General features: G+C 64.3%; 52 protein-coding genes, 1 tRNA gene and 1 pseudogene (2 of these 54 only partly in view). 27 read left to right on the forward strand and 27 right to left on the reverse strand.

The window, feature by feature from the left end; all coding sequences use genetic code 11:
* Positions 1–795: the 5' portion of a DNA polymerase IV gene (locus tag FXB38_RS31535; RefSeq protein ID WP_148754882.1), read on the reverse strand. It extends 510 nt beyond the left edge of the window; the window shows 795 of its 1,305 coding nt (coding positions 1–795); its start codon is at positions 793–795; the stop codon falls past the left edge of the window.
* Positions 792–1,103, reverse strand: coding sequence for a DUF3572 domain-containing protein (locus tag FXB38_RS31540; protein ID WP_148754883.1), 312 nt, complete (start codon positions 1,101–1,103; stop codon positions 792–794). Before FXB38_RS31540 ends, FXB38_RS31535 begins: the two co-directional genes overlap by 4 nt.
* A gap of 250 nt (positions 1,104–1,353) precedes the next feature.
* On the opposite strand from FXB38_RS31540, the gene FXB38_RS31545 reads away from it, so the two are divergent.
* Positions 1,354–1,719, forward strand: coding sequence for a response regulator (locus FXB38_RS31545; RefSeq protein WP_008130064.1), 366 nt, complete (start codon positions 1,354–1,356; stop codon positions 1,717–1,719).
* 14 nt (positions 1,720–1,733) lie between these two features.
* Positions 1,734–3,107, forward strand: coding sequence for a PleD family two-component system response regulator (locus tag FXB38_RS31550; RefSeq protein ID WP_148754884.1), 1,374 nt, complete (start codon positions 1,734–1,736; stop codon positions 3,105–3,107).
* A 164-nt stretch (positions 3,108–3,271) separates the two neighbouring features.
* Here the strand turns inward: FXB38_RS31550 and FXB38_RS31555 are convergent, their stop codons facing one another.
* The gene (locus FXB38_RS31555; protein ID WP_148754885.1) at positions 3,272–3,874 is read right to left on the reverse strand and encodes a TetR/AcrR family transcriptional regulator; all 603 of its coding nucleotides are present in this window, start codon (positions 3,872–3,874) and stop codon (positions 3,272–3,274) included.
* A 152-nt stretch (positions 3,875–4,026) separates the two neighbouring features.
* Between FXB38_RS31555 and FXB38_RS31560 the strand changes: the two genes are divergently transcribed.
* Together FXB38_RS31560 and FXB38_RS31565 are read left to right on the forward strand one after the other, a co-directional pair.
* Positions 4,027–5,265 (forward strand): MFS transporter, encoded by a 1,239-nt coding sequence (locus FXB38_RS31560; protein ID WP_148754886.1) that lies wholly within the window; start codon positions 4,027–4,029, stop codon positions 5,263–5,265.
* Positions 5,266–5,917: 652 nt separating this feature from the next.
* Positions 5,918–6,214 (forward strand): annotated as a pseudogene (locus FXB38_RS31565) (MFS transporter); the annotation flags it as partial.
* Between the two features lie 174 nt (positions 6,215–6,388).
* On the opposite strand, the gene FXB38_RS31570 reads toward FXB38_RS31565, so the two are convergent.
* Positions 6,389–7,552, reverse strand: coding sequence for a mandelate racemase/muconate lactonizing enzyme family protein (locus tag FXB38_RS31570; protein WP_148754887.1), 1,164 nt, complete (start codon positions 7,550–7,552; stop codon positions 6,389–6,391).
* Positions 7,553–7,586: 34 nt separating this feature from the next.
* Positions 7,587–8,903, reverse strand: a complete 1,317-nt coding sequence (gene dctA / locus FXB38_RS31575) for a C4-dicarboxylate transporter DctA (protein WP_148754888.1) — start codon at positions 8,901–8,903, stop codon at positions 7,587–7,589.
* Positions 8,904–9,096: 193 nt separating this feature from the next.
* Here dctA and FXB38_RS31580 point away from each other — a divergent pair, with 193 nt between their 5' ends.
* On the forward strand, positions 9,097–9,987 hold the full coding sequence (locus FXB38_RS31580; RefSeq protein WP_148754889.1) for a LysR family transcriptional regulator: 891 nt from the start codon (positions 9,097–9,099) through the stop codon (positions 9,985–9,987).
* Between the two features lie 33 nt (positions 9,988–10,020).
* On the opposite strand, the gene FXB38_RS31585 is transcribed toward FXB38_RS31580, so the two are convergent.
* Positions 10,021–11,007, reverse strand: coding sequence for a cysteine synthase A (locus tag FXB38_RS31585; protein ID WP_148754890.1), 987 nt, complete (start codon positions 11,005–11,007; stop codon positions 10,021–10,023).
* A 421-nt stretch (positions 11,008–11,428) separates the two neighbouring features.
* Between FXB38_RS31585 and FXB38_RS31590 the strand changes: the two genes are divergently transcribed.
* Together FXB38_RS31590 and FXB38_RS31600 are read left to right on the forward strand one after the other, a co-directional pair.
* Positions 11,429–12,274: a transglutaminase-like domain-containing protein gene (locus FXB38_RS31590; RefSeq protein WP_148754891.1), complete on the forward strand. Its 846-nt coding sequence runs from the start codon at positions 11,429–11,431 to the stop codon at positions 12,272–12,274.
* Between the two features lie 252 nt (positions 12,275–12,526).
* The gene (locus FXB38_RS31600; protein WP_246230273.1) at positions 12,527–12,871 is read left to right on the forward strand and encodes a type VI secretion system-associated protein TagO; all 345 of its coding nucleotides are present in this window, start codon (positions 12,527–12,529) and stop codon (positions 12,869–12,871) included.
* 22 nt (positions 12,872–12,893) lie between these two features.
* On the opposite strand, the gene FXB38_RS31605 is transcribed toward FXB38_RS31600, so the two are convergent.
* From FXB38_RS31605 to FXB38_RS31620, 4 genes are all read right to left on the reverse strand, one after another.
* Positions 12,894–13,160 (reverse strand): hypothetical protein, encoded by a 267-nt coding sequence (locus FXB38_RS31605; RefSeq protein ID WP_148754893.1) that lies wholly within the window; start codon positions 13,158–13,160, stop codon positions 12,894–12,896.
* Between the two features lie 81 nt (positions 13,161–13,241).
* The gene (locus FXB38_RS31610) at positions 13,242–15,074 is read right to left on the reverse strand and encodes a tetratricopeptide repeat protein (RefSeq protein ID WP_148754894.1); all 1,833 of its coding nucleotides are present in this window, start codon (positions 15,072–15,074) and stop codon (positions 13,242–13,244) included.
* Positions 15,075–15,423: 349 nt separating this feature from the next.
* The gene (gene rpmG, locus FXB38_RS31615) at positions 15,424–15,591 is read right to left on the reverse strand and encodes a 50S ribosomal protein L33 (RefSeq protein WP_007603295.1); all 168 of its coding nucleotides are present in this window, start codon (positions 15,589–15,591) and stop codon (positions 15,424–15,426) included.
* A gap of 124 nt (positions 15,592–15,715) precedes the next feature.
* Positions 15,716–17,041: an LLM class flavin-dependent oxidoreductase gene (locus FXB38_RS31620; RefSeq protein WP_148754895.1), complete on the reverse strand. Its 1,326-nt coding sequence runs from the start codon at positions 17,039–17,041 to the stop codon at positions 15,716–15,718.
* 296 nt (positions 17,042–17,337) lie between these two features.
* On the opposite strand from FXB38_RS31620, the gene FXB38_RS31625 reads away from it, so the two are divergent.
* Positions 17,338–18,696 (forward strand): metallophosphoesterase family protein, encoded by a 1,359-nt coding sequence (locus FXB38_RS31625; RefSeq protein ID WP_148754896.1) that lies wholly within the window; start codon positions 17,338–17,340, stop codon positions 18,694–18,696.
* 27 nt (positions 18,697–18,723) lie between these two features.
* Here FXB38_RS31625 and FXB38_RS31630 read toward each other — a convergent pair whose 3' ends face one another.
* The 4 genes from FXB38_RS31630 to topA are packed head-to-tail and all read right to left on the reverse strand — an operon-like array spanning position 18,724 to position 25,077.
* Complete coding sequence (locus tag FXB38_RS31630) at positions 18,724–19,470, reverse strand: NUDIX hydrolase (RefSeq protein WP_148754897.1); 747 nt, start codon at positions 19,468–19,470, stop codon at positions 18,724–18,726.
* A 32-nt stretch (positions 19,471–19,502) separates the two neighbouring features.
* Positions 19,503–19,943, reverse strand: a complete 441-nt coding sequence (locus tag FXB38_RS31635) for a DUF983 domain-containing protein (RefSeq protein WP_148754898.1) — start codon at positions 19,941–19,943, stop codon at positions 19,503–19,505.
* Complete coding sequence (gene rnr / locus FXB38_RS31640) at positions 19,937–22,288, reverse strand: ribonuclease R (RefSeq protein ID WP_148754899.1); 2,352 nt, start codon at positions 22,286–22,288, stop codon at positions 19,937–19,939. Before rnr ends, FXB38_RS31635 begins: the two co-directional genes overlap by 7 nt.
* Positions 22,289–22,296: 8 nt before the next feature.
* Complete coding sequence (gene topA / locus FXB38_RS31645; RefSeq protein WP_148754900.1) at positions 22,297–25,077, reverse strand: type I DNA topoisomerase; 2,781 nt, start codon at positions 25,075–25,077, stop codon at positions 22,297–22,299.
* A 217-nt stretch (positions 25,078–25,294) separates the two neighbouring features.
* Here topA and FXB38_RS31650 point away from each other — a divergent pair, with 217 nt between their 5' ends.
* Positions 25,295–25,543 (forward strand): hypothetical protein, encoded by a 249-nt coding sequence (locus FXB38_RS31650; RefSeq protein ID WP_148754901.1) that lies wholly within the window; start codon positions 25,295–25,297, stop codon positions 25,541–25,543.
* A gap of 172 nt (positions 25,544–25,715) precedes the next feature.
* Here FXB38_RS31650 and FXB38_RS31655 read toward each other — a convergent pair whose 3' ends face one another.
* The gene (locus FXB38_RS31655; RefSeq protein ID WP_148754902.1) at positions 25,716–26,186 is read right to left on the reverse strand and encodes a winged helix-turn-helix transcriptional regulator; all 471 of its coding nucleotides are present in this window, start codon (positions 26,184–26,186) and stop codon (positions 25,716–25,718) included.
* 121 nt (positions 26,187–26,307) lie between these two features.
* On the opposite strand from FXB38_RS31655, the gene FXB38_RS31660 reads away from it, so the two are divergent.
* On the forward strand, positions 26,308–27,081 hold the full coding sequence (locus FXB38_RS31660) for an SDR family oxidoreductase (protein ID WP_187435279.1): 774 nt from the start codon (positions 26,308–26,310) through the stop codon (positions 27,079–27,081).
* Positions 27,082–27,255: 174 nt separating this feature from the next.
* Positions 27,256–27,438, forward strand: a complete 183-nt coding sequence (locus FXB38_RS31665; protein WP_148754904.1) for a hypothetical protein — start codon at positions 27,256–27,258, stop codon at positions 27,436–27,438.
* Positions 27,439–27,506: 68 nt separating this feature from the next.
* Here FXB38_RS31665 and FXB38_RS31670 read toward each other — a convergent pair whose 3' ends face one another.
* Positions 27,507–28,115: an FMN-dependent NADH-azoreductase gene (locus FXB38_RS31670; RefSeq protein WP_148754905.1), complete on the reverse strand. Its 609-nt coding sequence runs from the start codon at positions 28,113–28,115 to the stop codon at positions 27,507–27,509.
* An 83-nt stretch (positions 28,116–28,198) separates the two neighbouring features.
* On the opposite strand from FXB38_RS31670, the gene FXB38_RS31675 reads away from it, so the two are divergent.
* Positions 28,199–28,636 carry a winged helix-turn-helix transcriptional regulator gene (locus FXB38_RS31675; RefSeq protein WP_148754906.1) on the forward strand — a complete coding sequence of 146 codons (438 nt, stop codon included), beginning with the start codon at positions 28,199–28,201 and terminating at the stop codon, positions 28,634–28,636.
* On the opposite strand, the gene dprA is transcribed toward FXB38_RS31675, so the two are convergent.
* Both dprA and FXB38_RS31685 read right to left on the reverse strand, forming a co-directional pair.
* Positions 28,606–29,748 carry a DNA-processing protein DprA gene (dprA, locus tag FXB38_RS31680; protein ID WP_148754907.1) on the reverse strand — a complete coding sequence of 381 codons (1,143 nt, stop codon included), beginning with the start codon at positions 29,746–29,748 and terminating at the stop codon, positions 28,606–28,608. The two genes, FXB38_RS31675 and dprA, sit on opposite strands and share 31 nt — an antisense overlap.
* 103 nt (positions 29,749–29,851) lie before the next feature.
* Positions 29,852–30,277, reverse strand: a complete 426-nt coding sequence (locus FXB38_RS31685; protein WP_148754908.1) for a DoxX family protein — start codon at positions 30,275–30,277, stop codon at positions 29,852–29,854.
* A 343-nt stretch (positions 30,278–30,620) separates the two neighbouring features.
* On the opposite strand from FXB38_RS31685, the gene FXB38_RS31690 reads away from it, so the two are divergent.
* Positions 30,621–31,865 (forward strand): amidase, encoded by a 1,245-nt coding sequence (locus FXB38_RS31690; RefSeq protein ID WP_148754909.1) that lies wholly within the window; start codon positions 30,621–30,623, stop codon positions 31,863–31,865.
* Here FXB38_RS31690 and FXB38_RS31695 read toward each other — a convergent pair.
* From FXB38_RS31695 to FXB38_RS31710, 4 genes are all read right to left on the reverse strand, one after another.
* Positions 31,857–33,029, reverse strand: a complete 1,173-nt coding sequence (locus tag FXB38_RS31695; RefSeq protein ID WP_187435280.1) for a patatin-like phospholipase family protein — start codon at positions 33,027–33,029, stop codon at positions 31,857–31,859. The two genes, FXB38_RS31690 and FXB38_RS31695, sit on opposite strands and share 9 nt — an antisense overlap.
* Positions 33,030–33,178: 149 nt before the next feature.
* Complete coding sequence (gene plsY / locus FXB38_RS31700) at positions 33,179–33,775, reverse strand: glycerol-3-phosphate 1-O-acyltransferase PlsY (protein WP_148754935.1); 597 nt, start codon at positions 33,773–33,775, stop codon at positions 33,179–33,181.
* 98 nt (positions 33,776–33,873) lie between these two features.
* Positions 33,874–35,175 carry a dihydroorotase gene (locus FXB38_RS31705; RefSeq protein WP_148754936.1) on the reverse strand — a complete coding sequence of 434 codons (1,302 nt, stop codon included), beginning with the start codon at positions 35,173–35,175 and terminating at the stop codon, positions 33,874–33,876.
* A 5-nt stretch (positions 35,176–35,180) separates the two neighbouring features.
* Entirely contained in the window at positions 35,181–36,128 is a 948-nt protein-coding gene (locus FXB38_RS31710) for an aspartate carbamoyltransferase catalytic subunit (protein WP_148754911.1), read from the reverse strand.
* Between the two features lie 206 nt (positions 36,129–36,334).
* Here FXB38_RS31710 and FXB38_RS31715 point away from each other — a divergent pair, with 206 nt between their 5' ends.
* Genes FXB38_RS31715 through FXB38_RS31725 form a run of 3 tightly spaced genes read left to right on the forward strand, consistent with a single transcriptional unit; the run spans position 36,335 to position 39,552 of the window.
* On the forward strand, positions 36,335–37,099 hold the full coding sequence (locus FXB38_RS31715) for a M15 family metallopeptidase (RefSeq protein ID WP_187435285.1): 765 nt from the start codon (positions 36,335–36,337) through the stop codon (positions 37,097–37,099).
* A gap of 21 nt (positions 37,100–37,120) precedes the next feature.
* Complete coding sequence (locus tag FXB38_RS31720) at positions 37,121–38,764, forward strand: acyl-CoA dehydrogenase family protein (protein ID WP_148754913.1); 1,644 nt, start codon at positions 37,121–37,123, stop codon at positions 38,762–38,764.
* 23 nt (positions 38,765–38,787) lie between these two features.
* The gene (locus tag FXB38_RS31725) at positions 38,788–39,552 is read left to right on the forward strand and encodes a CPBP family intramembrane glutamic endopeptidase (RefSeq protein ID WP_148754937.1); all 765 of its coding nucleotides are present in this window, start codon (positions 38,788–38,790) and stop codon (positions 39,550–39,552) included.
* Between the two features lie 4 nt (positions 39,553–39,556).
* Here the strand turns inward: FXB38_RS31725 and FXB38_RS31730 are convergent, their stop codons facing one another.
* From FXB38_RS31730 to FXB38_RS31740, 3 genes are all read right to left on the reverse strand, one after another.
* Positions 39,557–40,480 carry an AEC family transporter gene (locus FXB38_RS31730; protein WP_148754914.1) on the reverse strand — a complete coding sequence of 308 codons (924 nt, stop codon included), beginning with the start codon at positions 40,478–40,480 and terminating at the stop codon, positions 39,557–39,559.
* Between the two features lie 3 nt (positions 40,481–40,483).
* The gene (gene ruvX, locus FXB38_RS31735) at positions 40,484–40,975 is read right to left on the reverse strand and encodes a Holliday junction resolvase RuvX (RefSeq protein ID WP_148754915.1); all 492 of its coding nucleotides are present in this window, start codon (positions 40,973–40,975) and stop codon (positions 40,484–40,486) included.
* A 76-nt stretch (positions 40,976–41,051) separates the two neighbouring features.
* The gene (locus FXB38_RS31740; protein WP_148754916.1) at positions 41,052–41,942 is read right to left on the reverse strand and encodes a LysR family transcriptional regulator; all 891 of its coding nucleotides are present in this window, start codon (positions 41,940–41,942) and stop codon (positions 41,052–41,054) included.
* 96 nt (positions 41,943–42,038) lie between these two features.
* Here FXB38_RS31740 and FXB38_RS31745 point away from each other — a divergent pair, with 96 nt between their 5' ends.
* The 8 genes from FXB38_RS31745 (at position 42,039) to FXB38_RS31795 (ending at position 49,786) form a co-directional block, all read left to right on the forward strand.
* The gene (locus FXB38_RS31745; protein ID WP_148754917.1) at positions 42,039–43,016 is read left to right on the forward strand and encodes an NAD(P)H-dependent flavin oxidoreductase; all 978 of its coding nucleotides are present in this window, start codon (positions 42,039–42,041) and stop codon (positions 43,014–43,016) included.
* A 17-nt stretch (positions 43,017–43,033) separates the two neighbouring features.
* Positions 43,034–44,110, forward strand: coding sequence for an NAD(P)H-dependent flavin oxidoreductase (locus FXB38_RS31750; RefSeq protein WP_148754918.1), 1,077 nt, complete (start codon positions 43,034–43,036; stop codon positions 44,108–44,110).
* Positions 44,111–44,186: 76 nt separating this feature from the next.
* Positions 44,187–44,474, forward strand: a complete 288-nt coding sequence (gene gatC, locus FXB38_RS31755) for an Asp-tRNA(Asn)/Glu-tRNA(Gln) amidotransferase subunit GatC (protein ID WP_008548395.1) — start codon at positions 44,187–44,189, stop codon at positions 44,472–44,474.
* Positions 44,475–44,492: 18 nt separating this feature from the next.
* Positions 44,493–44,708 (forward strand): hypothetical protein, encoded by a 216-nt coding sequence (locus FXB38_RS31760; RefSeq protein ID WP_014494728.1) that lies wholly within the window; start codon positions 44,493–44,495, stop codon positions 44,706–44,708.
* Complete coding sequence (gene gatA, locus FXB38_RS31765; RefSeq protein ID WP_148754919.1) at positions 44,705–46,180, forward strand: Asp-tRNA(Asn)/Glu-tRNA(Gln) amidotransferase subunit GatA; 1,476 nt, start codon at positions 44,705–44,707, stop codon at positions 46,178–46,180. The genes FXB38_RS31760 and gatA overlap by 4 nt, the downstream gene beginning before the upstream one ends.
* Positions 46,171–46,473 carry a hypothetical protein gene (locus FXB38_RS31770; protein WP_148754920.1) on the forward strand — a complete coding sequence of 101 codons (303 nt, stop codon included), beginning with the start codon at positions 46,171–46,173 and terminating at the stop codon, positions 46,471–46,473. The genes gatA and FXB38_RS31770 overlap by 10 nt, the downstream gene beginning before the upstream one ends.
* Positions 46,470–47,948: an Asp-tRNA(Asn)/Glu-tRNA(Gln) amidotransferase subunit GatB gene (gene gatB / locus FXB38_RS31775; protein WP_148754921.1), complete on the forward strand. Its 1,479-nt coding sequence runs from the start codon at positions 46,470–46,472 to the stop codon at positions 47,946–47,948. The genes FXB38_RS31770 and gatB overlap by 4 nt, the downstream gene beginning before the upstream one ends.
* A gap of 1,571 nt (positions 47,949–49,519) precedes the next feature.
* Positions 49,520–49,786: a hypothetical protein gene (locus FXB38_RS31795; protein ID WP_148754922.1), complete on the forward strand. Its 267-nt coding sequence runs from the start codon at positions 49,520–49,522 to the stop codon at positions 49,784–49,786.
* Between the two features lie 293 nt (positions 49,787–50,079).
* Here FXB38_RS31795 and FXB38_RS31800 read toward each other — a convergent pair.
* A tRNA-Ser gene (locus FXB38_RS31800) sits at positions 50,080–50,172 on the reverse strand.
* A gap of 897 nt (positions 50,173–51,069) precedes the next feature.
* Here FXB38_RS31800 and FXB38_RS31810 point away from each other — a divergent pair.
* Together FXB38_RS31810 and FXB38_RS31815 are read left to right on the forward strand one after the other, a co-directional pair.
* Positions 51,070–52,578 (forward strand): porin, encoded by a 1,509-nt coding sequence (locus tag FXB38_RS31810; RefSeq protein ID WP_148754923.1) that lies wholly within the window; start codon positions 51,070–51,072, stop codon positions 52,576–52,578.
* 149 nt (positions 52,579–52,727) lie between these two features.
* On the forward strand, positions 52,728–52,937 hold the full coding sequence (locus FXB38_RS31815; protein WP_187435281.1) for a hypothetical protein: 210 nt from the start codon (positions 52,728–52,730) through the stop codon (positions 52,935–52,937).
* Between the two features lie 38 nt (positions 52,938–52,975).
* Here FXB38_RS31815 and FXB38_RS31820 read toward each other — a convergent pair whose 3' ends face one another.
* Positions 52,976–55,375, reverse strand: coding sequence for a lytic transglycosylase domain-containing protein (locus tag FXB38_RS31820; RefSeq protein WP_187435286.1), 2,400 nt, complete (start codon positions 55,373–55,375; stop codon positions 52,976–52,978).
* 296 nt (positions 55,376–55,671) lie between these two features.
* Between FXB38_RS31820 and dapA the strand changes: the two genes are divergently transcribed.
* Positions 55,672–55,827, forward strand: the beginning of a protein-coding gene (gene dapA / locus FXB38_RS31825) for a 4-hydroxy-tetrahydrodipicolinate synthase (RefSeq protein WP_187435282.1). Its footprint extends 735 nt past the window's final position; 156 of the gene's 891 nt are visible here — the first part of the coding sequence; the start codon lies at positions 55,672–55,674; the stop codon falls past the right edge of the window.

Consider the following 55,827-nt stretch of genomic DNA (forward strand, 5'->3'; position numbering starts at 1 on the left):
GCCGTCGCTCGGAAACTGCCGCATCAGCTCGATCTCGTCGGCCTTCTGCAGGTCGGCGATGAGGCGGAAGCCGCGCTGGACCAGGCGCTCCTGCGTCGCCGGTCCCACGCCGAAGATGAAGCCGACCGGCCTCGAAGCCAGCATCGTGCGCGCTCCCTCCTGATCGAGCGCAGCAAAGCCGCGCGGCTTGTCGAGATCGGAGGCGATCTTGGCCAAAAACTTGTTGCAGGACAGGCCGACCGAGACGGAGATGCCGACATCGCGCTCGACGTCTCGGGCAAAGCGTGCCAGCACCTTCGCCGGGATCATGCCGTGCACGCGCTCGGTGCCGGAGAGATCGAGAAAGGCCTCGTCGATCGACAGCGGCTCGACCAGCGGCGTCAGCGCCTGCATGGCCTGTCGCACCTCGCGCCCGACCCGGACGTATTTCGCCATGTCGGGCGGGATCACGATTGCATGCGGACAGGCTTCCAGGGCCTTGAACATCGGCATCGCCGAGCGCACGCCATAGGTGCGCGCGATGTAGCAGGCGGCCGACACCACGCCGCGTCTGCCCCCGCCGATGATGACGGGCTTGTCGGCGATGTCAGGATTGTCGCGCTTCTCGACCGTTGCATAGAAGGCGTCGCAGTCGATATGGGCGATGGTCAGGCTCGCGAGCGCGCGGTGGCGGACGAGGCGAGGGGATCCGCAGGCGGAACAGCGCCGCAGGCCGAAATTCTGCAAACCGATGTCCAGATCGGCCAGACAATCCCGGCAGAAGCAGCGGGGCCCGGCCGGATCGGCGGCGCTCACGGCACGTCGCGCTCCCAGGTCCGGTCGCCGAGCGCATCGCCCAGCACCTGCCGCGCTGCGGCAACGTTGGTCGGATGCAGCTCCAAGGCCTTGGCAAAGGCCTTCACGGTGTCGTCATCGCGCAGCACGAAATCGAGCACGCTGAGCAGGAAATTGGGGTCCGAGGCGGCGTTCCGGAGTGTCTCCGGGCCGACCCCTGTCTCAGCCAGGAACAGGCCCAGCCTTTCGGGATCGCCCGCCACAAAGGACAGCGCCTGAATCGCAACGATTTCAGCGACTTCGCGAGGGTTGTGAACAGGCTTTTTCACGGGCCCGGTTTGCCTTTCCATTAACTTTCAGTGTCTACTTTGGATCATGCCCGAGTCTTGGGAGTGAGTCTCGTGCCTGAGTCTTGCGACCCCAGACAAGCAACTGGAAACCACATCGCAGAAAGTGGCCCCTCGGGTTTAACGAAACTCAAGCGAATCTGAGGCTAGTTTGAATCCAGTTTTCGAAGCGCCGGAAAGCGGCGCCTGAGGCGTCACATGCATCGGTCTTTGGGACCAACTGGAGGGCGGGATGGCTAAGACCGTCCTGATCGTGGAAGACAACGAGCTCAACATGAAGCTCTTCCGCGACCTGTTGGAGGCGCACGGCTACCAGACCTCGGGAACCAGCAACGGCTACGAGGCGCTCGACCTCGTCCGCAAGATGCGGCCCGACCTGGTGCTGATGGATATTCAATTGCCGCAGGTCTCGGGGCTCGAGGTGACGCGCTGGATCAAGGACGATCCGGAGCTGCGCTCCATTCCCGTCGTCGCGGTCACGGCGTTCGCGATGAAGGGCGACGAAGAGCGCATCCGCGAGGGCGGGTGCGAAGCCTATTTGTCCAAGCCGATCTCGGTCGGCAAATTCATCGAGACGGTCCGGCGTTTTATCGGATAGGAAGTGAGTTCAAAGTGTCCGCGCGTATCCTGGTTGTCGACGACGTTCCCGCCAACGTCAAACTCCTCGAAGCCCGCCTGTCCGCCGAATATTTCGACGTGATGACCGCCTCGAACGGCACCGAGGCGCTGGCGCTGGCCCGCCGCGCCGAATGCGACATCATCCTGCTCGACGTGATGATGCCCGACATGGACGGCTTTGAAGTCTGCCGCCGCCTCAAGACCGATCCGGCCACGCACCATATTCCCGTCGTGATGGTCACCGCGCTCGACAGCCCGGCCGACCGCAACCGCGGACTGGAAGCCGGCGCCGACGATTTTCTGACAAAGCCCGTTTCCGACGTCGTGCTGATCGCGCGCGTGCGCTCGCTGACGCGGCTGAAGATGATGACGGACGAGCTGCGCATGCGCGCCATCACCTCGCTCGAGATCGGCATGCAGGCGCCCGAGCGCAGCGCCATCGCCGATGCAGGCAAGGGCGGCCGCATCCTGCTGGTCGACGACCGGCAGTCGTCCTATGAGCGGCTGGCGACGATCCTCGCCGCCGAGCACACCGTCGACGTCGAGTCCAATCCGACCGAGGCGCTGTTCCACGCCGCCGAGGGCAATTACGACCTGCTGATCGTCTCGCTCGACCTGCACAATTTCGATGGCCTGCGGCTCTGCAGCCAGGCCCGCTCGCTGGAGCGCACCCGCCACGTGCCGATCCTGGCGATTGCGGAAGCGGAAAATGCCACGCGGCTGCTTCGTGGTCTCGAGATCGGCGTCAACGACTATCTGCTGCGTCCCATCGACAAGACTGAGCTCTTGGCGCGCGCCCGCACCCAGATCCGCCGCCGCCGCTACACCGATCATCTGCGCGACAACGTGCAGAACTCGATCGAGATGGCGATCACCGATGCGCTCACCGGCCTGCACAATCGTCGCTACATGGAGAGCCATCTGGCGACGCTGGCCGAGCAGGCATCCACGCGCGGCAAGCCGCTGGCGCTGATGATCCTCGACATCGACTATTTCAAGTCGATCAACGACAATTACGGCCACGACGCCGGCGACGACGTGCTGCGCGAGTTCGCGGTGCGCGTGCGCAAGTCGATTCGCGGCATCGATCTCGCCTGCCGCTACGGCGGCGAGGAGTTCGTCATCGTGATGCCGGAAACCGATCTCCACGTCGCCGGCATGGTCGCCGAACGCCTGCGCCGCTCGATCGCGGGCGAACCGTTTGCCGTCCACAAGGGCACCAAGCGCATCGAGGTCACGATCTCGATCGGGCTCACCACGCTGGAGCAGAAGGGCGAGGCGGTGGCCGACGTCCTCAAGCGCGCGGATACCGCCCTCTACCGCGCCAAGCACGACGGACGGAATCGCGTGGTGTCGCAGGCGGCGTGAGGCGTAGTCTGGAGTAGCCGCTAGTCCCACAAGCTCCGCTGTCATTCCCCGCGAAGGCGGGGAATCCAGTACGCCGCAGCTTCTCGGATCAACCCTCACTGTCTCTGGAATACTGGATCATCCGCCTTCGCGGGTGATGACACCGAAAGGTACGGCGACGGCGATTATTGCGGCGCGGGCTTGCGTCCCTTTGCTATCGGCGCACCACCCACATCAACCCCCGCGTTCCGCAGCAGCACCTTCGCCGCTTCCTTCGCCGCACGCGCCATGGCGGGATCGTCGCGGACGAGGTCTTGCGCAATCGAGCCGTCGACCAGCAGCACGAGCTGCGTTGCGAGCGCGTCGGCATCCGCAACGCCAAGCTCGTTCAACCGCTCGCGAAACCAGACGCGGCGGCTTTCCTTGAAGGCGATGGCGATCTTCTTCACGGCGCGGTCGGAGGGGCCGAGCTCGGCGACTGCATTCACGAACGGGCAGCCGCGAAAATCCTTGGCCGAAAAGCGCCGCTCCAGCGAATCGAAGGTGCCGAGAATCTGCTCGGCCGGCGGCTTGTCGGAGGGGCGCTGAGCTACGAAGCGGCGTTCCAGATAGGCGGCGATCAGCGCGTCCTTGGACGGGAAGTGGTTGTAGAGCGTCCGCTTGGAGATGCCGATCTCGGCCGCGATGGTGTCGACGCCGATGGCGCGAATGCCTTGCAGATAGAACAGCTTATCGGCGGTCTCGAGGATCCGCTCTTTCATCGTCTGTGGGGCGGGCGGGGGAGCCATGCGGCCGGATAAGTCCTGTTGAGCTTCTCTTGAGCTTCTCTTGGCTTGACAGTGCAACCCTTCTATAGACTAATTACACAGGTCTGTGTACCCAAAATCAGCGCGAATTGCAGACGCCGGCACGCGCGCCGTGCCCATGAGGGAGAACAACAATGCCCCTGTTGCAGGTCCTGCGTCCGACATTGCCGATCCTGATCGGCGCCTCGATCATGCTGACGCTGAGCATGGGGCTGCGGCAATCGCTCGGCATCTTCATGCAGCCGCTGACACACGACATTCACCTCTCGGTGTCGGACTTCACGCTGGCACTCGCCGTGCAGAACCTCGCCTGGGGCTTCCTCCAGCCGCTCGCCGGTGCGATGACCACGCGCTACGGTTTTCGCCCGATCATGATCGTGGGCGCCTTGATGTACATCGTGGGCCTCATCCTGATGGCGACCGCGAACGGTCTTGTCGCCATCATGATCGGCGCCGGCGTGCTGATCGGCACCTCGCTCGCCTGCACTGCGGCTGCGATCGCGATGTCCGTGGCGGCACGCGCGGTGCCCGCAACGGTGCGCTCGACCGTGCTCGGCATCGTCTCCGGTGCGGGCTCGCTCGGCGCGCTGCTGTCGGCGCCGATCGGGCAGATGCTCAACGAGGGATTTGGCTGGCGCATCGGGCTTGCCGGCTTCGTGGTGATGTCGGTGCTGATGATTCCCGCGGCCTGGTACGCCGGCCGCGTCGACGCGATTCCGCTGCCGAAGCCGGCCGCCGATGACATCGGCGATGCCACGGCCATGACTGCGGCGAAGACCGCGTTCGGCAACGCCTCCTTCGTGGTGATGACCTGCGCCTATCTCGTCTGCGGCATGCAGCTGGTGTTCCTCACCACGCATCTGCCGTCGTATCTGGCGATCTGCGGCCTCGATCCGATGCTGAGCGCGCAGACGCTCGGCATGATCGGCGGCTTCAACGTGCTGGGCTCGCTGTTCTTCGGCTGGGCCGGCCAGCGCTGGAACAAGCTGGCATTGCTCGGCGGCATCTACATCTTCCGCTCGCTCGCGCTTGCCTGGTATTTCATGCTGCCGGCCACACCGGCATCGACGCTGCTGTTCGGCGCCATCATGGGCTTCCTCTGGATGGGCGTCGGCCCGCTGGTCGCGGGCGCCGTCGCCGAGATGTTCGGCCTGCGCTGGCAGGCCATGATCCAGGGCCTTGCCTTCATGAGCCACCAGATCGGCAGCTTCCTCGGCGCGTACGGAGGAGGGGTGATCTACGACCAGCTCGGCTCCTACACCGTGGCCTGGCGCATCGGCGTGGCGCTGGGCCTTGCCGGCGGCATCATCCAGGTCGCCTTCGCGCTGATCCGGCCGTCGCAGCCGCCGGCGCCGGTGTTGCGGACGGCTTAGGCGAGGCATGGGCGCATAGCCCGGCGGAAGCTGACGGCTTAGCCGTCATCGGGGCACATAATTTCGCGGGCGCCCGATCAAGCGAGCCAGTCCGTCATTTAGGCTGGGTGCTTATCGTATCACGACAAGCTTCGTGAAGCCATCCGACCTCAGCGTTGACTCCCGCGCGTCTAGCAGACTCGGCTCTCGTACCCCGGACGCAGCGCAGCGTCACTTCGACGGTGCGCTGCAGAGCCGGGGCCCATGTCTCCGCATTGGTTCCTGTGGCTTTCTGGATCCCGGCTCTGCGCAGCAGCGTTGCACGCTGCGGCGCGTCCGGGACACGGGGGTGGCGGACGCTGTCAGCCCGCACTCCGTCATTGCGAGCCACCGGGCCCGCGCGAAGCGCGGCCCGATGACAAGCTCCGCGAAGCAATCCAGAGTCTTGCCGCGGAGGGATTCTGGATTGCTTCGCTGCGCTCGCAATGACGAATGCGGAGGCAGGTGCGCGACCGAACCAAGGTCTCGTGCCCCGGACGCAGCGCAGCGTCACTTCGACGGTGCGCTGCAGAGCCGGGGCCCATGCAGCAGCGATCCGCTTGCTTTCTGGGTCCCGGCTCTACGCTGCAGCGTTGTCACGCTGCAGCGCGTCCAGGACACGAGTTTGCAATTGACGCTGCTGTTCGGCGCGATCACGGGGATGGGCGTCGGCCCGCTCGTCGCGGGCGCCGTCGCCGAGATGTTCGGGCTGCGCTGGCAGGCGATGATCCAGGGCCTCGCCTTCATGAGCCACCAGATCGGCAGCTTCCTCGGCGCCTACGGAGGAGGGCTGATCTACGACCAGCTCGGCTCCTACACCATGGCCTGGCGCATCGGCGTGGCGCTGGGCCTTGCCGGCGGCATCATCCAGGTCGCCTTCGCGCTGATCCGTCCGTCGCAGCCACCAGCGCCGGTGTTGCGGACGGCGTAGGCGAGGCGAGGGCTCATTATAGGTATGACGATAGGTATGACGCGGATGTCGCGACGCCTGGTTGCGACTGGCCGCTTCTGCCGCCAACGTTGATGTGTGTGCCAGCGACCCCGCAACGAACTTCTCGTCCTATGCGGGATCGCTTGTGACGGCGCTTTCGCCTGAACTGCCGGCCTATTCGGCCAGTTCGCGCATGACCTTGATCAGATCCGACTTGCCTTCGAAGCCGATGCCCGGAATGTCCGGCATGATGATATGGCCGTCTTCAACCCGGACCGAATCCGGAAATCCCCCGTACGGCTGGAAGAGGTCGGGGTAGCTCTCGTTGCCGCCGAGCCCCAGGCCGGCGGCGATGTTCAGCGACATCTGGTGACCGCCGTGCGGGATGCATCGCGACGGTGACCAGCCATGTTGGGCCAGGACGTCCAATGTCCGGAGATATTCGACGAGACCATAGGACAAAGCACAGTCGAACTGCAGCCAGTCGCGATCCGGACGCATGCCGCCGTAGCGGAGCAGGTTGCGGGCGTCCTGGTGCGAGAACAGGTTCTCGCCCGTGGCCATCGGGCCGGGATAGAATTCCGCGACGGCGGCCTGGAGGGCGTAGTCGAGCGGATCGCCGATCTCCTCATACCAGAACAGCGGGTACTCGCGCAGCATCTTGGCATAGGCGATGCCGGTCTCGAGATCGAAGCGACCATTGGCATCGACGGCCAGCCTGGCCTGCGACCCGATCTCCTTGAGCACGGCCTCGATGCGGCCGCGGTCCTCGTCGATCGACGCGCCGCCGATCTTCATCTTCACGACGTTGTAGCCGCGGTTCAGGTAGCCGCGCATTTCCGCCTGCAGCGCGGAGTTGTCCTTGCCGGGATAGTAGTAGCCGCCGGCAGCGTAGACGAAGACCCGCGGGTTGGCCTCCTTGCCCTTCATGTCCGCGAGCAGGCGAAACAGGGGCTTGCCGGCAATCTTCGCGGTCGCATCCCAGATCGCCATGTCGAGCGTTCCGACCGCGACCGAGCGCTCGCCGTGACCGCCGGGCTTCTCGTTCGACATCATCTTCGTCCAGATGCGATGCGGATCGAGATTGGTGCCATCGTCGTTCAGCAAGCTCGCGGGTTCGGCTTCGAGGATGCGGTCGCGAAAGCGCTCCCGGATCAGCCCGCCCTGACCATAGCGGCCGTTCGAATTGAAGCCATAGCCGACCACCCGCCGCCCGTCGCGGACGACGTCAGTCACGACGGCGACGAGGCTGGAAGTCATCTTCGAAAAATCGATGTAGGCATTCCGGATCGGTGACGAGATTGGCTTGGTCGTCTCGACGACGTCTACGATACGCATGGCGTTATCTTTCTGTGGTTGTTGATGTCTTCGGTTAGGGATCGGTCGCCAGAACTTCGGTCTCGGCAGTGGCGGGCTTGTCATGGCGCAGCCGCATGGCTTCCATCGCCTGCTTCTGATCGAAGGCGCCGTCCCACTTGGCGATCGCGATCGTCGCGATCCCGTTGCCGATGAGATTGGTCACGGCGCGGGCTTCGTTCATGAAGCGGTCGACGCCGAGCAGAAGAACGAGGCCGGCGACGGGAACGGTGTGGATCGACGACAGGGTTGCGGCGAGCGTCACGAAGCCAGCGCCGGCGACGCCTGCCGATCCCTTCGACGTCAAAAGAAGCACGCCCAGCAGGACGATCTGGTCGCCGAGAGAAAGATCCGTGTTCGTCGCCTGAGCGACGAAGACAGCGGCCATCGAAAGGTAAATGGAGGTTCCGTCGGCGTTGAACGTGTAGCCGGTGGGCAGCACCATGCCGACGACGGTCTTGTCGCAACCGAGCCGCTCAAGCTTGACCAGCATCTGCGGCATCACCGCCTCCGTCGAGCAGGTGCCCAAGACGATGAGGATCTCGTCCTTGAAGTAGCGCAAGAACTGCGGCAGCGGAAAACCGGCCCACGCCGCGATGCCGCCGAGCACCAATACGACGAAGAGGATCGTGGTAATGTAGACGCCGAGCATCAGATAGCCGAGTGACCAGAGCGTCGCGATCCCGTATTTCCCGATCGTGAAGGCGACTCCCGCTCCAGCGCCCAGCGGCGCGAGGCGCATGACCATGGCCACGACCCGGAACAGGGCGTGCAGCAGGATGTCGATGACGTTCACCAACGGCTTGCCGTAGTCGCCGAGTTGGACCATGGCGATGCCGATCAGCACCGAAACCAGGATGACCTGCAGCATCATCCCCTTGGCGAAGGCATCGACGATCGTGTTCGGGATGATGTCGAGCAGGAATTGCACGAAGCCGTGGTTGCCGTCGGCGGCCTTCACGTAGGCCGAGATCGATCCCGCATCGATGTGGCTGGCGTCGATGTTCATGCCGGCGCCGGGCTTGATCACGTTGACGACGACCAGGCCGATGACAAGGGCCAAGGTCGAGACCACCTCGAAGTAGATCAGCGACTTCACGCCAATCCGGCCGACCTCCTTGATGTCGCTCATCCTGGCTATGCCGACAACGACCGTACCGAAAATGATCGGCGACAGCAGCATCTTGATCAGCTTGATGAAGCCGTCGGCGAGCGGCTGAAGGCTGGTTCCGACCTGGGGCCAGAGATAACCGAGCAGGCCGCCCAGCACGATAGCAAGCAGGACCTGCACGTAGAGTTCGCTCAAATATCCGAAAGAAGGCGAATTTTTCAATGTTTTCTCCCTGACGGCTACGTCTATGCCGGGCCTTGGGGGCCTCTGTCGCTGTTTGGGAAGGGTCACTCCGGTCTCCGGAACGGCTTCCGTGCTGCTGTGGTGTTGTGTAGCTTGCGACGATCCGTAGGCTTCGGCCGGAGAGAACGCCAATGCTGTTGCCGAGATTAGTCATGCCGGTTAGGCATCACCGATGGAGCTGATCTGGTTCGAGGATTATCTGGCTCTCTCGGAGACCTTGAGCTTCTCCAAGGCGGCCGAAGCCCGTCACGTGACCCAGCCGGCCTTCAGCCGGCGGATCCGGGCATTGGAGGAATGGGTGGGGGCGCCGCTATTCGTTCGAACGACACACAGCGTGACGCTCACGCCTGCCGGCGAGCATTTCCATGGCCAGGCCGAAATTCTGACCCGGGCGCTGCATCAGTTGCGCCGCGAAACACTCGAAGTGGCCGGACGGGGCACGGGGCCGCTGTCGATCGCGGCGACGCACGTGCTGTCGTTCACGTTCTTTCCGAAGTGGGTCCGGAGCAGCGAGAAGATTCTCGCCTTGGGCAATCTCAATCTCGTCTCGGACAGCATGTTGGCGTGCGAGCGGATGATGCTCCGGGGCGACGTGTCGTTCCTGTTGTGCCACTACCACCGCAGCATGGGCAGCCGGCTCGACACCAGGCAGTTCAAGAGCATCGTCGTGGGGACCGACACGCTCGTTCCCCTCAGCGTCGCTGACGCCGGCCGGAAGCCGCGGTGGTCGCTGCAGAACGACGAGACCGTCCCCTACCTGGCCTACAGCCCGCAGTCGGGGCTGGGCCGCATCGTGGCAAGCCAGTTGGCGAAGAGGGACCTGAAGAAGATCTTCACGTCGCATCTCGCCGCGACGCTGCTCTCGATGGTCAGGTCCGGAGACGGTGTCGCCTGGCTTCCTCGAACGCTGGCGGAAGACGACATCGAGGCGGGTTCGCTCGTCGAGGCTGGGGACGCCAAGTCCGCGGTCCCGATCGAGATACGGCTGTTCCGCCCGGCAGCACGACAGGGGCAAGAAGTTGAAGCTCTGTGGTCGGCATTCGAAGCCGCAGAGGTCGGCTGAAGAAACACTCGGCAGCCACGCGCTGCCGGGTTGCTATTGCATCCAACGTGGGGTGGGGAGATTTTTCTGACGCAGGAAGTCCGGGTTGAACAGCTTGGATTGATAGCGCTGTCCGCCATCCGCGAGGATGGTCACGATGGTCTTGCCCGGGCCGAGGTCGCGCGCGAGCCGCATGGCGCCAACGATGTTGATGGCACTCGACCCGCCGAGCACAAGTCCTTCATGCTCGATCAGGTCGAATAGAACGGGGAGCGCTTCCTCGTCCGTGATCCGATACGCCGTGTCGATTGGCGTGCCTTCCAGGTTCCTTGTCACACGCACTTGCCCGATGCCTTCAGTGATCGAGTCTCCTTCGATCGTCAGCTCGCCCTTGGTGAACCAGTTGTAGAGCGCGGCCCCCATGGGGTCGCTGAGCGCAATCCTGACGGCTGGATTGCGCTCCTTGAGCGCTCGCGCAACCCCACCCAAAGTCCCCCCACTGCCGACGGCACACGTAAAGCCGTCGATTTTTCCGCCGGTTTGTTGCCAAATCTCAGGTCCCGTCGTGCGGTAGTGGCCCTCGCGATTGGCAACGTTGTCGAACTGATTAGCCCAGAACGCACCGAGCTCTTCGGCGAGCTGGCCGGAGTAGTGAGCGTAGTGACCGGGATTCGAATAGGGAACGGCGGGGACCAGTCGCAGGTCCGCACCGCACAACCGCAACATATCCTTCTTTTCCTGACTTTGCGTGTCGGGCATCACGATCACGCTTCGATAACCGCGTGCATTGGCCACGAGCGCAATACCGATGCCGACATTTCCGGCCGTGCCTTCGACAATGACACCGCCGGGTCCGAGCTTGCCGCTCTGCTCGGCATCATTGATCATGGCGAGGGCCGCCCGATCCTTGATCGAGCCACCGGGATTGAGAAATTCAGCCTTGCCGTAGATCTCGCAGCCCGTGGCCTCCGACGCCATTCGCAACCTGATCAATGGCGTGTTGCCGATGGAGTCCAAAAATCCCGTTCGCACACCGTTCATCGCCTGCCCACCTTCACGCTTCCGCAACTTTAGGCTGTTCAGCGGGCAATTCCGTTCTCTAGTTCAGGCGATCCAGGCAACGGTTTTGGCGTGCAGGCCGCTCAATCGGCGATTTTATTCCCGTGCGGTGTTTCGTTTTCGCTTGTGGCCAGGGCAGCATGCGCCGAACTGTCCTCATCCGTCGGATACGCAGTTGAACTTTGGGCCCTTGGGGCTATTGTCCTGGGATCGCCGAGTTGGACCTGGCATCGGCGCCTGAGAGCCCATTTCGCTCCCGCCAATCGGCGGAGCGAGTTCATGCACGAAGCTGCTGCCCGTCCCGCGATAGACTGAGGCGGTTCTCACCCAGGAGAGGGCGCCAGGCAGTCACGTGGTGCCGACGTGCCTTTCTCAGAAAACCAGCTGGAGTTGGGCCCTTCGCATGAAAATCCGTGTCGGCTTCGAGATGATCTACGAGTTTCCGCAACCAACGCCTTTGATCGCGGTGATGGGCATTCACTTCACGCGGGCCTCCGACATCATCGTGCCCGATTACCTCACAAGCCAACCCTCAGTGCCGATCACGCCTTATCGCGACGGCTTCGGCAACTGGTGCAGCCGGATCGTCGCGCCCGCCGGTCGCGTGCGCCTCTCCGCCGACGGGACAGTGCGCGATAGCGGTCTGCCCGATGTGATCGTGCCTTCAGCCGCGCAACACGCGGTCGAGGACCTGCCGCCGGACACCATCGTTTACCTCCTCGGGAGCCGGTACTGCGAGACCGATCGGCTGTCCGACGTCGCATGGAAGCTGTTCGAGAAGACAACGCCGGGCTGGGCCCGGGTCCAGGCGATTTGCGACTTCGTTCACGGTCATATCGCGTTCGGCTATGAGCATGCCCGCGCAACCAAGACGGCGTGGGAGGCCTTCAACGAGCGCAAGGGTGTTTGCCGCGATTACGCGCATCTGGCCATCTCGTTCTGCCGCTGCATGAATATTCCCGCGCGCTATTGCACCGGCTATCTCGGCGATATCGGCATGCCGCCGCCGTATTCGCCTGGCGATTTTGCCGGCTGGTTCGAGGCCTATCTCGGCGGCCGCTGGTACACCTTCGATGCGCGCAACAACATTCCGCGAATTGGCCGCGTCCTGATCGCGCAAGGACGCGATGCCGCCGATGTTCCGATCACCCAGACGTTCGGACCCAACACGCTTCTCAGCTTCAAAGTGTGGACCGATGAGGTCGCGGAGACGTCCGGCGCCGCCTCCAGCCCAAGCGACCGCGATTGACCTCGCTATCGGGGGAGGGGCCTGCTACACTCTTCGCATCACCGCACGCTGCCGGGCTGTTATCGGTGACTGAGAGCATTGCGCTCCCGCCTTGATCTTGAAGGGCGGTCTGCATGGCAAACACAGCAATCATCAGGGACGCCTACGGGATTCCGGCAACCTTCGTCGGCTCAAAAACCGGCCGGGACGACGCTCCCTTCGTTTTTGTCAGGGTTGGAAACGAGGAGCGCCGGATGCGATGGTCCGAATGGGATGCGCTTCCAGCGTGGACCGGCGCGCCGCCACCCTGGGCTGGCAAGCAGAAACAATGAATGGATGCTCGACATGAAAATCGTCCGGATAAGAACGCCAATGACGACACTTGTCCTGATCTCCGCGCTTGGCCTGTTCGCGCGCGCTGCTCTCGCCGCGGAGCCAAGCTGCCGAGCCATCGAAAGCACTTCTGAGCGATTGGCCTGCTATGACGCGGCGTTTCCTCCCAAGGCGAAGAAGCCCGCCATGGCCAATATCGATGCGCCGTCCGGCTATAAGGATCCGTTCGTCGAAGAAGAAGCGCGAACCGCGGCCAAGCTGAAGAACATTTGCCGCGGCTGCTGAGAGCTCACCTGACGTTTATCTGTCAATCATTGGCGGCGCTTGCATCTGCAGCCTGTGCATTGGCGAGATCGATCGAACCGATCGAGACCATCTCCATGGAGCCGCGGACGTTCTCCGAGGGCACCGTGATCATCGTCGCGACGCGGCGATAAACCGGGAAGCTGAGACCCTCGATCGCCTCCTCGTCGGTGACGACATCATATGTGCCAGCGGGCAGCAGCCGCTCGATGCCGCGGATCCGAAACGGATGTCTGAACGTGACGGTTTCTCGCCGCGAGCGGATGGTCATGTGGGCCTGCCTTTTCGACAAGAGGGGCTCAACCGACGCTGGCGGGGCGACCATGCGCCCGTTGCCCGGCAATAGCCAGCGCTATCGTCGAGACGTGGCGCGCTGCGCCCGCCGTGCGGCGAGCTGCCTCTCGAGTTCGCGGCGAACGTCGTCCACCACGCTGGCCCAGTCGCCTCGCGTGGGCTGCCTGAACAGCTTCATCGACCGATACCACGGGCTGTCGTCGCGATTCAGCAGCCAGCGCCAGTCCGGGTTGAACGGCAGCATCGTCCAGACGGGCGCGCCCAGCGCGCCGGCGAGGTGAGCGACGCTGGTGTCGACCGAGATCACCAGATCGAGACAGGACATCAGCGCCGCCGTTTCGCTGAAGTCCGTCAGATGTTCCGTGAGATCGACGATGTCACGGCGTTCGGCAAGGAAGGCCCGGTCCTGATCGCGGACGCCCTTTTGCAAGGAGACGAACTGGGCCTCGCAATCGAGCAGCGGCGCAAGTGCGCGCAGCGCCATCGATCGATTGTGATCGTTCTTGTGATCGGGATTACCCGCCCAGACCAGACCGACGCGGAAGCGGGTGTGGGGACCAAGCCGGTCCTGCCACGTCTTCACGCGCGCTGCCGGAGGCGCGGGAATGTAGCCTTCCGCAAGCGGGATCGTATCCAGCCGCGTCTTGAACGCCAACGGCAGCGCTCCAAGCGGGCAGTGCAGGTCGAACGCCGGCGGAGACGACCGGCTAACACACTCTGCGACCCCGGCGATGCCGCCGAGACACTGCTGGATCGGAGGCTCGAGCTCCAGGATGACCCTGGCTCCGAGCGCGGCCACCATCGGCACATAGCGGGCGAACTGAATCGCATCGCCCAGTCCCTCATCGGAGTGCAGCAAGATGGTCTTGCCTTCGAGCGGCTGGTCGCCACGCCAAAGCGCTTGCGAAAAGCCGCGATCGACCAGACCGACGGATGGCAGCCGCCAGCGCGCCTCGCGCGCAAGCCAGCCGCGCTCGAAATCGCCGGTCAGGAGCTGAAGCGTCGCCAGATAGAACAGCGTCTGCGCATCGTCGGGGGCAGCCGCCTGCGATCTCTGCAGGGTCGCGAACGCTTCATCCAGCAATTGCAGATGCAACAGGACCACGGCCTTGTTGTTGAGCACGGCATGGAAATCCGGGCGAAGGGCCAGCGCCCGATCGAAGCAGGCAAAGGCCTGTTCCAGTCGGCCAAATCGCCAATGCAGCAGGCCGAGATTGTTGTGCGTCTCCGCGAGGCCCGGATCCAGCGCAATGGATGTTTCGTAGTCCGCTTGCGCTTCGTCGAACCGGTTTACGGCCGAAAGGCAAACGGCGCGCATTTGGTACAGGGCTGCGGAATTCCGATTCAGCTTCTCGGCGGTATTGAAGCATTCCAGCGCTTCCGCATGCCGGCCGAGTTCTAGCAGCAACATGCCGCAGTTTTGCGCTGGCTCCCAATATTGCGGATTCAGCGTCAGGGCCTGCTGGTAATGCAGCACAGCTTCGTCGCTCTGCGCGAGTTGCCAGAGCAAGTTGCCGACGTGATTCCAGAGGCCCGCATCATCGGGCTTGAGGCGCAAGGCTTGGCTGCAATGTTGCCGTGCGTCCTCGAGCCGACCCTGCCGCTCCAGGATCGTGGCGAGACTTAAGGAATACTCTGCCTTCGGCGCCTGCCGGACCGCGCGCCCGATCCATTCCACCGCGGCGTCGGGCTGCTGCGCGTGAAAGCAAATCACGCCCAGCAAGTGGAGAGCATCCGGGTGTTGCTCGTCCAGCGTCAGCGCCTGCTGGCAGCAAAGCTCGGCCTCGGCATTTCGTCCCGATTGAAGATGCGCGAAGCCGGCCTGGCAAAGCGCCGCCGGCGTCGCTTGTCCAGATGGCCTGGCCGTGGCCCGGCGCTCGCTGCGATTCATGAACGGCTGGAAATTGTCGCGCTCCGGGCTGATGGCTTAGAGCGATGGAGGTCCTAGGAGCCACGCAATTGAAGAGCGAGGTTACTCCTTCTAATCACGCCAGGATTTCGCGAGGCTGACGGCTCCTCGCCTATCATCGCGCTCCCGTACCCCGGACGCAGCGCAGCGCTTCTTCAGCGGTGCGCTGCTGAGCCGGGGCCCATGTCTCCACATTCTGCCGTGTTGCTTGCTGGGTCCCGGCTCTGCGCAGCAGCGTTTCACGCTGCAGCGCGTCCGGGACATGAGGGAGCGGCCCAAACGAAAACGGGGCCCGCAAGGGCCCCGCAAACTCTTCAACGCTGCGCCGATCTTACTTGATCTTGGCTTCGCGGAATTCGACGTGCTTGCGCGCCACGGGATCGTACTTCTTCTTGACCAGCTTGTCGGTCATGGTGCGCGAATTCTTCTTGGCGACGTAGTAGAAGCCGGTGTCCGCCGAGGACACGAGCTTGACCTTGATGGTGACCGCTTTGGCCATGTTCTGAACCTCAGAATATTGGGGAATCTGGAGCCGGCCAAACGGCCCGCGTTGGCCGGCAACCTAGCCAGAAACCGCCTGATGTCAAGGTTTCACATCCCGAGAACCACTCGAATCGGGCCCATCAGGCCTCGAAGAACCGGTTTTTCGGCCGGGGAAGGCCCAGATTCTCCCTCAAAGTGGGCCCTTCATATTCTTTCCGGAAAATCCCGCGCCGCTGCAGCTCCGGGACCACCTTGTCGACGAAATCGTCGAGGCCGGCGGGCAGGAACGGGAACATGATGTTGAAGCCGTCGGAGCCGCGCCCGACCAGCCACTCCTCCATCTGGTCGGCGATGGTTTTCGCCGTGCCGACGAAGGCCAGCCCGCCGTAGCCGCCGACGCGCTGGGCGAGCTGGCGCACCGTGAGCTTGTCGCGCCTGGCGAGGTCGACCATGCGCTGCCGGCCGCTCTTGCTGGCGTTGGTTTCCGGGATGTCAGGCAGTTGCCCATCCGGATCGAAGCCGGAGGCATCGGTGCCGAGGATGACCGAGAGCGAGGCGATGGCGCTGTCATAGTGCACGCGGGTGTCGAGCAGAGCGCGCTTCTCCTTGGCTTCCTCGATGCTGTCGCCGACCACGACGAAAGCGCCGGGGAGAATCTTCAGATGCTCGGGATCGCGGCCGATTGTCTCCATGCGGCCCTTGATGTCGGCATAAAGCTTTTGCCCATCGGCAAGGCTGCCGCCGCCGGTGAAGACGGCTTCCGCCGTCTCGGCCGCGAGCTGCCTGCCGTCTTCCGAGGCGCCGGCCTGCACGATCAGCGGCCAACCCTGCACGGGGCGGGCGATATTGAGGGGCCCGCGCACCTTCAGATATTTGCCGTTGTGGTCGAGCACATGCATCTTCGAGGGATCGAAGAACAAGCCGCTGTCGACGTCACGCACGAAGGCGTCATCAGCGAAAGAGTCCCACAAGCCCGTGACGACGTCGTAGAATTCGCGGGCGCGCTTGTAGCGCTCGGCATGCTCCATGTGGTCGTCGAGGCCGAAATTCAGCGCCGCGTCCGGGTTCGAGGTGGTGACGATGTTCCACCCCGCACGCCCGCCGCTGAGATGGTCGAGCGAGGCGAAGCGGCGTGCCACGTGATAGGGCTCGTCGAACGTGGTCGACCCGGTCGCGATCAGGCCGATGCGCTCGGTGACGGCCGACAGTGCCGACAGCAGCGTGAACGGCTCGAACGAGGTCACGGTGTGGCTGCGCTTGAGCGCATTGACCGGCATGTTCAGCACGGCGAGGTGATCGGCCATGAAGAAGGCGTCGAACTTGCCGGCCTCGAGCTTCCTGATCAGCGTCTTGATGTGGCCAAAATTGAAATTGGCGTCGGGCCAGGCCCCGGGATACCGCCACGCGCCGGTGTGGATGCTGATCGGGCGCATGAACGCGCCAAGCTTGAGTTGCCGTTGTGCCATCGCGCCCTAAATCCCGTTCTGGTGTCGTTGGGGAAGGACATAGGCACGCCGGGGAACTCCGCCATCGGGGAAGGCGGGAAGAATTTTTTGTTTTTCGCGATCTGCTCAGCACAATCCCGTCATTCCGGGGCGCCGCGTAGCGGCGAGCCCGGAATCCATCGGGCCAGAGACGGCAAACGAGATCGGGCGAGCGCTCAAGCTTCCCGCGCGCCGGTCCATAGAAGGCCTAGCCACGACCTGTTGCTACCCGTTCCGGAAATTGCCATCCTCGCGGCCGAACACCGCAATGGAAGGCCATGACTTCTGCGAATAACTCCATTCCCGCGATTCTATCGCGCGGCAAGGGCCATCAATTTCTCTTGTATGGCGATGCCTGTTCGGGCGTGCCGGGTGCGCCGCACGAGAAGACCTTCGCCTCGGTCAACGCGGTCGTTCAACGCCTCAGACCGCAGCCTGAATTCATTTTGTTTCCGGGCGATGAGATCATTGGACTAACGCCGGATCCGGACGCGCTGCGCGCGCAGTGGCGGTATTGGCTGGACACGGAGATGGCCTGGCTCGACCGTGCGGCCATTCCGATGTGGCACACAACCGGCAATCACACGACCTACGATGTGATGAGCGAGGGAGTGTTTCGCGCCGCTCTGGACCTGCCGGACAATGGGCCTGCAGGGCAAGCTGGTCTCTCCTACTTCGTGCGGCGCGGCGACCTCGTGATGGTGTTCGTCAACACGCTCTGGAGCGGCCTTGGCGGTGAGGGCCATGTCGAGCTCGCTTGGCTGGAAGCAACGCTCAGAGAACATGGCGATGCCCGACATAAGCTCGTCCTTGGCCATCACCCGGTGTTTCCTGTCAACGGCTTTACGGGGACATATCAGCGCGAGATCGGCCACGAATACGCTCGCCCGTTTTGGGACATCCTGGTGAACGAAAACGTGCTTGCCTACCTGTGCAGCCACATCCTCGCCTTCGATGTGCAGGCGCATCGCGGTGTCCTGCAGATTTGCACTGCGGGCGCGGGAACGGCTCACAGGATGCCGGAAGGCGTCGAGTATCTGCATTGCGTTCAGGCCGCACTTGACGAGGAGGGCATGCGTTATCAGGTGCTCGATATCGACGGCGCCGTCAGGGAGAGGATGGAATGGCCGTTGCCCGCTCCTGATGCCGCCGGATGGAGAGAGCTGCCCCTCGGAGATGTCGATGCGCCGTTTAGCGGACTTGTGACGAGCGGACGTCGGATCGAGCTGAGACTGGTGGGGCAAAGCGCCGCGACCGATGTCGCGTCAGCCCAGACGATTTTTACGGCCTTCGCGCCTGGTTCGATCGCGCCGTTCTGGCTCGGGCTCCGGGGACCGAAGCAAACCCTGACAGCCATCGTTGGTCGTGAGCCGGGGCGCAGTCCGTCCTATTGGTTCGGACCCGATCTTCCAGCAGACGACGGTTTCGATATTCACGTGACGATCTACCCGGATATGGGTCCCGGTGGTCTCCTGTACCGCGATCACAACTCTCGTCTTTGGTCGTCCTTCACTTCTGCGTCGGCGCAAGGCCTGGAGCAGCTTTCGTGGCCCCGGCATTGGGCGATCGGCCACGGACAAGGCGGCTGCGAAGACCGTGCCTTCAGAGGTGCGGCGCTGAGCTTGCTAATCGCGTGAGTGAGCTTAGTGAGATCGGTGGCTGGATCAGCTCAAAATATCCTTGTGCATCTTGCCGCCGTAGAAATGGAAGAACGGCACCGGCGCGTCGTGGCGCAGCGGGCCAGTGGCAAGGCGGGTATCGAGCTCGTTGAACACATTCCGTGTCATGGGATGCAGATCGGCGAGCGGTTTTGAGCCGAGCTCGACCCAGACCAATTCGACCAGCTCCGCATCCGCATGGATCACGCCCTCGACGCGGTGGGTGATCGCCGACGCATCCGCCGTGAAGAAGCGCGTGTCGAACCGCTTGACGCGGCCGGGCGGGGTGATCGCGCGCGCGATCAGGAACAGGCTGGACGGATCTGGCAGCAGGCCCGCATCCGCAAACGGCTTCCAGGCGCCTTCGAGCTTGGCCTTGCCTTCGCTCTTGCGCCCCAAGCAGAGACCGGTCTCCTCGCAGGCCTCGCGGATCGCGGCGATGGCTAGCGATTTTGCGCGCGAGGCCGGGGTCTTCGGGCTGCCCTTGGCGAGATTGGTCTCTAGCTGCGTGGTGATGGGGGCCGCGACCGGCACGCGATAATCGTCCTTGTCGACGCGGCCGCCGGGGAAGACGAATTTGCCGGGCATGAACACCACCTTGTCGTGGCGCTTGCCGACCAGGACCTTTGGAACGCTGCCGCTGCGATCGACCAGGATCAGCGTCGCGGCATCCCGGGGACGGAAATAGGGATGGTGATCGGCTTCCTTCTGATCGTGGACCTCAGCCTTTTCGTCCTGCGCAATATCCGTCATGTCCTCACCCAAACCGCTTTTATTTATTTTGCTTACACCGGCGGAATACCATCCGGCGGGTTGTCGTCAAACCCGTGCATGCGCAGAGCCCATTGCAAGCCGACCACAGCTCCCTTCACGGGCTGCAACAGGGCGAGCGAGGCGAAGAAGGTGAAGGGCAAATAGGCCGCGAAGGTCAGCCAGACCGGCGTCGTGTAATTGGTCTCGATCCACAAGATGCTCGGCACGGTGATGTGGCCGACGATGACGATCACGAGATAGGCGGGCAAATCGTCGGCGCGATGCGGCGTGAAGTCGAGGCCGCATTTCGCGCAATTGTCCGCCGTCTTCAGGAAGGCGCGGAACAGTTTTCCCTCGCCGCACCGCGGGCAGCGCCCGCGAAAGCCGCGCTTCATCGCCGCCCAGAGATCGCGCTTCTCGACGAGGCCGGTCTCGCGCGTCCAGATCTTTGGGGCTGTGCTCATGGTCACCATGCCTTGCCCTTCTGTCCCCCGCCTTTGCCCTTGCTCTTTCCTTTGTCCTTCTTGCCGGGCTTTCGCTTCGGCGGCTTGTGTTTTTTGTCCGGGCTGCGTCCGGGATGTGCCTTGAACGCGGGACGGCGTTGCGGCCCGGCTTGCCTGCGGTCGCGCGGCGCGGTCTCGCTGGATGACGACAGCAGCTCGAAACGCAGCGCGCCTGCGATGGGAGCTGCCTCGATCAGACGGACGTCAACGACGTCGCCGAGCTGGTACATGGTGCGGCTGCGGGTGCCGACCAGCGCGTGGCGGCCCTCGTCATAGTTGAAATATTCCGTGCCAAGGGATCGGATCGGGATCAACCCGTCGGCGCCGGTTTCAGCGAGTTTGACAAAGAGCCCGGCGCGCGTGACGCCGGAGACGCGGCCCTGAAAACTCGCGCCGATGCGGTCGGCGAGATGGTGCGCGATCAGACGGTCGACGGTCTCGCGCTCGGCCTTCATCGCGCGCCGCTCGGTCAGCGAAATGTGGGCGGCGACTTCGCCGAGCGATTCCGCCGTCTCGCTGTCGGGCAGGGCGCCTTCGCCAAGCCCAAGTGCGCGGACCAGCGCGCGGTGCACGACGAGGTCGGCATAGCGGCGGATCGGCGAGGTGAAATGCGCATAACGGCGCAAATTCAGGCCGAAATGACCGTAATTCTCGGATGAATATTCCGCCTGCGCCTGCGCGCGCAGCACGACTTCGCTGACCAGCGGGAAGTGGTCGTGGCCTTCGAGCTGCGCCAGCACTCGGTTGAACAGAGCGGGGCGCAACGCGCCGCCTTTGGCGAAGGGGACGTCGAGTGTCTGCAAAAACTCCGAGAGCGCGTGGACCTTCTCCAGCGTCGGCTCGTCATGCACGCGGTAGATCAGCGGGAGCGATTTCTTCTCGAGCATTTCCGCCGCCGCGACGTTGGCGAGGATCATGAACTCCTCGATCAGCTTGTGCGCATCGAGCCTGTCAGGGACGACGACACGATCGACGGTGCCGTCGCTCTTGAGCAGAATCTTGCGCTCGGGCAGATCGAGATTGAGCGGATCGCGCTCGTCGCGGGCGCGCTTGACGCAGGCGTAAGCCGCGTAGAGCGGCCTCAGGATCGGATCGAGCAGGGGGCCGGTGGTGTCGTCCGGCCGGCCGTCAATCGCAGCCTGCGCCTGTGCGTAGCTCAGCTTCGCGGCCGAGCGCATCAGGATGCGATGGAATGAGTGCGAACGCTTACGGCCGTCAGGCGCAATGATCATGCGCACCGCGAGGGCGCCGCGCGGCTCGCCCGGCACCAGCGAGCACAGATTGTTGGAGATGCGTTCGGGCAGCATCGGGACGACGCGGTCGGGGAAATAGACCGAGTTGCCGCGGTCGACCGCGGCGCGGTCGAGCGCGGTGCCCGGCCGCACGTAGAAGCTGACATCCGCGATGGCGACATCGACGATGAAGCCGCCCTTGTTGTTCGTATCGGGATCTGCTTGCGCGTGCACCGCGTCGTCGTGATCCTTGGCGTCCGGCGGATCGATGGTGACGAGCGGCACGTCGCGCCAGTCTTCGCGGCCCTTCAGGTTCGCCGGCTCTGCGGCTTCGGCCTCGCGCTCGGCGGCGGAGGAGAATTGCAGCGGGATGTCGTGGGCATAGATCGCGATCAGGCTGATCGCCTTCTCGGACTTGACCGAGCCGAGCTTCTCCTTGACCCGGCCGGAGGCGAGCCCAAAGGCGCGGGAGCGGACGATATCGACGCTGACGAGGTCGCCGTCCTGCGCGCCGTGCGCGTCAGCGGCTGCGATGTTCAGCTCGCGGTCGGCGGACTTCTTGTCGACCGGGATCAGCCGTCCGCCGCCTTCAGGCAGGCTGCGGAACACGCCGAGGATGCGGCTCTTGGTCTTGTCGAAGACCTTGATGATGTGGCCGCGATAGGCCGGGCCTTCGGTCTCGTTGGTTGGCTCGACCCGCAGCAGCGCGCGGTCGCCGACGCCGGCGGCCGTGCCTGGCTTTGGTCGGCGCGGCATTGCGATGAGAATTTTGGGCGGCTCGCCGCTTTCGACCTCGTCCCATTCGGTGGGGGAGGCGATCAGCTCGCCGTCAGGATCGCGGCCGGTGATGTCTGCGACCAGCGTCGACGGCAGGCTGTCCGGCTCGGAAACCTTGTGACGTTTTTTCTTGATAGTGCCGTCGTCGGCAAGCTCGCGCAGCAGGCGCTTGAGCTCGATGCGATCGGCGTTCTTCAGGCCGAACTCGCGCGCAATTTCGCGGGTCCCGACGTTTCCATGATTTGCCTTGATGAAGGCGACGATGGCGCTCCTGTCGGGAAAGCCATGGTCATTCTTGCGTTTCACTTAACCTCTTAAGTCGTGCCGGCACTTTTCTTGGCCGGAGCTTTGGCGGCGGACACCTTGGTCGGCGACGTCTTGACTGCTGAAGTCTTGGCGGTCGACGGCACGGCGGCGCGCGCCTTGCTGGTGGATTCGGATTTGGTTTTGGCCGCCTTCTTCGCGGCCGGTTTCTTCTTCGGCGCGACCTCGGCGCCATCCGCAGTCTTCGCTGCAGTCTTCTCTGCAGTTTTCTCTGCAGTTTTCTTGGCCTTGGCCGGCTTCGCCGCCTTCCTGGGCTTCTTGCCGCCGCCCTTGGCCGCGCGCTCGTCGATCAGCGCGATCGCCTGCGGCAGCGTCACGGTGTCCTTTTCGAACTCCGCGGGGATCGTCGCGTTGACGCCGCCCGCGGTGACATAGGCGCCGTAACGGCCGCTCTTCACGGTGACGGTGCCGAGCGTCGGATGGTCGCCGATAGTCTTGCCGGGATCGGCACCGAAGCGTCGGCTTGGACCCTTGGCGACCTTCTCGGCGATCAGCGTGACCGCGCGATTGAGGCCGATGTCGAACACTTCATCGCCGGCTTCTAAGCTGGCGTAGGTCTTCTCGTGCTTCACGAACGGCCCGAAGCGACCGAGGCCGGCGGTGATCGGCTCACCGGTCTCAGGATGCTTGCCGATCTCGCGCGGCAGCGACAACAGCTTCAGCGCAAGCTCGAGATCGACATCGCCGGGCGAGGTGCCCTTCGGGATGCCCGCGCGCTTCGGCTTCTCGCCTTCCTCATAATCCTTCTGCTCGCCGAGCTGGATGTAGGGACCAAAGCGGCCGGCCTTGACCCAGACGTCGCGACCGGTGTCGGGATCCTGGCCGAGCGAACGGTCCGCGGTGGTCTCGCTGTCGGCGGCGAGCTGACGGGTGTAGCGGCACTCCGGATAGTTCGAGCAGCCGACGAAGGCGCCGAACTTGCCGGCCTTCAGGTTCAGCCGGCCGTTGCCGCAGCTCGGGCACTGCCGGATGTCGCCGCCATCGGTGCGGGGCGGATAGATGTGCTGTCCGAGCAGGTCGTCGAGCACGTCCAGCACCTGGGCGACGCGCAGATCCTTGATCTCGTCGACGGCACCGATGAAGCCGGTCCAGAAATCCTTTAGCACCTGCTGCCATGAGATCTCGTTGTTGGAGATGCGGTCGAGCTGCTCCTCCAGATTGGCCGTGAAGTCGTATTCGACGTAGCGGCTGAAGAAGCTTTCGAGGAACGCGACCACGACGCGGCCCTTGTCTTCGCCGTGCAGGCGCTTCTTCTCCAGCTTGACGTAGCCGCGGTCCTTCAGAACCTGGAGGATCGAGGCATAGGTCGAGGGCCGGCCGATGCCGAGCTCTTCCATGCGCTTGACCAGCGACGCCTCCGAGAAGCGCGGCGGCGGCTCGGTGAAATGCTGGGTAACGGACAGCGACTGCCGCTTGAGCGCGTCCTTCGGGCTCATTGCGGGGAGGCGGCGTGAGTCTTCGTCCTCCTCGTCGTCGCGGCCTTCCTGATAGAGCGCCAGAAAACCGTCGAACTTGACGACCTGGCCGGTGGCGCGCAGCTCCAGCGTGCGGGCGCCGGCCTTCGCCGTGATGTCGACGGTGGTGCGCTCGAGCTCGGCCGATTCCATCTGGCTCGCGATGGTGCGCTTCCAGATCAGCTCGTAGAGCCGCGCCTGATCGGCATCGAGCTTGCGGCTCATGCTGGCTGGACGGCGCGACATGTCGGTCGGGCGGATCGCTTCGTGCGCTTCCTGCGCGTTCTTGGCCTTGGCCTGGTACTGGCGTGGGGCGTCCGGCACGTAGGCGTTGCCGTAATCCTCGCCGATCACCTTGCGCGCCTGGGTGATCGCGGACGGATCGATCTGCACGCCGTCGGTACGCATATAAGTAATGAGTCCGGTGGTCTCGCCGCCGATGTCGATGCCTTCATAAAGACGCTGCGCGATGCGCATGGTGTGCGCGGGCGCAAAGCCGTATTTGCGGCTGGCTTCCTGCTGCAGCGTCGAGGTGGTGAAGGGCGCCTGCGGATTGCGCCGGGCCGGCTTCGCGTCGACCGCGGTCACGGCGTAGCTGGCTGTTTCCAGCGCCTTCTTGAAGTCTTCGGCTTCCGCGCCGGTGCCGATGTCGAGACGCTGGATCTTCTTGCCGTCGGCGCCGACCAGGCGGGCCTCGAAGGTGTCGCCGCGCGGCGTCAGCAGGGTCGCGATCAGCGACCAGTATTCGCGGGCAACGAATTTCTCGATCTCGAGCTCGCGGTCGCAGACCAGACGCAGCGCCACCGACTGGACACGGCCGGCCGAGCGGGCGCCCGGCAGCTTGCGCCACAGCACGGGGGAGAGCGTGAAGCCGACCAGATAGTCCAGTGCGCGGCGCGCCATATAGGCGTCGACCAGCGCGCCGTCGATCTGGCGCGGATGCTTCATCGCGTCCGTGACCGCCTGCTTGGTGATCGCATTGAACACCACGCGCTCGATCTTGTGGTCCTTCAGCGCGCGTTTTTCTTTCAGCACCTCCAGCACGTGCCAGGAGATGGCCTCGCCCTCGCGATCAGGGTCGGTCGCCAGAATCAGGCGGTCGGCGCCCTTCAGGGACCTGGCGATGTCGTTGAGCCGGCCGGCCGCCTTGGGGTCAATCTCCCAGATCATCTTGAAATTGGCGTCGGGATCGACGGAACCGTTCTTTGCGGGAAGGTCGCGGACATGGCCGAACGAGGCCAGAACCTCATAGGACGAGCCCAAATACTTGTTGATCGTCTTGGCTTTCGCCGGCGACTCCACAATGACGATATTCATGTAGTTCCAGTAACTTACGGGGAAATATAGGGCCGAAATCGACGAGATTCGGGTCGGCCGTTTCGACCCGAACATGGGTGGTGAGGCCCTCGCTGTCAAATCGAAGGGTGTTGAAAGCCCGCGAAATGGGAAAAGTTTCATATCGAGAAAGTTGCAAATTACCACCTTGGAGTTGCGGCCGATGTAGGCGTAATATCCCCGGCGGGCATGGATTCGGATGGGGCTGGTGGCAAAGCCAGGAAAGAAACGGGCGCGCGCCGCATCAGGCGTGCGGGGAGGCTCGCGCAACGAGGAACCGGGGGAGGGCGGGGTCGATGAAGCCGTGGGCTTCATCGCCGAGCAGGCGGGCGCGCTGCGCAAGCTCGCCGAGCGCCACAAGCTCGATGTGCTGCATTATCTCTTGGGCATGACCAAGCTCGAGGCCGACGAGCACTTGCGGCTGCGGAGCAAGCGCAAGCTGTCGTGAGGGGCGGCGGTGCTCCACAAAGGCTGTCATGCCCCGCGCAGGCGGGGCATCCAGTACGCCGTAGCCTCTCCGTATCCATCGCTGTCTCTGGAATACTGGATCGCCCGCCTTCTCCGCGGGCGATGACATCGAGAGTGGGCGAACGGCGTGCCGGGAGCTCGCCAGCGCGCCGCTAACTGGCCGACCGCCGTCGCCGCACCGGCCGCAGTTTCAGCGTGGTGTCGGCCTGGCTGAGCAGGCGGCCGTCCTCCGCGCGTAGCTCGAGCTTCCGCACCGGGCGGCCGCGGTCGCGATCGACCAGCACCGTCGCGATCTCCTCAGGCGTATCGTCGAACTCCTCGCTCCATTGCCGGAGCGCGACCAGGATCGGGAAGAGGCCGCGTCCCTTCGGCGTCAGCTCGTATTCGTGGTAGGCGCTGCCGTCGGAGGCGGGGGCGGTCGCCAGAATGCCGTGCTCGACCATTGATCGCAGCCGCACTGACAAGATGTTCTTGGCCATGCCGAGCTTGTTCTGAAACTCGCCGAAGCGGCTCAGGCCGAGCATCGCTTCGCGGATGATCAGGAGCGTCCACCAATCGCCGATCGCCTCCAGCGATCGCGCGACCGGGCAACCGTCACCCTCAAAACTCGTTCGTTTCACCATCGTCGTAGTCCTGTCGCATTCGCCCGATTTTGGCGCCGATCACGCGCTTGTGTGGTTGTATCATAAAACCATGTGGCCTAGATCGCAATATAGTTTCATAATGAAACCAATGGAGGCGAGCATGAGATTGAAGAACAAGACAGCGCTGATCACCGGCGGCAATAGCGGCATTGGACTGGCAACGGCAAAGCTGTTCGTGGCCGAGGGCGCCAAGGTGATCATCACCGGGCGCAACAAGGAGACGCTGGAGGCGGCCGCGAAGGAGCTCGGTCCGAACGCGCTCGCAGTCGCGGCCGACGCGACCGACATCGCCGCGACGGAAGCCGCGATCAAGCAGGGCGCTGAAAAGTTCGGCAAGCTCGACATCGTGTTCGCCAATGCCGGCATCTCCGGCGGCACGCCGCTCGGGTCGGCAACGCTGGAGGTGTTCGAGAAGGTCATCAGCACCAATCTCACCGGCGTGTTCTTCACCGTGCAGTCCGCGCTGCCCTATCTCAACGACAACGCCTCGATCATCCTGAACGGTTCGGTGATCTCCGTGCTCGGGATTCCCGGTTACTCGGCTTACGGCGCGGCGAAGGCCGGCGTGCGGGCGATGGCGCGGATCATGGCCTCGGAACTGTCGCCGCGCGGAATCCGCGTGAATGTCGTTGCGCCCGGTGCGATCCGCACGCCGATCTGGGGCGCGGCGATCGCAACACCCGAAGCGGAGAAGGCGTTCGAGAAGCGCATCGGACTATCGACGCCGTTGGGACGCATTGGTGAACCGGATCACATTTCGAAGACGGTGCTGTTCCTCGCTTCCGGAGACGCCGCGCATATTCAAGGGCAGGAGATCTTTGTGGACGGCGGCGCGGTTGCTTCGCCAGCCGGCGCGCCGATCTATCGCGGTTGATCGACGTTTTGCGAAAATTGAATCGGTCGGCGCGCGAGACACGGTTGCGCCGGCCGGTTCCCACATCTGACGAGACGTATTTTCTGAAGCTTGCGTGATGCATTGAACCTTCGCGCGTGCTGCCAAGACATTTCTACGGGCAGAGGTCATAAGACCCATTTAAGGGAGCCCCTGATGCCAAAGGCAGCTCGCATTTATTCTCCGATTTCAGCACCGCGTATTTACACCGAACGTTCCGCAGTTCCTGCCAAGCGCTCCGACACGTCCGAGTTCATTGGGGTCGCCATCTTCTCCGGCATCGGGCTTTTCATCTCGCTCCTTGCCGTGATCCTGGGTGTGCAGGGCGCCTGGTTTTAGCTTCGCGGACACCCGCCGGTCCATCAGCCGCCGCAGACGCTTTGGCGGCTGATGATGTCGGCATGGCCTCAGGCCGCGCGCAGGTTCGTCGCCGCCTGGAGCGCGCCGGCCAGCGCCTTCTCGCGATGCTCCGGGCCGACCTGGATGCCGTCGGCGACGATGAATTCGGGGCTCGTGATACCCATGAAAGCGAACACGCCGCGCAAATAGGTTTCGAGATGCTCGAGCGAGGCGGCCGGCGTGTCCGGGCCGTAATAACCGCCGCGCGAGATCGCCACGATCACGCGCTTGCCGCCGGCAAGACCCTGCGGACCATTCGCGTCATATTTGAACGTCTTCCCCGCCACCAGGACGCGGTCGATCCAAGCCTTGAGCTGGCTAGGAATCGTAAAATTGTACATCGGCGCCCCGATCACGACGATGTCGGCATCGAGGAATTCGTTCAGCACGGTCGCGCTCGCGGCAAGGTCAGGTCCGAGTTCCGCAGGCGCCGGTGCGCCTTGCGCGGCGGCGAGGTGCGACCCGGAGAGGTGGGCGAGCGGCGTCTGGGTCAGGTCGCGATAGACGAGGTCGAGCGAGGGCGTGGCCTGCCGCAGCCGGTCGACAATGGCGGCGGAAACCTGCCTGGAGACGGAGTGGGGGCCGAGCACGCTGGAGTCGAGATGGAGGAGTTTCATTTGGGTCACCTATGGTATAGATTTGTAACCCGCACTACATGAGTGACTATCAAATTCCCCGCAAGAACGCACTTTTTTGAGCCATGGGCACATCTTTGAGACCTGCACACACCGATTTGCCTGAGCCCCGGAGGCCGGATCCGAACCATGCGGACTGCCGCGGGGTCGCCTCGATCCTTGCGCGCGTCGGCGACAAATGGAGCGTGTTCGTCATCATGATGCTGAGCGACGGGCCCAAGCGCTTCAATGAGCTCAAGCGCATGATCAACGGCATCTCGCAGCGGATGCTGACCTTGACGCTGCGTGGCCTCGAGCGCGACGGCCTCGTCACGCGCACGATCTTCCCGACCATTCCGCCGCGCGTCGATTACGAGCTGACCGATCTCGGTCGCGGGCTGCAGGAGCCGGTGAAGGCGCTGGGAGAGTGGGCGATCGCGCATCAGGAGCAGATCGCATCGGCACGCACGCGTTTCGACCAACGGAACAGCACCTACAGCAGCGACACTAATCCGCCGCCGTGACGTTCGAGCCGGCCGGCAAGCTCCAGCTCCAACAGCACCGTGCGCACGATCGCGGGCGAGGCGCCGGACATCCGCACGAGATCGTCGACCGTAACAGGCGTGGGGCCGAGCAGGCCCGTGATCTGGTCGCGGTCATGTCCTTGCGGATCGATCTCGAACGGCTCGCTGTCGGGTTCGCTCATCGGATGCATCGGCGGTCGCTCCATGATCGGTGCGACCGCGTTGACGATGTCGGCGGCTTCGGTCACGAGGGTCGCCCCTTGCTTGAGCAGATCGTTGGTGCCGGCGGCGCGCGGATCGAGCGGAGAGCCGGGGACTGCGAACACTTCGCGGCCCTGTTCGGCGGCCATGCGCGCGGTGATCAGCGAGCCCGAGCGGTGCGCGGCTTCCACCACGACCACGCCGAGCGAAGCGCCGGAGATCAGCCGGTTGCGGCGGGGAAAGTCGCGGGCGCGCGGCTCGTGGCCGAGCGGCATTTCGGAGATCGCAGCGCCCTGGTGATCGAGGATCGCGGCGAGCAGATCGCCATGCTCGGGCGGATAGATGCAATCATGTCCGCCGGCGAGCACCGCGACCGTGCCGCTTGCGACGCTGGCGCGATGCGCGGCCTGATCGACGCCGCGGGCGAGCCCCGAGATGACGATGAAGCCGGCCTCTCCAAGCTCGCGCGCGAGCTGGCCGGCAAACTTCAAGCCCGCGCCGGAGGCATTTCGCGATCCGACGATCGCGATCATCGGACGCATGAGCGTTGCGTTGTCACCGCGCACGGCGAGCAGAGGCGGTGCATCGTCGAGCGTCGCGAGCCGCGCCGGATAGCCGTTCTCGCCGGGCGCGAGCCAGGCGATGCCGAGCTTGCGGCTTGCGGCGAGCTCGGCCTTGGCTTCATCCACGCTGCAGATGCGCCCCGATCGCGCCGCGCCGCCCCGGCGCGCCAGATCCGGCAGCCGCTCCAGCGCGGCGCGCGCCGTGCCGAAGTGATCGACCAGCGAACGGAAGGTGCGCGGCCCGACATTGTCGGAGCGGATCAGCCGCAGCCGGTCGATCCTGTCAGCCTCAGTCAGTTCTACGCTCGGATTGATGGCGTCCACGGCGTCTCCTTGTGGGCGCAGCATGGAACAACCTGAGGGCGTGGGCAACAGGGGGAGCTCGATCGCGGTCAAAAGCACAACCGGGAAGACCCGCCGCGGTCGACGGGGTCTTCCCAAACTCGTCCGGTTAGCGAGCGTGCGCCGCCTGAACGGCACCGACGCTGCCACGCAAGAGGCGTGCGTCAAGGCTGAACGCACCAGCGCCGAAGGCATAGATCTGAAGCAGTCCGCCCGCCATCATCACGTTCTTGAGGAAATGGATCATCTGATTCTGATCGGCAAAGTTGTTGTGGAACGAGACCCCGGCAGCCACCGAGAAGATGGCGAGCGCCAGCGCGACCGAGCGGGCCTGATAGCCTGCGATCAGCAAGAGACCGCCACCGAGTTCGACCAGAACTGCGATCGCATAAGCCACCGGCGGCACCGGTAATCCAGCAGAGGCGATGTAGGCGGTCGTCGCACCATAGGCGGCGAGCTTGCCGAAGCCGCTCATTGCAAACGGGAGGCCGATCATCAGCCGGCCAACGAGGGAAGCATAACGGGTCGTATCCATGGTAGTCGCTCCTGTGCTTGGTTGAGGTCCGACGGCGGTGACGCATCAGCGTCTGCCGTTTGGAAGAAGTTGCGTCGCGGGCCTTCGTTGTGGCCTCACGGTGGCGCTTTTGAATTGCGGCATAAATAGAAATGATAGAAAGTCACCGTTTCTAATTTTGGGCCTAAGGACCAGCGCGCGCGGCGACGAGTGCTGCGGCCGAGATGCCTCTCTTGAACTGCTCGACGCATTCATTCGATCGGTGTTGTCTCGCCAGACTCCACGCATGGTTTGCTCGCGTCGACGTGCGCTTGCACGGCCTCGTCGCGATGCTAAAAGCGATCCCAATAAGAAGGATTTTGCCATGATCTCACTCGCCGACCTCCAGCGCCGCGTCGCGAGCGGAGAGCTTTCGCCCGATGACGCCATTGCCCAGTCGCACGCGGCGATCGAGGCCAAGGAGAAGGATGTTCGCGCGTTCGTCCGTCACGACAAGTCGGCGAAAGCTCAGTCCTCCGGCCCGCTGCGGGGCATCGCGGTCGGCATCAAGGACATCATCGACACCGCTGATATGCCGACCGAGATGGGCTCGGAGATCTATCGCGGCTGGCAGCCGCGCTCGGACGCGCCGGTGGTGATGATGCTGAAGCGGGCGGGCGCCACCATCATCGGCAAGACCACGACAACGGCGTTCGCCGCGCGCGATCCGACCTCGACGCTCAATCCGCACAATCTGGGCCATACGCCGGGCGGCTCGTCCTCGGGCTCGGCGGCGGCCGTCGGCGCCGGCATGATCCCGCTGGCGTTGGGTACCCAGACCGGCGGATCGGTGATCCGGCCCGCCGCCTATTGCGGCGCAGCCGCGATCAAGCCGTCGTTCCGGATGCTGCCGACCATCGGCGTCAAATGCTATTCGTGGGCGCTCGACACTGTCGGCCTGTTTGGATCCCGCGCAGAGGATCTCGCGCGCGGGTTGCTGGCAATCACCGGGCGTACTGAATTCGACGGCATTGTCGCGGCGAAGACGCCGCGCATCGGCGTTGTCAGGCAGGAGTTTGCCGAGGCCGTCGAGCCGGCGGCCGAAGAGGGGTTGCTGGCGGCGATCAAGGCGGCCGGGCGCGCCGGCGCCAGCGTGAAGACCATCGATCTGCCCGAGGCGGTGCAGGAAGCCTGGCGCATCCATCCCATCATCCAGGATTTTGAGGCGCATCGCGCGCTCGCCTGGGAGTTCGACCAGCATCACGACGAGATCGCGCCGATGCTGCGCGAGAGTCTCGACGCCACCGTCGGACTGACGCCGAAGGAATATGACGACGCCCGCCGGATCGCGCGCCGCGGCCGCCGCGAGCTGGCTGAAATGTTCGAGGGTTTCGACGTGCTGCTGACCTATTCGGCGCCGGGCACAGCGCCGGCCAAGGAGCTCGCCTCGACCGGCTCGCCCCGCTACAACCGGCTGTGGACGCTGATGGGCAACCCTTGCGTCAACGTGCCGGTGATGAAGGTCGGTGGCCTGCCGATCGGCGTGCAGGTGATTGCGCGCTTCGGCAACGACGCGAGCGCGCTGGCGGCGGCGTGGTTCCTGGAGGATGCGCTGGCGAAGTCAGGCTAGCGCGGGTTCGCGATCGTCCGATTTGATCTGCACCGCGGCGGCATGCGAACTCTGCCCGAGCCAGCGCTCGGCGGCTTCGCGGCCGCTTCGGTGCAACAGGCGGATGAAGCCGCGGCCGAGATCGGTGGACGAGCGCTGCGCCAGGCCCTCGATCGAGTCTTCCGCGGCAATTTTGGAGAGGCGCAGCGCGGGCGCTGCGTGGGACTGCGCCCATGCGATTGCTGCGATCTCGGCGTTGAGCGCGGCGTTGGCCGCGATCTGGTCGAGGCGGCGATCGATCGCGGCGAGCGTGATTGGCACATAGCTGTCGCGCGTGGGCGTGACCTGGACGAGCAGCAGATCGGCGGTTGCCGATTGCTGCGCCAGCTCGATCAGCGGCGGATTGCCGCCAAGCCCGCCATCCCAATAGCCCTCGCCGTCGATCTCGACGGCGCAGTGAACGAGCGGCGGGCAGGTCGAGGCCAGCGCGACGTCGGCGGTCACGGCGTCATTGCCAAAAATCTGTTGCTGCCCGTCGCGGATCCGCGTTGCCGCGATCAAAAGCCTAGGGCATCTGGCATCGCGCAAGCCGGCAAAATTGATGTCGCGTGACAGCGCCAGGCGCAGCGGATCGAGATCGAACGGATCGAACTGGCCGGAGCGCAACGTCGGCCCGAAGGCGAGCGAGCTTCCCGCCGGCGAGAAGCCGCCGATCAGCATCAGCGAGCGGAACGAGGCCTCGTGCATCAGCCGGATCCAGAACCGGTTCAGCCGGCTGCGAGCGCCTTCGCGGCCGCCTTCGGCAAGGCCGCAGGCCAGCAGCAGCGCGTTGATGGCGCCGGCGCTGGCGCCGCTGATAGTATCGAATTCAATCGACGGCTCTTCCAGCAGCCGCTCCAGCACGCCCCAGGTGAAGGCGGCAAAGGTCCCGCCGCCCTGAAGCGCTAGTGACAGTTTTCGTGGCGGCCATGGCTCGGCGCGCGGCTGGGCAGGCGCAGCACTGGTTACGACCTTGACCGTTGCAGGAGCTTGCACCACGGGAGCAGGTGGAGGTGCGGGGACAGGCTTCGGCGCGGGAGGCAGTAAGGGCACGTTGGACCAGACGTTGGTCGATGAGAGCAGCCGGCTTGCCGCAGTGCCCCGCGAGCCGCCGTCGTCATGCGTGCCGTCCATCTTCTCGCTCATTCTGAGCAACCGCGTAACACCATTTCCGCCGTCAGGATGACAGGCATGGAACCCGCTCGCCACTGTGGCCGCGAAAGGCTTCCGAGTTGCGAACAGGAATTGGCATATAATGCGGTTGCCCCGCGGCGGTATCCGGACTTTTTCCGGCCTTACGCCTTCTCGCCAATCCGGCTTTCCTTGCCTGATTGCAGCCGCTTGATGTTCTCGCGATGCGCGTAGAACAACAGCAGCGTCAGCACCACGGCCAGTGAGGCCAACTCATAGTTGCCAAAAAACCAGAGTGAGATTGGCGTTACGAACGCCGCCACGAGCGCCGAGAGCGACGAGTAGCGGGTGGTGAAGGCGGTGGCGAGCCAAACGATACAGAAGACCAAGGCACCGGCCGGAATCAGCCCTAGCAGGATGCCGATATAGACTGCGACGCCCTTGCCGCCTTTGAACTTCAGCCAGACCGGGAAGAGATGGCCGAGGAAGGCGCCGAGGCCCGCCACCATCGCGGCATTGGGACCGGCGATGTAGCCGGCGATCAGCACGGCCACGGTGCCCTTGAGCGCATCGAGCAGCAGGGTGCCCGCGGCGAGACTCTTGCGGCCGGTTCGCAGCACATTGGTGGCGCCGATGCTGCCGGAACCGATCGAGCGGATATCCTGCGTGCCGGCAAGCCTGGTCAGCACCAGCCCGAACGGAATCGAGCCAAGCAAGTAGCCGATGACGAAGGCCACCGGCAGGAATGCATCAAGCCCCATGGCGGTGCCTCCATGACCGACATAGCCAGCGCCCATGATCCGGTCCTGACGTGTTGCCGCGACGTGAGACGGGCCCCGCGTCGCCAAAAGACGGCATCCTAGACATGCTCAAAAACCGTCCGTCCGCCAACGATGGTCCGCACCACGCGACCTGTAAAGCGGGCTTCGTCGAACGGGGTGTTCTTGCACGGCGATTTGAGGTCGGCGGGATCGACCACCCAGGGCACGTCGGGATCGATCACGATGACGTCGGCCGGGCTGCCTGCGCGCAGGGTTCCGCCGGGCAGGCCCAGAATCTCTGCCGGCCGGGTCGACATCGCCCGGATCAGCGTCTTGAGGTCGAGCTCCTCATTGTGAACCAGCCGCAGGCCCGCGGGCAGCATGGTCTCGAGCCCGATGGCGCCTGGAGCCGCTTCCGCGAACGGCAGGCGCTTCATCTCGACGTCGTGCGGATTGTGATCGGACATGATGACGTCGACGAGGCCGGAGGCCACCGCCTCCACCAGCGCGCGGCGATCGTCCTCGGTGCGCAGCGGCGGCGACAATTTCAGGAAGGACCGGTAGGGGCCGATGTCGTTCTCGTTCAGCGCAAGATGGTTGATCGAGACCGAGGCGGTGACGGCAAGGCCTGCGTCGCGGGCGCGCTTCAGGATCTCAAGCGACTCGATGCAGGACAGTGAGGCGGCGTGATAGCGGCCGCCGGTCAGTGCAACCAGGCGCATGTCGCGTTCGAGGATCACGGCCTCGGCGGCCTTGGGGATGCCCATCAGGCCGAGGCGCGAGGCGAACTCGCCCTCGTTCATCACGCCTTCGCCGACGAGATCGGGGTCCTCGGTGTGATGCACGATCAGCGCGTCGAAGTCGCGCGCGTAGGTCAGCGCGCGCCGCATCACCTGCGCATTGGTGACGCTGCGGTCGCCATCGCTGAAGGCCACGGCGCCTGCGGCCTTGAGCAGGCCGAACTCGGTCATCTCCTCGCCGCGCATGCCCTTGGTCAGCGCCGCCATCGGCTGGATGTTGACGATCGCGGTGTCGCGCGCACGCCGCATCACGAAATCGACGGTCGCGGAGTTGTCGATGACGGGAGACGTCTCGGGCTGGCAGATGATGGTGGTGATGCCGCCGGTCGCGGCCGCCTGGCTCGCGGACGCAAAGGTCTCGCGATGGCTGAAGCCGGGCTCGCCAACGAAGGCGCGCATGTCGATCAGGCCGGGCGCCACGATCATGCCGGAGCAATTGACGACGTCGGTGCCCTCGGGGACGCCGGCGGCACCAATGCCGCGACGGGTCTCGCGGATGACGCCGTCGGCAATCAGGACGTCGCCGGGACCGTCGAAATCCCTGCTGGGATCGACGACGCGGGCGTTGGCGAGCAGGATCGGGCGGCGGTCAATCAGCATGAGCATCACGCGTTCGGCAGGTTGCGGGCGAGCGCTTCGAGCACCGCCATCCGCACGGCCACGCCCATCTCCACCTGTTCGCGGATCAGGGACTGTGCGCCGTCGGCGACCGCCGTGTCGATCTCGACGCCGCGGTTCATGGGGCCTGGATGCATCACGAGTGCGTCGGGCTTGGCGTAGGCGAGCTTCTTCTGGTCGAGCCCGAAATAGTGGAAATATTCGGAAGTCGACGGCACGAAGGAGCCGTTCATGCGCTCGCGCTGCAGCCGCAGCATCATCACAATATCCGCGCCGTTGAGCCCTTCGCGCATGTCGCGCGCGACCTCGACGCCCATCCGCTCGATGCCGGGCGGCAGCAGCGTGGAGGGGCCGACGACGCGGACGCGGGCGCCCATGGCGTTGAGCAGGATGATGTTGGAGCGGGCGACGCGCGAATGCAGCACGTCGCCGCAGATCGCGACCACGAGGCCCTCGATCCGGCCCTTGTTGCGGCGGATGGTGAGTGCGTCGAGCAGCGCCTGCGTCGGATGCTCATGCGCGCCGTCGCCGGCATTGATCACGGAACCGTCAACCTTGCGGGCCAGCAGTTCCACCGCGCCGGAGGCGTGATGGCGCACCACCAGGATATCCGGATGCATGGCGTTCAGCGTCATCGCGGTGTCGACCAGCGTCTCGCCCTTCTTGATGGACGAGGAGGACACCGACATGTTCATGACGTCGGCACCCAAGCGTTTGCCGGCGAGCTCGAACGAGGACTGGGTCCGGGTCGAGGCCTCGAAGAACAGGTTTACCTGCGTCCGTCCACGCAGGACGGTGCGCTTCTTGTCAACCTGGCGGTTGAGCTCGACATATTCTTCGGACAGGTCGAGGAGGCCGCTGATGTCGGCCGCGGAAAGGCCCTCGATGCCCAGCAAATGCCGGTGGCCGAGGACGAAGGTCGATTTCGATGTCATTAAAGCGAGAGCTATAGGCGCGGATGGCGGAGGGAGCAAGGGCCAATGCCGGGGCGGGGAGTTATCCCCTGATCTGTCGGCCTATTGCCGACGTTGCATGCCCAAGCCGTCTATCTCCGTCATGCCCGGGCTTGTCCCGGGCATCCACGTTCTTAGGTGCTGCCGCAGAAAAGGCGTGGATGGCCGGGACAAGCCCGGCCATGACGATGTGGAGGCATCTCGTGAGATTATTTCCGACGGCGATTGGTGCGATAACCATAATCTCATCCGCTTCAGCCCAATCGCTCCCCGGCGGCTTCGTCTATCTGCGCGACGTCGATCCCACCATCATTCAGGACATCCGCTACGCCACCGCGAACAACTTCGTCGGGCGCCCGCTCGCCGGCTATGGTGCGGGCGAATGCGTGGTGAGGCGGGAGGTGGGGCTGCGGCTGAAGGCGGTCCAGCAGGATCTCGCCACGCAAAATCTCTCGCTCAAAATGTTCGACTGCTACCGGCCGGCGCGTGCCTCGCTCGACATGGTGAAATGGTCGCAGAACGGCCACGAGACATCAGCCGATCGGCGCTACAATCCGAAGATCCCCAAGACCGAGCTGTTCCGCCTCGGCTATATCGCGAGCCGCTCGCAGCATTCGACGGGTGCGGCGCTCGACCTCACGCTGGTCGATCTCAAGGCTGACAATTCCGCCAAGATCGATCCGTCAAAATCCTACGCCGACTGCACCGCGCCGGTCGAGGCGCGGCCGCCGGAAGGCAGCGTCGACATGGGCACCGGCTATGATTGCACCGATGCGAAGGGGCATACCGCAGCACCGTCGATCAATCCGGATCAGCGCGCCTGGCGCAGACGGCTGGTGGCCGCGATGGCGAAGCAAGGCTTTGTGAACTATTCGAAGGAGTGGTGGCATTTTTCCCTGCCGGGGGCGGGCGGGGCGGCCTATGATTTCCCGATCCAGCCGCGGCGGAACTGATTCCGGTCCGAGGAAGCGCAGATGACCCAGCCAAGCTTCGCGACCCATGAGGTCTTCAACCAGTCGCCACCGTTCGAGAACGTCGACCTGTTTGCCATCGATCGCCCGCTGGTCGACGCTGTGAAGGCCAATGGCGGCGCCGCCGCGGAGCGGGAGCTGTCCGAGTTCGGGAAACATTGGGGTTCGGCGGCGATGGCCGATCGCGGGCGAGCGGCGAACGAGAACACGCCGAAACTCCGCGCCTTCGATGCCAAGGGCAATCGCCGCGACCAGGTCGAGTTTCATCCCGCCTATCATGAACTGATGGCGCACAGCGCGCATGCCGGCGTGCACAATTCGACGTGGACGGCGGATGGGAAACCGGTGGGAGATGCCGCCGAAGTCATTCGTGCAGCAAAGTTCTACATGGCTTCGCAGGTCGAGACCGGGCATCTCTGCCCGATGACGATGACCCGCGCCTCCGTCGCGGCGCTGGCGATGCAGCCGGACCTGCTCGCGCGTGTGATGCCGGTGTTATCGACGAAGAGCTATGATCCCGGCTTCACGCCGTGGTGGGACAAGCGCGGCATGACGCTCGGCATGGGCATGACCGAAAAGCAGGGCGGCACCGACGTGCGCGCCAACATCACGCGTGCGGTGCGCGACGGGAACGCCTACCGCATCACCGGCCATAAATGGTTCATGTCGGCGCCGATGTGCGACGCGTTCCTGGTCCTGGCGCAGGCCGAGCAGGGACTGACCTGCTTCTTCATGCCGCGCTTCGCGCCGGACGGATCGGTCAACGCGATGCAGTTCCAGCGGCTCAAGGACAAGCTCGGCAATCGTTCGAATGCGTCCTCGGAAGTCGAGTTCGTCGGCGCCCATGCCGAACGCGTTGGTGAAGAAGGCAAGGGCATCCGCACCATCATCCAGATGGTGCAGTTGACGCGGCAGGATTGCGCGATTGCCTCGGTCGGCCTGATGCGCTCGGGCCTCGCGCACGCGCTGCATCACGCCCGTCACCGCAGTGTCTTCCAGAAACATCTCGCCGATCAGCCCTTGATGCAGGCCGTGCTGTCCGACATGGCGCTGCATGTCGAGGCGAGCACCGCGCTCGTCATGCGGCTCTGCCGCGCTTTCGACCGCACGCCGCATGACGCGGCTGACGCGGCCTACATGCGTCTGCTGACGCCTGCGGTCAAATACTGGACCTGCAAGAGCGCACCGCCATTCCTTTACGAAGGAATGGAGTGCCTCGGCGGCAACGGCTATGTCGAGGACGGCATTCTGGCGCGCCACTACCGGGAGTCGCCGGTCAACGCGATCTGGGAAGGCTCGGGCAACGTGATGTGCCTCGACGTGCTGCGCGCGCTCTCGCGCGAGCCGGAGGCGGCGATGGCCGTGCTGCAATCGCTTGCGGCCGAGACGAAAGATCTGCCCGGGGCGAGCGAGGCGGTCGTTCTCATCGGAAAAACCTTCCGTCGCGCCGACGGCGAGCGCGTCGCGCGGCTCGCGGTCGAGAAGCTGGCGCTGCTGGCCGCCGCAGCCGCACTCAACGGTGTCTCATCCCACCACGCTGAGCTGTTCGCCGCGACGCGCCTCGCCGTCAATCACGCCAGCATGTACGGTGCCGTGGAGCTCGAGAGCGATGACGTGCGTGGGCTGCTGGAGCGGGCGCTGCCGTGAGCCTGCCAAACGAAAGCCTTCTGATGGACACCCTCAATCCCGATCATCCGCCGCTGATCTTGAGGCCTGCGCCCCTGCGCGTCTGGAAGTTCTGGGGCACAGCGCTGTGGGGCCTGCTTGTCTTTGTCGCGATGTTCGTCGGCCAGGTTGGGGCGGTCCTGCTACTGGGGGTCATGCGCGGGCTGCCGCTCGACATGAACTCGATCCAGTCGGTCGGCCGCGAACCGCAGGCGCTGGCGCTGTCCGTGATCATGGGCCTGCCTGCGACGCTCGCGGCGGTGTGGCTCGCCATCCGCATCAAGAAGGCATCCTTCGTTGACTATCTGGCGCTGCGCTGGCCGGCCTGGAGCCAGCTTTTGCTCGGCGCCGCCGGCCTCATCCTGGTCGTGATGGCCTGGGAGGTCGTGTCGCGATCCTTCGGCCGTGAGGCCACGCCAGGCTTCATGACCGACCTGTTGAAATCGGGCCGTGACAAGGGCGCCGCGCTGTTGCTGCTGTTCGCCTTCAGCGTGGCCGCGCCGATGTCGGAGGAGGTGCTCGCGCGCGGCTTCCTGTTCCGCGGCTGGTCGGCGAGCTTCCTGCGCGTGCCCGGCGCGATCATCCTGTCGTCGCTGGTGTGGACGGCGGTGCACCTGCAATACGATCTGTACTTCCTCGCCGAGGTGTTCTCCATCGGCCTCTGGTTCGGCTACATGCGCTACCGCGCCAACTCGCTCTGGCTCACGATCGTGCTGCATGCGCTGAACAACATGACGGCGGTGGTGCTGACGATGTGGCTGGGGGGCTGAGGCCTCACGCCACCAACGCGATCGCGATCGGCATCGTGATCGCCGCCAAAATCGTTTGCAGCGTGATGATCTGCGCCAGCAGCGGTGCATCGCCGCCCATCTGGCGGGCCAGCACATAGGCGCTGGGCGAGGTCGGCACCGCCGCGCAGATCGCGACGATCGCGAGGTTGATACCTGACAGGCCGAACCAGACGGCGAGTGCCAGCGCGAGCACCGGCATCAGCGCCAGCTTGAACGCCACGCCCATCGTTGCACCGAGACTCGGGCGGAGCAGACCCTTGAGCTGGAGGCCGGCGCCGGTGACGAGCAGGCCGATGGCGAGCGAGGAACGGCCGAGCGCGTCGGCAACCTCGTGCCAGATTTTCGGCAGCGGCAGATGGGTCACGTTGATGAAGAGGCCGATCGCGCAGGCCCAGATCAGTGGATTGCGGATCACGGTCATGACGATGGCGCGCGTCGATTGCTTCTCCGGCGCGGCGTAATGCGCGAGCACGGCGACGCTGAACACGTTGACCAGCGGAATGATCGCGACCATCGCGACCGAGGCCAGCGCCAGCCCGACGTCACCGTACAGATTGGCGGAGACCGACAGCGCGACATAGGTCTGCCAGCGAGTCGCGCCCTGGAAGATCGAGGTGAAGGCGGGGCCGTCGATGTCGAGGCGCGCCAAGGCTGGCCGCAGCGCAAGGCACAACAGCGACATCGCCAGCGCCGACAGCAGCAGCGCGCCGCCGACGCCGGCGACCGGCACTTTTGTGAGGTCGGCCTTCACCAGCGTCTGGATCAGCAGCATCGGAAACAGCACGAAATAAGTCAGCCGCTCCAGCCCATGCCATTGCGTGTCGAGCCGCATCAGGCTGCGCCTGAGCACCACGCCGAGCACGATGAGGATGAAGACCGGCAGCAGCGCCGCGATCACGACGGCCATGGATCAGCCATTCTCTGAAGCCGTACGAAGATTGGCGAGCCGGTCGAGCGCGCCCTGCAGGATGAAGATCGCGGCGTGCTCGTCGATCACCTCGGCGCGCTTGGCGCGGCTGACGTCCATGCCGATCAGCTCGCGCTCGACCGCTGCGGTCGAGAGGCGCTCGTCCCAGAGGCCGATCGGAAGCGTGGTCAGGTTGGCCAGATTGCGCGCAAACGCGCGGGTCGACTGGGCGCGCGGGCCCTCGCTGCCGTCCATGTTGATGGGCAGGCCGAGCACGAAGCCGACCACCTTGCGTTCGGCTGCGATGGCGAGCAGCCGCGCGGCGTCCTGCTTGAACGCCTTGCGCTGGATGGTCTCGACACCGGTCGCGAGCCGGCGGTCCGGATTGGATACGGCAACGCCAATGGTCTTGGTGCCAAGATCAAGGCCGATCAACCCGCCGCGGTCGGGCCAGTGGGTTGCAGCATCGACGAGGGGCAGGATAAGAGCCGGCATGGACTAGCGCATATCACGCGTCGCGCCGCGGAGTGAACCCTGATCTTGGCTCCCGTTGCGTTGCGGCGGTGGTTCATTAGGCCGCGATGATGTCGTCGTCCCTGGTCAGGCATGACAGGAAGCCATGAAGCGCGCTGGTTTGATGGCCGGCGCGGCGCTGGATGAACAGCGTCTCGACGCGGGCATGCGACGGGCTCAGCGCGTGCATCGTCACGCTGCCGTTCATCGCGCTGCGCTCGACCACCGCGCGCGGCAGGAGCGTCACGCCCATGTCGGCGGCGACGCAGCCGATCATGCCGTCGAGCGTGCCGAGCTCGAAGCGCGCTGCCGAAGGCCAGCCGAATTCGACGAAGATCTGCTCGAGCCGCTGCCGATAGGTGCAACCGGTGCGGAACGCGAGCGCCGTCGGGCCGGATTCCGGCGTGCCGGCGCGCAGCTCGGCAAGCGAGGCCCAGCGCCGCGCGCTGACCAGCACCAGCTCTTCGCGAAATGCGCTTGTTACGGTGAGGTCGGCGTGCGCGACGGGGCCGGCGACGAAGGCGCCATCGAGCATGCCTTCGAGCACACCGGTGACGAGATCGGCGGTCGGCGACGTGCGCAGGCTCAGCCGCACGGCGGGGAAACGGCGGTGGAAATCGGCCAGCAGCGGCGGCAGCCGCACTGCCGCCGTCGTCTCCATCGATCCGATCGAAAGCGGCCCCTTCGGCTCGCCGTCGTCGCGCGCGGCGAGCACGGCTTCGCGCGACAACGCCGCCATACGCTGCGCGTAAGGCAAAAGGCGTTTGCCGGCGCCGGTCAGCGTCATGCCGCGGCTGTGACGCTCGAACAGCGCAGTGCCGATCTCGGCCTCCAATGCCTTGATGCGCTGGGTGACGTTGGATTGCACCGTGTTGAGCTCTTCGGCGGCGCGCGTGATGCCCCCGGTGCGGGCGACCGCGGCAAAGGTCTGGATGTCGCTGAGTTCCACGGCGTCGTTTCGCTTTTGTGATGGCAGCATTCGCTACAATTCATTTTTCGAGAATTCTAGTTGCGCCTAATGTCTCTGTCCAGAGCGGGAGAACTCATGCCGATCACCACGCCGCTGACGGAGCTTCTCGGGATCAGGCATCCGATCCTGTCGGCGCCCATGGACACGATCGCGGGCTGCCGGCTCACCCGCGCCGTCAGCGAGGCCGGCGGCTTCGGGATCCTCGGTGGTGGCTACGGTGACCGCGCCCGACTTCAGGCTGAGGCCGCGGAGTTGAAGGGTTTTGCGCCGTTCGGCATCGGCTTCATCACCTGGAGCCTGGCAAAACAACCTGACCTTCTCGACATCGCGCTCGATGCCAGCCCGCAGGTCGTCATGCTGTCGTTCGGCGATCCCGCGCCGTTCGCGCCGCAGATCAAGGCCAGCGGTGCGCGATTGATGTGCCAGGTCCAGAGCGAGGACATGGCGAAACAGGCGCTCGATGCCGGCGCGGAGATCTTGATCGCGCAGGGGACAGAGGCGGGCGGCCATGGCGCCTCGCGAACGACAGTCGATATCGTGCCTGCGATCGTCGATCTCGTGGCCGGGCGCGTGCCCGTCGTCGCCGCCGGCGGGATCGCCGATGGTCGGGGCCTCGCCGCGATGATGATGCTGGGCGCCTCCGGCGTGCTGGTCGGCACGCGCTTCTATGCGAGCGTGGAGGCCAATGCCGCTGCGGACGCCAAGGAGCGCATCCGGACAGCCGATGCCAACGATACGGTGCGCGGCGTTGTTCCCGACTGGTCGCGAAAACTGTTCTGGCCGGCGCCGTTTACCGCGCGAACGCTGGTCAACGGCTTTATCAAGAGCTGGACGGGCCGTGAGATTGAGCTGATGCAGCGCGCAGACGACGTTGCCAAGGAATACGCCGCGGCAAAAATGGCGGGCGATTTCGAAATCGCGGCCGTCTTCGCGGGAGAAGCGGTCGGCCTGATCCATGATATTCCACCGGCGGCCGAGATCGTCGTACGGATTGCGACCGAGGCCGAGCAGCTCCTTGCCGGCCGGCGCAACTCCATCGCATCGCTCGCCTGAACCAAGAGAGACACGCCATGTGGCCTGACCGTCGACTGATCGATCTCTTCAAGACCGAATTTCCGATCGTGCTGGCGCCGATGGCCGGCGTGATGGACGCCGAACTGGTGATCGCGGTGGCAGAGGGCGGCGGCCTCGGCTCGTTGCCGAGCGCGATGCTGTCGCCGGAGAAGGCGCGCGAGCAGGTCAACATCATCCGCCAGCGCGTGAAGGCGCCGGTCAACATGAACTTCTTCTGCCACACGCCGATCGAGCTCACGGCCGAAGCCGAAGCGCGCTGGAATCAGCGGCTCGCGGGCTATTACGCCGAGCATGGCCTCGATCCCGCTGCGCCGATCAATGCGGCGAACCGCGCACCGTTCGATGCCTCCTTCTGCGAGGTCGTCGAGGAGCTGAAGCCGGAGGTCGTCAGCTTCCATTTCGGCCTGCCGGAGCCGGCGCTGCTCAAGCGCGTCAAGGCGGCAGGCTGTCTCGTCATCTCGTCCGCCACGACGGTGAAGGAAGCGGTTTGGCTCGAACAGCGCGGCGTCGATGCCGTCATTGCGCAAGGCGCCGAGGCCGGCGGCCATCGCGGCATGTTCCTGACCGACAAGATCTCGGAGCAGCCCGGCACGTTCGCGCTGGTGCCGCAGGTCGCCGATGCCGTGAAGGTGCCGGTGATCGCGGCCGGCGGCATCGCCGACGGGCGCGGCATCGCAGCCGCCTTTGCGCTCGGCGCCTCCGGCGTGCAGATCGGCAGCGCGTACTTGCGCTGTCCGGAGTCCAAGGTCAGCGCAGGCGGCCGCAAGGCGCTTGCCGAGGCGCGGGACGATTCCACCGTCATCACCAATGTGATGACCGGCCGCCCGGCGCGCGGTGTCCAGAACCGGCTGATGTGCGAGGCCGGCCCGATCTCGCCGGACGCGCCGCCGTTTCCCCATGCGGCGACGGCGCTGGGGCCGCTGAAGACGGCTGCCGAAAAGCAGGGCAGGGTGGATTTCACCAATCTCTGGGCCGGACAGGCCATCGCGCTCGGCCGTGAGGTCCCCGCGGCCGAATTGACCCGGGATCTGGCAAGATCGGCGCTGGCCCGGCTGCGGCAGATGGCCGGGTAGCTGCCGGCGCCGGTTGCGGCGCAAAACCGGCCTCTGCTATACGGCACATAGGTTTTGCCGTGAGAGGCCTTATACAATGTCCGTCGACGCCGCTACCGTCCGCCGCATCGCGCATCTGGCGCGTATTGCGGTTTCCGAGGACGAGGTTCCGCATCTGCAGGGCGAGCTCAACGCCATGCTCGCCTTTGTCGAGCAGCTCTCCGAGGTCAATGTCGAAGGCGTGGAGCCCATGACCTCGGTCACCCCGATGCAGATGAAGAAGCGGCAAGACGTGGTCAATGACGGCGAGATCGCCGACGATATCGTTGCCAACGCGCCTGCGACCGAAGGTCACTTCTTCCTGGTGCCCAAGGTTGTTGAGTAGCTTTTAGGGCCAAGTCCGATGTGCATGCTTTGCGACGATGAGAAGGCCTATCAGGCCTACATGAACTACCTCGACAAGATGGAGCGGCAGGGCAAGGCTGCCGATCCCAATGTCGCCGTCAATGCCGTGCTCGACGAGATCGAGGCCGCTGCGAACGCCGCCGCCAAGAAAAAAGACGACCCGGCCAACGACAAGACCCTCTCTCCCTTCTTCTGCAGCCCGATCAATAAATGACCGATTTGACATCGCTGACGCTCGCCGAGGCCCGCAAGGGTCTCGCCGACAAGACTTTCACGTCACTCGAGCTGACCGACGCGCATCTTTCAGCGATCGAAGCCGCGCGCGTGCTCAATGCCTTCGTGATGGAGACGCCCGATCGCGCGCGTGACATGGCCAAGGCCGTGGACGAGAAGATCGCCAAGGGCGACGCCGGCCCGCTCGCCGGTATCCCGCTCGGCATCAAGGATCTGTTCGCGACCAAGGGCGTGCGCACCACGGCGTGCTCGAAGATCCTCGGCAATTTCGTGCCGACCTACGAGTCGACCATCACCTCGCAGCTCTGGCGCGACGGCGCGGTGATGCTCGGCAAGCTCAACAATGACGAGTTCGCGATGGGCTCGGCGAACGAGACCTCGTGCTTCGGTCCCGTCGCCAATCCCTGGCGGCGCGACGGAAGCAACACCACGCTGGTGCCGGGCGGCTCGTCCGGCGGCTCGGCCTCCGCGGTGGCGGCGCTGCTCTGCATGGGCGCGACCGCGACCGACACCGGCGGCTCGATCCGCCAGCCGGCTGCGTTCACCGCAACCGTCGGCATCAAGCCGACCTATGGCCGTTGCTCGCGCTGGGGCATCGTCGCCTTTGCCTCCTCGCTCGACCAGGCCGGGCCGATCGCGCGCAGCACGCGCGATGCGGCGATGCTGCTGCGCTCGATGGCCGGTCACGATCCGAAGGACACGACCTCCGTCGACATTGCCGTGCCGGACTACGAAGCCGCGATCGGCAAGTCCGTGAAGGGCCTCAGGATCGGCATCCCCAAGGAATATCGTCTCGACGGCATGCCGGCCGAAATCGAAAAACTCTGGAGCGAGGGGGCGGCCTGGCTGAAGGCGGCCGGCGCCGAGCTCGTCGAGGTGTCGCTGCCGCACACCAAATACGCGCTGCCGGCTTATTACATCGTGGCGCCGGCGGAGGCCTCGTCGAACCTCGCGCGCTATGACGGTGTCCGCTATGGCCTGCGCGAGCAGGGCAAGAGCATCACCGAGCTCTACGAGAACACCCGCGCCAGAGGCTTTGGCGCGGAGGTGCGCCGCCGCGTCATGATCGGCACCTATGTTCTCTCGGCCGGCTATTACGATGCTTATTACCTGCGTGCCCAGAAGGTGCGCACGCTGATCAAGAAGGATTTTGAGGATTGCTTCGCCAAGGGCGTCAACGCGATCCTGACGCCGGCGACGCCGTCGGCGGCCTTCGGCATCGGCGAGAAGGGCGGCGCCGACCCCGTCGAGATGTATCTCAACGACATCTTCACGGTCACGGTGAACATGGCGGGCCTGCCGGGCATCGCCGTGCCCGCCGGCAAGGACGCGCAGGGCCTGCCGCTCGGCCTGCAGCTGATCGGCCGTCCGTTCGACGAGGAGACGCTGTTCTCGCTCAGTGAGGTGATCGAGCAGGCCGCAGGCCGCTTCACGCCCGCGAGGTGGTGGTGAATGTCGCCGCGTTCATCGCTAGCCTCGACGGCGCGGCGCCCGCGCCTGGCCTGAGCGCGCCGCTCGCCGGTCTCTGGTGGGCCGCGAAGGGCGACTGGGACCAGGCGCACAAGATCGTCCAGGACGACAATGGCCGCGACGCCGCCTGGGTGCACGCCTATCTGCACCGCGTCGAAGGCGATCTCGGCAATGCCGGCTATTGGTACCGCCAGGCCGGCCAGCCTGCGGCAAAGGATTCATTGGAAGCGGAGTGGGAGCGGATCGCTGCCACGCTGCTCGGGAGCAAGACATGAGCACGGCCACGCACAAGCTTCTGAAGGGCTCAACCGGCGACTGGGAGATGGTCATCGGCATGGAGATCCATGCCCAGGTGACCTCGAACTCAAAGCTGTTCTCGGGCGCGTCCACCACATTCGGCGGCGAGCCGAACAGCCACGTGTCGCTCGTTGACGCGGCGATGCCAGGCATGCTGCCCGTCATCAACGGGGAATGTGTCAGGCAGGCTGTCCGGACCGGCCTCGGCCTCAACGCAAAAATCAATCTGCGTTCAGTGTTCGACCGGAAAAACTATTTCTATCCGGACTCGCCGCAGGGCTACCAGATCAGCCAGTACAAATCGCCCGTTGTCGGCGAGGGCGAGGTGACGGTTGAATTGGGCGACGGCAAGACTGCCACCATCGGCATCGAGCGGCTGCACCTGGAGCAGGACGCCGGAAAATTGCTGCACGACCAGTCGCCGTCGCTGTCCTTTGTCGATCTCAACCGCTGCGGCGTCGCGCTGATGGAGATTGTCTCTAAACCGGACATCCGCGACGCCGAGCAGGCCAAGGCCTATGTGACCAAGCTGCGCTCGATCCTGCGCTATCTCGGCACCTGCGACGGCGACATGGAGAAGGGATCTTTGCGCGCCGACGTCAACGTCTCCGTGCGCAAGCCGGGCGCGCCGCTCGGCACCCGCTGCGAGATCAAGAACATGAACTCGATCAACTTCATCGGCCAGGCGATCGAGTACGAAGCGCGCCGCCAGATCGAGATCCTCGAGGATGGCGGCCGGATCGACCAGGAGACGCGGCTCTACGACCCCAACAAGGGTGAGACGCGCTCGATGCGCTCGAAGGAAGAGGCGCACGACTACCGCTACTTCCCCGATCCGGATTTGCTGCCGCTGGAGTTCTCGCAAGGCTTCGTCGACGAGCTGAAGGCTGGGCTCCCCGAGCTGCCGGACCAGAAGAACACGCGCTTTGTCGCCGACCTCGGCCTGTCGGCTTACGACGCGAGCGTGCTCGTCGCCGAGCGCGAGAGCGCGGTGTTCTACGAAACGGTGCTCGACAGGCTCGCCAACCGAGCCCGCGACGGCAAGATGGCGGCGAACTGGGTGATCAACGAGCTGTTCGGCCGTCTCAACAAGGAGGGACGGGATATTACGGGCTCTCCGGTCAACGCCGAGCAGCTTGCCGCGATCGTCGACCTGATCGGCGAGGGCACGATCAGCGGCAAGATCGCCAAGGATCTGTTCGAGATCGTCTGGCAGGAGGGCGGCGACCCTCGCGTGTTGGTCGAAAGCCGCGGCATGAAGCAGGTCACGGATCTTTCGGCGATCGAAAAGGTTGTCGACGACATCATCGCGGCCAATCCCGACAAGGCCGCGCAGGTGAAGGACAAGCCGCAGTCGCTCGGCTGGTTCGTCGGCCAGGTGATGAAGTCATCCGGCGGCAAGGCGAACCCGCAGAGCGTCAACGAGCTGCTCAAGTCCAAGCTCGGCGTCTGACGTCGCGCGTTCGGACGAGACGGCGAGATGCTTGCCGTCACCTCGCGCCACGTCGAGACGAGACGCGCGTACGCATCGCAAACAGCAAACTTCATCCCGTTGAGGTCACGTTGCAGATGCGAATCGCGGCGGCGCGATTCGCACGAAACGGCGACTTGCACACGCTCTGACGAGCGCTTCCGCCGTTAAGCATGAAAATAATTTCGTTGCCAAAATTCGCGACTCAGAGTCCGCGATTCGTCCCCGCGATGCCATCGCGCGCTTTGCAGTGCGCGTCATCGCACTGATCATTCGTGATGTGCGCGCGCAGAATAATACTTGCTGCATAGTGTTTTCCTGCGATCGCGGCGCTTGCCGACGGCGACGTCACGAGAAGCATTTGCAATCGCTGACGCGTGTCTGTGCGTGCCGGCAAATCAAGCGCGGCTGGCGCACGCCCGCTGCGTCGTCAACACTTCCTTAAGTGAGAAGATGTTTTTTTCGTCGTGTTGGTGTATTCGGGGTGAGTGCACATTCGATCCCCGAATGCGCGCAGCGATTAAAGCCATCTCACACATCGGAGGGCAACATGGCCAAGAAAGCGAAGAAGGCGAAGAAGGCGAAGAGCGCAGTGAAGAAGACTGCGAAGAAGACCCGCAAGGTCGCGAAGAAGAAGAAGTAACTTCGACTTCTGAAGTTGCCGGCTCCCAGAGAGCCGGCACGTCATCAGCGCCTCCTGGAGGTTCTGGTCGACGATAGAGGGTGTCGGCGAGACATCAGGTCAACGGTCGGATCGTCAGCTTTCACGGGCTCGCTCGTCAAAGTCCGGTCCGGCAGAAGAAACAAGTTTTCTTCGTTCGGTGCGGCTCCTTGAATAAGGGCTCCGCAATTCCACAGACGGCCTTCGGGCCAATTTGGAATCTGATCCTGACGTGTTCGCCGACGCCCTCGTTCCCTGAGGCCGGGGTATTGCCGGCATTCCTTTCCCGACATTGTTGATCTGACCACGACGATAGTCGCACTGCGCCGTCGCGTTGCCTTGGCCGCTTGGGTCTTGGGCCAGGCGAGAGCTGTAGTGTGATTGCGCGCCGCTTCCCCGCACGCGGTGTCATCGCCAGGCTTCGACCGGGCGATCCAGTACACCGCGGCTTCCCGGGGAACGATTGCTGCCTCTGGGAATACTGGGTCCCCAGTGCGCCAGTGCGCACAAGGCGGGTGACGACAGTCGGTGGAGAAACACCACAGGACACGCACCACCGCGCGCGATGGTTATCGATGTCCGAAAATCCCAAGGTAAACCAAATCTGACGAATCGTAGAAGTGCCTGCATATCAGGGACTTCTCGAATTTCCCGCGCGTGTGGCGCGCGCATCCGTTTACGTCTGCTTCATCGCGATACTTAAACTGCCATTCAAATTTGCCCGCCATCATCGTCTCCAACAAGCCGGCAAACGGCTGGGGCAAGAAGACTTGGACAACAAGACTCGGGGATGAGTTGAACAGCGCAGGATCCCAGAAGGGATCACGCAAATCAGAGTTGGACGGGAGCCGCGCTCGGGGAACGAGGCGGCATAAGAAAAAGGGGATGCGTTATGTTTCAGGGTACTTTCGATCTCGATGCGGCAACGCCGATCGATGCAAGCGCGCTGTCGGACGTTCTGTTCGAGCGTGGGATCTATTGGGCGAGCGGCCGCTCGGGCCTGGTCGACCTCGTCGCCGCGCACAAATGGTTCAACCTCGCTGCGCTGAAGGGCCGCAAGGACGCCGTCGCGCTGCGCCAGGAAGTGGCCGGCCAGATGTCCGAGGTCGAGATCTCGGCCGCGCAGCGTGACGCGAGGGCGTGGGTATCCGCTCATTGAATTAAGAAGCGCATCCGGCCCCGTGGCCTCACGGGCGATCCGGTCGCGCTGAATCAAGTTCCCGCGTCGTGCCGCGACGTGTGAGAAATGCGGGCTTGGCCCGCGCGGCATGAGCGATCCCAGAAGAATGGCTCAGTGGTGAGTCGCGGATCGGGCGGTTCGGCCCGCGAGATGCGGACATACATATATAAGGAGCGCGCGAATCGGGCTGAGCTCAGCCGCGCCTGGCGCCGGGCTTTCGCAGCCGCGCGACGTCGCCTTTCAGATGAATAGGCCGGGATTCTGCCGCTGGATGGCGGAGAGGGAGGGATTCGAACCCTCGATACAGCTTGAGACCGTATGACGCTTTAGCAAAGCGTTGCCTTCAGCCACTCGGCCACCTCTCCGGTGCGAGCCTTATGCATCTAATTGCTTGGGCCGGTCAATTTGGAAGCGTGTGTTTTCGCTCGAATATTCCCAACGATTTCCGCAGGACTGCGCGCCAATCAGGGCGGTTTGCCTTCCAGTCGAGAAACATCACGTCGGAACAGCGGACGCAGAACTGAAACGTTTGGCAGAGGCGACAGAGACAGTTTCTGTGGGCTAGGCCATGTCCGCTCTATCAAGCGATTGAATTTACTAGGAATTTCACGCGACGGTCGGCTTTGCCAGGCAGATGCCGGCTTGCTGTGCCGTTCGAGGCTTATGAAGGCATCGACGGGCGAACCCCTTATCTCCGCCAGCCGGGAGGCCGGTGCTGATTCCCCCAGTCGGCCGAGTGACTTCAGCTACATAAATGTCTGCGCCGTGCCGGCCGTTTGCACGCGACCGGCCAGAGATCACCGAGAGTTACGGCGCGTTACACATCCTCTGAGTCTGTGGGCCGATTCCACGATTCGAGCGTGTCAAAGCCGCCTCTGTGTGTAAGTCGACCCGCGCACCATCGGGTCGGGAATTTCGGCGGCAGATGAAACCGATCAAAAAAATACAGTAAAAACAATATGTTGCAGACGTCGCGTGATCACATCTGCGTGTTATTTGTGCAACACCCGTCGGAAAACACACGCCATAGGCCCGTTTCGGAGCGTTCTGTTGTTGTGTGTGCAAGGTCGTTCGGTAATTGTGATCGGGCGACGGAGGTGGCATCCCAAGGTCGTCCCGTTTAGGTCTTTCGCTTAAGTCCCTCGCGTTCATGCGGGTGTGTCCGAAGACGCGAAGGCGGCCAAGGCGGTGATTTAGATGGGGTTGGGGAATTGGCCATTCGGGTCAGTGACCTTCCCTGAAGAGCAACTTGGAAGTTTAACATGAAGTTGGTTAAGAGCCTTTTGCTCGGCTCAGCGGCGGGTCTTATCGCCGTGGGCGGAGCGCAGGCAGCCGATCTCCCCGTGAAGGCCAAAGCGGTCGAATACGTGAAGATCTGCTCCCTGTACGGTGCGGGTTTCTACTACATCCCGGGCACCGACACCTGCATCAAGCTGGGTGGTTACGTGCGCGCCGACACGATCTTCGGCGGCTCCGGCGACTACGCTTTCAACTACAGCACCACTGCGGCGAACGGTGGGTCGAACAATCGTCTGACCAACTACTACTACACCCGTGCTCGTATGGACCTCAACGTCGATACCCGCACGGCAACCGAGTATGGCGTCGTTCGTACCTACGCTGATATGATCTTCAGCTATGATACGTTGAACGTCACCGGCAGCAGCCCGTCGGCATTCTCGGCTGGCCAACCCTCGCTCGGCCTCTACCATGCCTTCATCCAGTTCGCTGGGTTCACCATGGGCCGCACGGTCTCGATCTTCGACGCGCCGTGGCAGAGCTATCCGGCTGGCGGTCCCGATACCATTCCGGGCGGCTCCAACCATGTCACCGGTATCAATCAGTTCGCTTATACCGCTGACTTCGGCCAGGGCATCACCGGTTCGATCGCCTTGGAAGAGCCCACCACTCAGTCGAACGGTCAGGGCAACCTCTGGAACACCTCCGGCTTCGCTTCACCGCTCGCTGCTGCCACTGCGTTGATTACGGGTAGTTCTTACGGCTCCAGCGATTGGGGTGGAACGCGCTCCCCCGACATCGTCGGTGCCGTCCGTGTTGACCAGGCTTGGGGTCTTGCCCAGTTCTCGGTTGGTGCACATAATCTTCATGCTGCCTACTACGGCGCGACGGAACCCACGGGTCACCCGTCGGACAAGTGGGGCTGGGCGGTTCAGGGTTCGTTGTCGATTAAGAACATCCCGACCGGCGCTGGCGACAGCTTGAACTTGCAGGCCGTCTACACCGATGGCATGAGCAAGGAGAACTTCCAGGTCCTGTTCCCGGCAACCTTCTTCATGTTCAGCGGCACGGGCGTGCCTGGTGCATACCAGAGCGTTGGTTTGGCTGGCGTTGCTGACGGCGTCTTCGGCGCTGGCGGCAGCATCGAGACCGTGAAGACCTGGGGTGTCCGTGGCGGCTATACCCACAACTGGAGCCCCTACTGGGTGAGCGCGGTCTACGGTGGCTATGCTCAGCTGAAGTACGGTGACGCGAGCAAGACGCTGATCTGCGCAAACTTCGCCGCTATTGCGAACGCCGGTGCGACTTGTAACCCGGACTTCAACTTCGGCGTGGTCGGCGTCAACACGGTCTGGACCCCGGTCAAGAACTTGGCCTTCACTGCGGACCTGAGCTATTCGAGGCTGGACCAGAAGTTCTCCGGCACGATCACTGCTCCGGCCGTTGCGACCGCCGCCAAGCCGGCTGCTGTGTATGAGCTGAAGGATCAGAACTCGCTGACCCTGATGCTCCGCGCTCAGCGCACGTTCTAATATCGATCTGTCAATCAGCCCCCGGCGGGAAACCGCCGGGGGCTTTTTGCTGTTTGGCGATGTGACGATGGCCTTGTGACGCACAAATCGACAGATGATGATCGACGTATCCGTCCGGTGAAGGCCGCCTTGCCGAATGAGGCGGAGTGTTGAGAACTGTCCTTATGGACAGTGTTAGGCGCAGCGCCCAGGTCGAGCGGCTCGAAGTGGTGGAGACGGGCCGGCGGCGACGCAGGTCCGAGGATGAGAAGCTCAAGATCGTCCTGCAAAGCGTACAGGCGCCGCGCCAAGTCGCGGCAACGGCGCTATGGCGTTTCGCGCTCATGGCTGCTGCGATGGCGAGTGTCGTTTCGGCCTGAGGCGCGCGTGCCTCTTACACACGCGAGAGAGAAGGTCGCTATTCCACGCTGCCGGCGCCGCGGCGCAAATCGGCCTCGATCTGGAGCCGCGTGCCGCCGCCGAAGCGGGCGCGGTAGACTTGGAGATTCTCCATGATCCGCTGCACGTAGTTGCGGGTCTCGGAGAATGGGATCAGCTCGACCCAGTCGACGGCATCGATCTTGGCGTCGCGCGGATCGCCGTAACGGTCGATCCACTTCTTCACGCTGCCGCGGCCGGCGTTGTAGGCGGCGAAGGTCATGATGTAGGAGCCGCGATAATCCTCGAGCAGGCCGCCGAGCTCGGCTGCGCCGAGCGTGGCGTTGTAGGACGAATCGTTCTTCAGCCGCGAGAGGTCGTAGGTGGCGCCGTGCCGTTTGCAGACGTAACGCGCGGCATCCGGCGTCACCTGCATCAGGCCATAGGCCTGCGCCGGCGAGACGACGGCCGGATTGAACGCGCTTTCCTGTCGCGCGATCGCGTAGACGATGCTGCGCTCGACCTCGGGACCGATCTGCGTGAACTGCGGGATGCCGTTGACGGGATAGGCGTAGAAATCGAACGGCAGGCCACGATTGAGCGCTGCCTTGCCGAGCAGCAGCATGCCGCGTGCGTCGCCGTAGCGCTGGGTCAGCTCGCCGAGGCCGGCAAGCGCTTCGGGATCGCCGTTCTCGCCCATATCGGCGAGCAGCGGTATTGCCATCTCGCGCTCGTCGAGCTCGTAGAGCAGTTGCGCGGCGCGCACGATCTCCAGCCGCTCGGCGCCGCGGCCGCGCGGCTGGCTGTTCAGCTCGATCTGCGGCAGGCCGAGCTTTGCGCGCGCGAGCTGGCCATAATAACTGGTGGATTGCTCGGCAGCGCGGGCATAGGCGTTGCGCGCCTCCTGCTGGCGACCGGCGGCCTCGGCCGCGCGGCCCTGCCAGTAACCGGCACGCGCGAGCGTGGTCGGATTGACGCTGCCGACACCGATGCGGGCAAAGTGCTGGGCGGCTGCGGCGGGATCGTTGAGGAAGCGCAGCGCGATCCAGCCCGCCGTGAACTCCTGCTCGGTCTTGTAGATGTCGCGTGAGGGGAGCGCCGCGTCGCGCGCGATCAGATAGGCGCTGCGGAATTCCTCGGTGTCGATCATCTTGCGGGCCAGCAGGCGCCGCTCGATCCACCATTCGTCGAGATTGTAGAGCCGGTTTGGATCCTTCGGCGCCGACAGCATGAGCTGGGCGGCTTCGGCAAACTTCTCCTCACGGCGCAGCAGCTGGATCTTGCTGAAGATGAAGCCGGGATCATTGTGCAATTCCCGCGGCACCTCTTCGAGCAGAGCGCGCGTGTTCGGCGCCTTCTTGAAGGAGGCGATGCGGGCCTTGGCGAGCGCGACATAGCCGGCGCCGAGCCGTTTTGCCGCGCGCAGTGCCGCCTCGTGCTCGCTGCCATACAGCAGCGTGTCCATCCGTGCCTTCTGGTCGCCCGGCGTGAGCAGGGCGCCGAACTGGTCGAGCGCGTTGTTCTCGGTGTCCTCCGACATCGGATCGCTGCGCCAGGCCTCGCGCACGAGCCGCTCGGCATTGGCGCGATCGCCGCGCGCCAGCATCGCCTTGGCGAGCACGAAGCGGCCCTTGGCCGAAACGGGGGATTCGTTCTCGAACCACGACCAGCCAACGGAATCGTCGCGCCTGTCGTCCCACATCGCGGCCTCCAGGCGCCGGCGCAGGAAGGTCTGCGACGGCCAGCTCGGATTGGCGGAGAGGAAGGCGCGGTAGCGCTCGACGCTCGCGCCATTGTCCTCGCTGCGCAGGATGATCCATTCCGCGAGCTTTCGCGCAACGGGGTCCGAAATCGAATCCGCGTAACTGCTGGCGTCGCCGGGCTTGCGCTTGCGCACCAGCTCGATGACGTTCTCGAGCGTGTCCTTGTCGGCTTGCGATGTCGACGAGGTCGCAGCAACCGCGGCCGGCGTGACCGGCTTGCGCGGCGCGGCGTGCTGGCGGGTCGCAGGCGCCAGCACCGGTGTGGCGACAGGCTTGGCGGGGACCGGGGCGGAAGGTCTGACGGTGGCCGTCACCGCCGGCGCGGTCTGCGAGGCCGGAGCATTGGCGGCCGGTCGTGCCTTTGGCGCGGGGGTGGCGGCCGCGGGCTTCGGCTTGTCCTTGGCGGCATCCTTGCTGGCGGGCTTCTTCGCAGGATCTTTCTTCGCAGGATCCTTGGCCTGCACGGAAGCTGCTCCCTTGCTGGCGCCTTTGGCGGTTTCTTTGCTTGTGTCCTTGGTTGATCCCTTCGTCGCGTCATTCGCGGACGGCTTGACCGCTGGCTTCGCGGTTCCCTTGTCAGTTCCTTTGGCGGCCTGCTTGGCCGGTTCCTTCGCAGTGTCCTCGGCCGTCTCATTGGATTTGGCTAGGGCGACGCAGCCGATCGACAGGCCGGCCATCAGGCAGATGGCCAGACCGGCAGATCGCCATGCGGCGCGCGGAAAGGAGGTCACGGAGGTTCGTCGCCCCGAATCAGTCAATTGGCTCAAGACCTATCTGTACAAGATCTGGCTGTATTTGATTGAATATGCGGACAAAATACCAACAGCCGCTTACCTTCGCCCGGTTTGCACCACCACCGCGGCAAAATCGCGGCTTAAACGGTGCGTCGGCCGGCAGCAGGTCTTTTACCGGCCGGACAGACCCGATAAGAATGGGCCTTGCTCTAAATTCTCGCCGCGTACGGAGGAAGTCCATGGCAGCCAAGACGAAATTCCGGGGGTCGTTCACCGCCTTGGTCACGCCGTTCAAGAACGGCTCGCTGGACGAGGCGGCGTTCCGCTCCCTGGTCAACTGGCAGATCTCCGAGGGCACCAACGGCCTGGTCCCGGTCGGCACCACCGGCGAGAGC

It is taken from the genome of Bradyrhizobium cytisi (genome assembly GCF_008123515.1).
GTDB lineage: Bacteria > Pseudomonadota > Alphaproteobacteria > Rhizobiales > Xanthobacteraceae > Bradyrhizobium > Bradyrhizobium cytisi.

Coding starts and splice junctions, on each gene's coding strand:
- FXB38_RS31635 (WP_148754898.1), bottom strand. CDS start 19,943: ATGGTGACCATGAGCACAGCCCCAAAGATCTGGACGCGCGAGACCGGC.
- FXB38_RS31660 (WP_187435279.1), top strand. CDS start 26,308: ATGAGATTGAAGAACAAGACAGCGCTGATCACCGGCGGCAATAGCGGC.
- FXB38_RS31715 (WP_187435285.1), top strand. CDS start 36,335: ATGTGGAGGCATCTCGTGAGATTATTTCCGACGGCGATTGGTGCGATA.
- gatA (WP_148754919.1), top strand. CDS start 44,705: ATGACCGATTTGACATCGCTGACGCTCGCCGAGGCCCGCAAGGGTCTC.
- FXB38_RS31675 (WP_148754906.1), top strand. CDS start 28,199: ATGGGCACATCTTTGAGACCTGCACACACCGATTTGCCTGAGCCCCGG.
- FXB38_RS31670 (WP_148754905.1), bottom strand. CDS start 28,115: ATGAAACTCCTCCATCTCGACTCCAGCGTGCTCGGCCCCCACTCCGTC.
- FXB38_RS31695 (WP_187435280.1), bottom strand. CDS start 33,029: ATGAGCGAGAAGATGGACGGCACGCATGACGACGGCGGCTCGCGGGGC.
- ruvX (WP_148754915.1), bottom strand. CDS start 40,975: ATGCCGGCTCTTATCCTGCCCCTCGTCGATGCTGCAACCCACTGGCCC.
- FXB38_RS31705 (WP_148754936.1), bottom strand. CDS start 35,175: ATGCTGATTGACCGCCGCCCGATCCTGCTCGCCAACGCCCGCGTCGTC.
- FXB38_RS31585 (WP_148754890.1), bottom strand. CDS start 11,007: ATGAACGGTGTGCGAACGGGATTTTTGGACTCCATCGGCAACACGCCA.
- FXB38_RS31710 (WP_148754911.1), bottom strand. CDS start 36,128: ATGACATCGAAATCGACCTTCGTCCTCGGCCACCGGCATTTGCTGGGC.
- FXB38_RS31720 (WP_148754913.1), top strand. CDS start 37,121: ATGACCCAGCCAAGCTTCGCGACCCATGAGGTCTTCAACCAGTCGCCA.
- FXB38_RS31555 (WP_148754885.1), bottom strand. CDS start 3,874: ATGGCTCCCCCGCCCGCCCCACAGACGATGAAAGAGCGGATCCTCGAG.
- FXB38_RS31570 (WP_148754887.1), bottom strand. CDS start 7,552: ATGCGTATCGTAGACGTCGTCGAGACGACCAAGCCAATCTCGTCACCG.
- FXB38_RS31725 (WP_148754937.1), top strand. CDS start 38,788: ATGGACACCCTCAATCCCGATCATCCGCCGCTGATCTTGAGGCCTGCG.
- gatB (WP_148754921.1), top strand. CDS start 46,470: ATGAGCACGGCCACGCACAAGCTTCTGAAGGGCTCAACCGGCGACTGG.
- FXB38_RS31820 (WP_187435286.1), bottom strand. CDS start 55,375: ATGGCCGGCCTGTCGATCGGCTGCGTCGCCCTAGCCAAATCCAATGAG.
- FXB38_RS31580 (WP_148754889.1), top strand. CDS start 9,097: ATGGAGCTGATCTGGTTCGAGGATTATCTGGCTCTCTCGGAGACCTTG.
- FXB38_RS31655 (WP_148754902.1), bottom strand. CDS start 26,186: ATGGTGAAACGAACGAGTTTTGAGGGTGACGGTTGCCCGGTCGCGCGA.
- FXB38_RS31665 (WP_148754904.1), top strand. CDS start 27,256: ATGCCAAAGGCAGCTCGCATTTATTCTCCGATTTCAGCACCGCGTATT.
- FXB38_RS31605 (WP_148754893.1), bottom strand. CDS start 13,160: ATGACCATCCGCTCGCGGCGAGAAACCGTCACGTTCAGACATCCGTTT.
- FXB38_RS31630 (WP_148754897.1), bottom strand. CDS start 19,470: ATGACGGATATTGCGCAGGACGAAAAGGCTGAGGTCCACGATCAGAAG.
- FXB38_RS31590 (WP_148754891.1), top strand. CDS start 11,429: ATGAAAATCCGTGTCGGCTTCGAGATGATCTACGAGTTTCCGCAACCA.
- FXB38_RS31650 (WP_148754901.1), top strand. CDS start 25,295: ATGGGGCTGGTGGCAAAGCCAGGAAAGAAACGGGCGCGCGCCGCATCA.
- gatC (WP_008548395.1), top strand. CDS start 44,187: ATGTCCGTCGACGCCGCTACCGTCCGCCGCATCGCGCATCTGGCGCGT.
- dprA (WP_148754907.1), bottom strand. CDS start 29,748: ATGCTGCGCCCACAAGGAGACGCCGTGGACGCCATCAATCCGAGCGTA.
- FXB38_RS31610 (WP_148754894.1), bottom strand. CDS start 15,074: ATGAATCGCAGCGAGCGCCGGGCCACGGCCAGGCCATCTGGACAAGCG.
- FXB38_RS31600 (WP_246230273.1), top strand. CDS start 12,527: ATGCGCTTCCAGCGTGGACCGGCGCGCCGCCACCCTGGGCTGGCAAGC.
- FXB38_RS31795 (WP_148754922.1), top strand. CDS start 49,520: ATGTTTCAGGGTACTTTCGATCTCGATGCGGCAACGCCGATCGATGCA.
- FXB38_RS31545 (WP_008130064.1), top strand. CDS start 1,354: ATGGCTAAGACCGTCCTGATCGTGGAAGACAACGAGCTCAACATGAAG.
- FXB38_RS31625 (WP_148754896.1), top strand. CDS start 17,338: ATGACTTCTGCGAATAACTCCATTCCCGCGATTCTATCGCGCGGCAAG.
- FXB38_RS31745 (WP_148754917.1), top strand. CDS start 42,039: ATGCCGATCACCACGCCGCTGACGGAGCTTCTCGGGATCAGGCATCCG.
- FXB38_RS31620 (WP_148754895.1), bottom strand. CDS start 17,041: ATGGCACAACGGCAACTCAAGCTTGGCGCGTTCATGCGCCCGATCAGC.
- rpmG (WP_007603295.1), bottom strand. CDS start 15,591: ATGGCCAAAGCGGTCACCATCAAGGTCAAGCTCGTGTCCTCGGCGGAC.
- FXB38_RS31690 (WP_148754909.1), top strand. CDS start 30,621: ATGATCTCACTCGCCGACCTCCAGCGCCGCGTCGCGAGCGGAGAGCTT.
- FXB38_RS31685 (WP_148754908.1), bottom strand. CDS start 30,277: ATGGATACGACCCGTTATGCTTCCCTCGTTGGCCGGCTGATGATCGGC.
- FXB38_RS31810 (WP_148754923.1), top strand. CDS start 51,070: ATGAAGTTGGTTAAGAGCCTTTTGCTCGGCTCAGCGGCGGGTCTTATC.
- FXB38_RS31760 (WP_014494728.1), top strand. CDS start 44,493: ATGTGCATGCTTTGCGACGATGAGAAGGCCTATCAGGCCTACATGAAC.
- plsY (WP_148754935.1), bottom strand. CDS start 33,775: ATGGGGCTTGATGCATTCCTGCCGGTGGCCTTCGTCATCGGCTACTTG.
- FXB38_RS31750 (WP_148754918.1), top strand. CDS start 43,034: ATGTGGCCTGACCGTCGACTGATCGATCTCTTCAAGACCGAATTTCCG.
- FXB38_RS31560 (WP_148754886.1), top strand. CDS start 4,027: ATGCCCCTGTTGCAGGTCCTGCGTCCGACATTGCCGATCCTGATCGGC.
- FXB38_RS31730 (WP_148754914.1), bottom strand. CDS start 40,480: ATGGCCGTCGTGATCGCGGCGCTGCTGCCGGTCTTCATCCTCATCGTG.
- topA (WP_148754900.1), bottom strand. CDS start 25,077: ATGAATATCGTCATTGTGGAGTCGCCGGCGAAAGCCAAGACGATCAAC.